Annotated in this window: 52 protein-coding genes and 1 pseudogene (2 of these 53 cut by a window edge); 24 read left to right on the plus strand and 29 right to left on the minus strand. The window is 58.0% G+C overall.

Annotated elements, in window-relative coordinates:
- The 15 genes from hpnR to smbP form a co-directional block, all read right to left on the minus strand.
- On the minus strand, positions 1-1198 hold the 5' portion of the coding sequence (hpnR, locus tag QEN43_RS01250) for a hopanoid C-3 methylase HpnR (protein ID WP_317963630.1). Its footprint begins 356 nt before the window's first position; the window shows 1198 of its 1554 coding nt (coding positions 1-1198); it begins with the start codon at positions 1196-1198; its stop codon lies beyond the left edge, outside the window.
- Between the two features lie 279 nt (positions 1199-1477).
- Complete coding sequence (locus QEN43_RS01255) at positions 1478-2836, minus strand: alpha/beta hydrolase (protein ID WP_051331727.1); 1359 nt, start codon at positions 2834-2836, stop codon at positions 1478-1480.
- Positions 2837-2863: 27 nt separating this feature from the next.
- Positions 2864-3355, minus strand: coding sequence for a hydrogenase maturation protease (locus QEN43_RS01260; RefSeq protein WP_051331728.1), 492 nt, complete (start codon positions 3353-3355; stop codon positions 2864-2866).
- 133 nt (positions 3356-3488) lie between these two features.
- The gene (locus tag QEN43_RS01265) at positions 3489-4283 is read right to left on the minus strand and encodes a CDP-diacylglycerol diphosphatase (protein WP_317963631.1); all 795 of its coding nucleotides are present in this window, start codon (positions 4281-4283) and stop codon (positions 3489-3491) included.
- Between the two features lie 127 nt (positions 4284-4410).
- Positions 4411-4548, minus strand: a complete 138-nt coding sequence (locus QEN43_RS01270) for a hypothetical protein (protein WP_156912773.1) — start codon at positions 4546-4548, stop codon at positions 4411-4413.
- Positions 4549-4682: 134 nt separating this feature from the next.
- Positions 4683-5648 carry an IS481 family transposase gene (locus QEN43_RS01275; RefSeq protein ID WP_317963632.1) on the minus strand — a complete coding sequence of 322 codons (966 nt, stop codon included), beginning with the start codon at positions 5646-5648 and terminating at the stop codon, positions 4683-4685.
- 293 nt (positions 5649-5941) lie between these two features.
- Positions 5942-7015: a sodium:calcium antiporter gene (locus QEN43_RS01280; protein WP_317963633.1), complete on the minus strand. Its 1074-nt coding sequence runs from the start codon at positions 7013-7015 to the stop codon at positions 5942-5944.
- A 65-nt stretch (positions 7016-7080) separates the two neighbouring features.
- Entirely contained in the window at positions 7081-7563 is a 483-nt protein-coding gene (locus QEN43_RS01285; RefSeq protein ID WP_317963634.1) for a hydrogenase maturation protease, read from the minus strand.
- Positions 7560-8855 (minus strand): Ni/Fe hydrogenase subunit alpha, encoded by a 1296-nt coding sequence (locus QEN43_RS01290; protein WP_026610481.1) that lies wholly within the window; start codon positions 8853-8855, stop codon positions 7560-7562. The genes QEN43_RS01285 and QEN43_RS01290 overlap by 4 nt, the downstream gene beginning before the upstream one ends.
- On the minus strand, positions 8852-9631 hold the full coding sequence (locus QEN43_RS01295; protein ID WP_026610482.1) for an NADH-quinone oxidoreductase subunit B family protein: 780 nt from the start codon (positions 9629-9631) through the stop codon (positions 8852-8854). Before QEN43_RS01295 ends, QEN43_RS01290 begins: the two co-directional genes overlap by 4 nt.
- 1 nt (position 9632) lies before the next feature.
- Positions 9633-10466: an FAD/NAD(P)-binding protein gene (locus tag QEN43_RS01300; RefSeq protein WP_026610483.1), complete on the minus strand. Its 834-nt coding sequence runs from the start codon at positions 10464-10466 to the stop codon at positions 9633-9635.
- 11 nt (positions 10467-10477) lie between these two features.
- The gene (locus QEN43_RS01305; protein ID WP_317963635.1) at positions 10478-11575 is read right to left on the minus strand and encodes a 4Fe-4S dicluster domain-containing protein; all 1098 of its coding nucleotides are present in this window, start codon (positions 11573-11575) and stop codon (positions 10478-10480) included.
- A 272-nt stretch (positions 11576-11847) separates the two neighbouring features.
- A complete protein-coding gene (locus QEN43_RS01310) occupies positions 11848-12807 on the minus strand; it encodes a substrate-binding domain-containing protein (RefSeq protein WP_036268901.1) in 960 nt (319 codons plus the stop codon).
- Positions 12808-12841: 34 nt separating this feature from the next.
- Entirely contained in the window at positions 12842-13396 is a 555-nt protein-coding gene (locus QEN43_RS01315; RefSeq protein ID WP_026610485.1) for a DsrE family protein, read from the minus strand.
- Between the two features lie 681 nt (positions 13397-14077).
- On the minus strand, positions 14078-14473 hold the full coding sequence (gene smbP / locus QEN43_RS01320) for a small metal-binding protein SmbP (protein ID WP_051331731.1): 396 nt from the start codon (positions 14471-14473) through the stop codon (positions 14078-14080).
- An 808-nt stretch (positions 14474-15281) separates the two neighbouring features.
- Here smbP and QEN43_RS01325 point away from each other — a divergent pair.
- A complete protein-coding gene (locus tag QEN43_RS01325; RefSeq protein ID WP_051331732.1) occupies positions 15282-15563 on the plus strand; it encodes a hypothetical protein in 282 nt (93 codons plus the stop codon).
- A 189-nt stretch (positions 15564-15752) separates the two neighbouring features.
- Here QEN43_RS01325 and QEN43_RS01330 read toward each other — a convergent pair whose 3' ends face one another.
- The 4 genes from QEN43_RS01330 to zwf all read right to left on the minus strand — a co-directional run bounded on the left by QEN43_RS01330 (position 15753) and on the right by zwf (position 21408).
- Positions 15753-16586 (minus strand): PEP-CTERM sorting domain-containing protein, encoded by an 834-nt coding sequence (locus QEN43_RS01330; RefSeq protein WP_026610487.1) that lies wholly within the window; start codon positions 16584-16586, stop codon positions 15753-15755.
- 1181 nt (positions 16587-17767) lie between these two features.
- Positions 17768-18061: a hypothetical protein gene (locus QEN43_RS01335; RefSeq protein ID WP_026610489.1), complete on the minus strand. Its 294-nt coding sequence runs from the start codon at positions 18059-18061 to the stop codon at positions 17768-17770.
- Complete coding sequence (locus QEN43_RS01340) at positions 18058-19350, minus strand: cytochrome-c peroxidase (RefSeq protein ID WP_084162083.1); 1293 nt, start codon at positions 19348-19350, stop codon at positions 18058-18060. Before QEN43_RS01340 ends, QEN43_RS01335 begins: the two co-directional genes overlap by 4 nt.
- A 582-nt stretch (positions 19351-19932) precedes the next feature.
- The gene (gene zwf / locus QEN43_RS01345; protein ID WP_026610491.1) at positions 19933-21408 is read right to left on the minus strand and encodes a glucose-6-phosphate dehydrogenase; all 1476 of its coding nucleotides are present in this window, start codon (positions 21406-21408) and stop codon (positions 19933-19935) included.
- A gap of 1200 nt (positions 21409-22608) precedes the next feature.
- Here zwf and QEN43_RS01350 point away from each other — a divergent pair.
- From QEN43_RS01350 to QEN43_RS01375, 6 genes are all read left to right on the plus strand, one after another.
- Positions 22609-23142 carry a hypothetical protein gene (locus QEN43_RS01350; RefSeq protein WP_051331733.1) on the plus strand — a complete coding sequence of 178 codons (534 nt, stop codon included), beginning with the start codon at positions 22609-22611 and terminating at the stop codon, positions 23140-23142.
- On the plus strand, positions 23081-23740 hold the full coding sequence (locus QEN43_RS01355) for a lipase family protein (RefSeq protein WP_317963636.1): 660 nt from the start codon (positions 23081-23083) through the stop codon (positions 23738-23740). The genes QEN43_RS01350 and QEN43_RS01355 overlap by 62 nt, the downstream gene beginning before the upstream one ends.
- 555 nt (positions 23741-24295) lie before the next feature.
- Positions 24296-24718, plus strand: a complete 423-nt coding sequence (locus QEN43_RS01360; protein WP_026610493.1) for a suppressor of fused domain protein — start codon at positions 24296-24298, stop codon at positions 24716-24718.
- A gap of 550 nt (positions 24719-25268) precedes the next feature.
- Positions 25269-26401, plus strand: a protein-coding gene (locus tag QEN43_RS01365) for an IS630 family transposase (protein ID WP_156912775.1) whose coding sequence is annotated in 2 segments (ribosomal slippage) — positions 25269-25710 and positions 25710-26401 — 1134 coding nt in all. Because the reading frame shifts where the segments join, the coding sequence is not laid out codon by codon here.
- A gap of 47 nt (positions 26402-26448) precedes the next feature.
- Positions 26449-26985 (plus strand): tetratricopeptide repeat protein, encoded by a 537-nt coding sequence (locus tag QEN43_RS01370; RefSeq protein ID WP_084162087.1) that lies wholly within the window; start codon positions 26449-26451, stop codon positions 26983-26985.
- A 137-nt stretch (positions 26986-27122) separates the two neighbouring features.
- Positions 27123-27269, plus strand: a complete 147-nt coding sequence (locus QEN43_RS01375) for a hypothetical protein (RefSeq protein WP_156912776.1) — start codon at positions 27123-27125, stop codon at positions 27267-27269.
- Positions 27270-27338: 69 nt separating this feature from the next.
- Here the strand turns inward: QEN43_RS01375 and QEN43_RS01380 are convergent.
- Positions 27339-28101: pseudogene (locus QEN43_RS01380) on the minus strand (transposase).
- Positions 28102-28875: 774 nt separating this feature from the next.
- On the opposite strand from QEN43_RS01380, the gene QEN43_RS01385 reads away from it, so the two are divergent.
- Positions 28876-30516 (plus strand): reprolysin-like metallopeptidase, encoded by a 1641-nt coding sequence (locus QEN43_RS01385; protein WP_084162089.1) that lies wholly within the window; start codon positions 28876-28878, stop codon positions 30514-30516.
- Between the two features lie 28 nt (positions 30517-30544).
- On the opposite strand, the gene QEN43_RS01390 is transcribed toward QEN43_RS01385, so the two are convergent.
- The 4 genes from QEN43_RS01390 to QEN43_RS01405 form a co-directional block, all read right to left on the minus strand.
- Positions 30545-31189: an MBL fold metallo-hydrolase gene (locus tag QEN43_RS01390; RefSeq protein ID WP_026610499.1), complete on the minus strand. Its 645-nt coding sequence runs from the start codon at positions 31187-31189 to the stop codon at positions 30545-30547.
- A 447-nt stretch (positions 31190-31636) separates the two neighbouring features.
- Entirely contained in the window at positions 31637-33742 is a 2106-nt protein-coding gene (locus QEN43_RS01395; RefSeq protein WP_235726612.1) for a TonB-dependent receptor, read from the minus strand.
- Positions 33743-34387: 645 nt separating this feature from the next.
- Complete coding sequence (locus QEN43_RS01400) at positions 34388-34531, minus strand: hypothetical protein (RefSeq protein WP_156912777.1); 144 nt, start codon at positions 34529-34531, stop codon at positions 34388-34390.
- Between the two features lie 56 nt (positions 34532-34587).
- Entirely contained in the window at positions 34588-34971 is a 384-nt protein-coding gene (locus tag QEN43_RS01405) for a hypothetical protein (protein ID WP_026610501.1), read from the minus strand.
- Positions 34972-35963: 992 nt separating this feature from the next.
- Between QEN43_RS01405 and QEN43_RS01410 the strand changes: the two genes are divergently transcribed.
- The 10 genes from QEN43_RS01410 to QEN43_RS01455 all read left to right on the plus strand — a co-directional run bounded on the left by QEN43_RS01410 (position 35964) and on the right by QEN43_RS01455 (position 47439).
- Positions 35964-37142, plus strand: coding sequence for an exo-alpha-sialidase (locus QEN43_RS01410; RefSeq protein WP_317963637.1), 1179 nt, complete (start codon positions 35964-35966; stop codon positions 37140-37142).
- A gap of 11 nt (positions 37143-37153) precedes the next feature.
- Positions 37154-37516 carry a copper resistance CopC family protein gene (locus tag QEN43_RS01415; protein WP_235726613.1) on the plus strand — a complete coding sequence of 121 codons (363 nt, stop codon included), beginning with the start codon at positions 37154-37156 and terminating at the stop codon, positions 37514-37516.
- 13 nt (positions 37517-37529) lie between these two features.
- Entirely contained in the window at positions 37530-38243 is a 714-nt protein-coding gene (locus tag QEN43_RS01420) for a hypothetical protein (RefSeq protein WP_026610503.1), read from the plus strand.
- Positions 38240-39964: a hypothetical protein gene (locus QEN43_RS01425; protein WP_051331738.1), complete on the plus strand. Its 1725-nt coding sequence runs from the start codon at positions 38240-38242 to the stop codon at positions 39962-39964. Before QEN43_RS01420 ends, QEN43_RS01425 begins: the two co-directional genes overlap by 4 nt.
- A complete protein-coding gene (locus tag QEN43_RS01430; RefSeq protein ID WP_026610504.1) occupies positions 39964-40620 on the plus strand; it encodes an ABC transporter ATP-binding protein in 657 nt (218 codons plus the stop codon). The genes QEN43_RS01425 and QEN43_RS01430 overlap by 1 nt, the downstream gene beginning before the upstream one ends.
- Before the next feature lie 126 nt (positions 40621-40746).
- On the plus strand, positions 40747-41907 hold the full coding sequence (locus QEN43_RS01435; protein ID WP_026610505.1) for an ABC transporter permease: 1161 nt from the start codon (positions 40747-40749) through the stop codon (positions 41905-41907).
- Positions 41908-41918: 11 nt separating this feature from the next.
- Positions 41919-42833 carry a metal ABC transporter substrate-binding protein gene (locus tag QEN43_RS01440; RefSeq protein ID WP_051331739.1) on the plus strand — a complete coding sequence of 305 codons (915 nt, stop codon included), beginning with the start codon at positions 41919-41921 and terminating at the stop codon, positions 42831-42833.
- A gap of 404 nt (positions 42834-43237) precedes the next feature.
- Positions 43238-44203, plus strand: coding sequence for an IS481 family transposase (locus QEN43_RS01445; RefSeq protein ID WP_317963379.1), 966 nt, complete (start codon positions 43238-43240; stop codon positions 44201-44203).
- A 567-nt stretch (positions 44204-44770) separates the two neighbouring features.
- Positions 44771-45595 carry a hypothetical protein gene (locus tag QEN43_RS01450; RefSeq protein ID WP_036268908.1) on the plus strand — a complete coding sequence of 275 codons (825 nt, stop codon included), beginning with the start codon at positions 44771-44773 and terminating at the stop codon, positions 45593-45595.
- Between the two features lie 257 nt (positions 45596-45852).
- Positions 45853-47439: a fused MFS/spermidine synthase gene (locus tag QEN43_RS01455; protein ID WP_026610508.1), complete on the plus strand. Its 1587-nt coding sequence runs from the start codon at positions 45853-45855 to the stop codon at positions 47437-47439.
- A 192-nt stretch (positions 47440-47631) separates the two neighbouring features.
- Here the strand turns inward: QEN43_RS01455 and QEN43_RS01460 are convergent, their stop codons facing one another.
- Positions 47632-49128: an ABC transporter permease/substrate-binding protein gene (locus QEN43_RS01460; protein ID WP_084162095.1), complete on the minus strand. Its 1497-nt coding sequence runs from the start codon at positions 49126-49128 to the stop codon at positions 47632-47634.
- A 6-nt stretch (positions 49129-49134) separates the two neighbouring features.
- Positions 49135-49875, minus strand: a complete 741-nt coding sequence (locus QEN43_RS01465; RefSeq protein ID WP_026610510.1) for an ATP-binding cassette domain-containing protein — start codon at positions 49873-49875, stop codon at positions 49135-49137.
- A gap of 31 nt (positions 49876-49906) precedes the next feature.
- Between QEN43_RS01465 and QEN43_RS01470 the strand changes: the two genes are divergently transcribed.
- Positions 49907-50416 carry a hypothetical protein gene (locus QEN43_RS01470; protein ID WP_026610511.1) on the plus strand — a complete coding sequence of 170 codons (510 nt, stop codon included), beginning with the start codon at positions 49907-49909 and terminating at the stop codon, positions 50414-50416.
- 376 nt (positions 50417-50792) lie between these two features.
- Here QEN43_RS01470 and QEN43_RS01475 read toward each other — a convergent pair whose 3' ends face one another.
- From QEN43_RS01475 to soxC, 3 genes are all read right to left on the minus strand, one after another.
- Complete coding sequence (locus QEN43_RS01475) at positions 50793-51032, minus strand: hypothetical protein (RefSeq protein ID WP_026610512.1); 240 nt, start codon at positions 51030-51032, stop codon at positions 50793-50795.
- 89 nt (positions 51033-51121) lie between these two features.
- Entirely contained in the window at positions 51122-51676 is a 555-nt protein-coding gene (locus tag QEN43_RS01480) for a c-type cytochrome (RefSeq protein WP_051331740.1), read from the minus strand.
- The gene (gene soxC, locus QEN43_RS01485) at positions 51669-52949 is read right to left on the minus strand and encodes a sulfite dehydrogenase (RefSeq protein ID WP_084162099.1); all 1281 of its coding nucleotides are present in this window, start codon (positions 52947-52949) and stop codon (positions 51669-51671) included. The genes QEN43_RS01480 and soxC overlap by 8 nt, the downstream gene beginning before the upstream one ends.
- A gap of 324 nt (positions 52950-53273) precedes the next feature.
- On the opposite strand from soxC, the gene QEN43_RS01490 reads away from it, so the two are divergent.
- The 5 genes in view from QEN43_RS01490 to glcF are tightly spaced (at most 52 nt apart) and all read left to right on the plus strand, a layout consistent with a single transcriptional unit that may run on beyond the window.
- Complete coding sequence (locus QEN43_RS01490) at positions 53274-54152, plus strand: hypothetical protein (protein WP_026610515.1); 879 nt, start codon at positions 53274-53276, stop codon at positions 54150-54152.
- A 52-nt stretch (positions 54153-54204) separates the two neighbouring features.
- A complete protein-coding gene (locus tag QEN43_RS01495; protein ID WP_026610516.1) occupies positions 54205-54912 on the plus strand; it encodes a rhomboid family intramembrane serine protease in 708 nt (235 codons plus the stop codon).
- Between the two features lie 48 nt (positions 54913-54960).
- Positions 54961-56457, plus strand: coding sequence for an FAD-linked oxidase C-terminal domain-containing protein (locus tag QEN43_RS01500; RefSeq protein ID WP_026610517.1), 1497 nt, complete (start codon positions 54961-54963; stop codon positions 56455-56457).
- Positions 56458-57519, plus strand: coding sequence for a glycolate oxidase subunit GlcE (gene glcE, locus QEN43_RS01505; protein ID WP_026610518.1), 1062 nt, complete (start codon positions 56458-56460; stop codon positions 57517-57519).
- Positions 57519-57671 carry the start of a glycolate oxidase subunit GlcF gene (gene glcF, locus QEN43_RS01510; protein WP_026610519.1) on the plus strand. It continues 1086 nt past the right edge of the window, so the window shows 153 of its 1239 coding nt (coding positions 1-153); it begins with the start codon at positions 57519-57521; its stop codon lies beyond the right edge, outside the window. Before glcE ends, glcF begins: the two co-directional genes overlap by 1 nt.

The following is a 57671-nucleotide window of genomic DNA, read 5'->3' on the forward strand; positions in this document are numbered from 1 at the left end:
GCAGCGGTAGCCGGGTGGGCAAGACCGCGTGCTGGATGTCGAACAGGCGATAGTCCCGAGTGGTCAGCTTGCGCGATTCGGTGTGCCAGGTTTCGGTGCCGGGATAGGGCGTGTTGACGCTGATGTTGACGATCTCGGGAATCTCCAGGCACCACTTGCGGATGGTTTCGAAGCGGTCGCGGTCCCAGTCGGGGTCGGCGATGATGTTGATGGCGACGTTGATTCCCAAAGAACGGGCGAATTCCAAGGCTTCGAAGTTCTTGGAAAGGCTCACCCGCTTGCGGAACAGGGCGAGTCCGTCTTCGTCAATGGCCTCGACCCCGAGAAACATGTATTCCATGCCCAAGGATTTCCAGAATCGGAACACGTCCTTGTTGCGGAGCAGGACATCGCCCCGTGTTTCGAGGTAATACTCCTTCTTGATGCCGCGGCGGGCGATGGCTTCACCGATTTCGAAGCCGTGCTTGTCCTGGATGAAGGCCACGTCGTCGACGATGAAGATGCCCGGTTCCCGGATGCGGCTCAGGTCTTCGACGATCTTCTCCGGGCTCATGACGCGATAGCTGCGGCCGTAGAAGGTCCAGGCGCTGCAGAAGGAGCAGTCCCAGGGACAGCCGCGTGTGAATTCGATGGAGGCACAAGGATCAAGGGTGCCGAGGAAATATTTTCGGCGATACCGGACCAAATCTCGCGCCGGGCTGACGTCGTCGAGATTGGCCACGAAGGTAGGCGGCGGACCTTCGCCGTCCATCGTGACGGCTCCCGGCACCTTATGTACCGAATCGCGGTCGTGTTCGATTGCCTCCAGGAGTTTCGGAAATCCGGATTCGCCCTCGCCGCGCAGCACGCAGTCGATCTTGCCTTCGCCGTGTGTGAGCAGGTCCCTGGCCGTGAACGAAGCACTGTGTCCGCCGATACAGACGAAGCAATTGGGCAGTCGGTCTTTGGTGTCCTTGGCGAGGTCGACCACTTCCGGAACGTTGGCCAGGTAATTGAGCCCGAATGCCACGACGTCCGGCCGCCAAGTTTCCAGCATGCGATAGAAGTCCTGATGGGTCTCGACCTGAAGATCGATCAGACGGACCGAGTGCCCCAAGCGGCGTGCCGAGTCGGCCACCATCTCCAACCCCAGGGGTTCGAGACGGAGAAAGACCTTGGTGTACATCAGGGGACTAGGATGGACGGCGAGAATTTTCATGAAGGATTTCTCTTTCTTGGTTATTGCGCTTATTAGTGGTTGGTTGCCTGGTTCGTTGAGGAAAACCCCAATGCTTTACACGCTGAAAGGTGTCGAATCAAAGTGAGAGTATGGAATTTCGGAAACATGTCAATTCTAGACATTTTGTCGTTTTTACATCCGGTAGTGAAAAGGGGAGGCAGTCTTACGTTGCGGTTGTCATTGGCTGTCGCTGCCTTTGGGGCGCTAGGCAACGACCGTAGCCGGACGAGAGGCATGCGCTAGGCTGGACTATGCCAATTAAGGCACTACCGACATGGAAGCGCCGTTCGTTGTCCTTCTCGCGTCGGCGGGATCGCGCAGGAGGGCATTCAATATGGCGAGAATGTCCCGACGGTTCTGCGTGTACCAAAGATTGCCGAGATGACCGCCGTGGGGATAGATGATGGCGCGGTCGCCGAAAATCCGTTCGATGGATCTCAGGTCTTCTTCGGAGACCAGAAAGTCGTCCGCGTTATGCATCAGATAAACCGTCGGATCGTTGCCCAAGGTCGGCGCGATACTTTTCAGCGATGACGCTCTGACCAATTCCTCGAAGCTGAGTGTTTGTTTACGCCGCTCCAGGTGCGGCACCAGGACCTTTTCGAGGTAGGCCATGAGGCTATAGGATCGCGCCTCTTCCAGACGCGCGCTGCGATAGCCCCAGCTGATCGGGGTTTGGAGAAATCCCATCGAGGGGTTGACTAGTGAACTGACGTAAAGCGAGCTTCCCACCGGCTGACGCAAGGTCCATCCGATCAGATAGCGGATCTGTTCGTCATCCAACTGGAGGCGCCGGTCCCAATCGGCAAAATAACCGGGATCCTCGATGCTGCGGCTGAGGGCGGCCCTGCCAGTGCCGATGGCATAGGACTGGATGCTCGATCTTTGCTGTTCCGTGTAGAGCTTTTCCAAATTCGCTAACTGCTCTATCGTGCGGATGGCCCCGAGCAGATCGATGGGCGGGTTGATCATCAGGGTTGCGTCGAAGCCGATTTCCTTTCTTTCCAAGTCGAACTTGCGGACGAAGGCCGCCGTCAAAGCGCCGTGGCTCAATCCGACCAGGCCGATTCGGGTGATTTCCGGATGAAACCGCTCGCGCACGGCGTTCAGGGCGGCTTGCATGGCTCGGTACATGTCCTCGCTATCCCTTTCGGTGAGACCCGGCAAGGCCGAGCGACTGGCCGCTAAAGTGAAATTCCAGTGGAACGGCGAGGGTAGCGATAACACCTGAAATCCATGGTCGGTCAGCAACTGCGCGAGATATCGGACGGCGCCCGAATAGGCGGAACCGCCGAACCCAGGCAGGACAAACACCAGCGGTGAAGGTCCAGGGTATGGCGAATAGCGGACCCGCAGTTTTCCTTTGCCTTCGAGCAGCGGAACTTCGTTCCGGCCTGGGATCAATTCCAGTTCTAAATCCTGGGACTCTTCCCAAACATAGCGCTGTTCGCAGTCTTTCAGGATGGCGACGGTGGCGGTGGCGGTATAAGCGTTTTTATAGGGGTAGCCATAGGTGGATTCGTCTACCCATTTGGCAAACGTGATCGGACAGATGCACAGAAACAGCACGGCCGAGATTCCGAGCCACCGAAGGCACAAGTTCGTGAGGTATGCCATGTCGGACCTCCTGTCAGGATTCAGGCGTTACTGCGCACCATGTGCGGTCCACTCCGCAATTTCATTCAGCACGGCGGCCGTCAAGTCGGGAATCGCCATCGCCACCGGCTCGCTCAAGTTTTCGGCCGGTCCGAACCCCGCATCGGCCGGAACTTCGACGAGAAACAGCACGACGTCTTGCGGCAGATCGTTCAAGGCCCGACCCAGAGCCAGGGTTGCGGACAGTCCGAAACCGTGGCTGGAACAGGGCTCAGTGCCATCTTCGAGATTCTGCGCGTTCAGGCGCATGATTGTACCTGCCGCCGCTCCGGACCGTACGGCGTCGATCAGGATCGCGAGACGCGCGCCGCGCATGGCGTCGAGCAGATTATTGCCGACCGGATCACAGATTTCCGCCGACGCGAATCCTTCCGGCAATGCGCGGAAGCCGTCCGATCGCATCAGGTTTTCCACCGTAATCCAGCCGACCCGGTCGTCGCCGAATGGGGAACCGAGTCCCAGGACGCGGATCGGCGTCATTCTCGGAACACCCTCAGTCTCAGGAAATGCGTGGCGCAGGAAATGCACGGATCGCAGTTGCGGATGACCTTATGATCTTTTTGCGGAGCAGAACCCGTCGTTTCGATCCGGCTGTCACGATAACGCTGGTTTATCAAGGAGGGCATGAGTAGTTCAGCTGTCCCTCAACAAACACGCTATAGGTGCAAGAATTACTCCCGCTATCATAAGTACCGCCAGTATGTAAAACATAAAATCCAGTTTTTGCTCCCGCGATAATTATACCGTTACATGCCATATTTTCCTCACCAACTTTTTTACTAACCATCGTGAACGGGTCGGTAAATTGACCGTCATCGAAAATCGCATAATAGGTTATATTGCCGAGCTTAACTTGATGCCAATGTCCATCATGAGGAACGATCTGATTATTATTGATCGCGCTTTTCATATCGTCCATGAGCTTACCGACATGAATATGCAGTTGATGTTTGCTCCGCTTCGGCAATGGATTAATCGCAAGCGCAATATCCTCAGTGGGAATGTTTTCATCCTTAGCCAGATCCCACGCCAATTTCCAAGATCTTGGGTCTCGGTGAGCATGATCCTCTACACCGATAACAGGATAGTTCGGCACAACTAGCCAGTGACCGGGTCCTTTCGAGGTATCGCAACTGTCGTATATTGCGTTGAACACAGTGTGATAAGAGTGGGCCGATATCTCTCCGATATGTTTAATATAGGGTGGATGATGCGGACAGGAGTCACCCGGTTGAACATCTTTGCAGTCCTCAACACTGAGCCAAAGACTACACGCGGGATCGGCAAAGTTCGATGGATCGGTACAATCTTTGTCCAGGTTTGGCGCAGTATCGCCCAAAATTTCAGCGCTGAACTGAGTAAGTAAGGCGAAAGGTATAAGCCGCCGGGTTAAATGTAATTTATTCATTTAATTCCTTCTCACTCAATAAAATGGCTTCTGGATGTTACTTAAGTAAATCCATTCAGTAGTGGGATGAATTTATTGAACTCAGTATTATGGCCCTACGACGGTATGAAATTCAGAGCTTCCTCGCTTAATTCAGACCAGAGAAATATTCGATAATATCCGGTTTTCGCAACACGGTTTTCTTTTTGACTCCGCCGCTGGACAGGATATCCATCCCGTTCACAACGTCGGTGAAAGTTTGAGGTAGGCTGGAAAAATCGGACATCGGAGTTTCCTGAGACGGAAGTGCTATGCATAGGTGCTGAGGGCAAACGTCAAACGTCAGCAAACACGCTGTTCAGCTACCGGCTGAGCCGTCTGTCTCAGATCTCCAGTTCGTTCTGACGGTCGATGAGCAGGTTATTTATCAAGTCCCGCAAGATCGTAAACCTTCTTTCGAAAAAGATGAGGATGGGACAGTTGCCAGTTTTTGAGAGCCTGGATCGGGGTGAGATGGCGTAAGGCCTTTTGGGGAATGTGATGATTGTACAGCTCGACATAGCGGTGCAGGGTGGTGTCCAGATCGGCGGTTGAATCGAAGTGATGGGTTTGCAACACCTCCTCGATGCGGCCATTGAAGCGTTCCACCAGGCCATTCGTTTGGGGCCGGCCCGGCGGAATCAGGCGATGTTCGATGCCTTGTTCAGTACAGAGGCGGTCAAACTCATGCGTCCCCGAGGGCTGCCGAGTTCGGGTCAGGAAACGGTCGGTAAACTCCGAGCCGTTGTCGGTCAGGCATTTCTGGATGCGGAAAGGCGCGGCCTGAATCACCGCTTTGAGGAAGTCCTTTGCGCTTAAGGCGGTGCGGTTGGGCTTGAGGGCGACATAGACCCAGCGGGTGGCGCGGTCGATGGCGACGAACAGGTATCGGCGGGGTTCGCCGTCGATGGCGGGCAAGTACTTAACATCCAGGTGAAGGAAGCCGGGCTCATAGGCCTTGAAGGGTTTGACCTTCGCCTTCTCTGTAGGCGGAAGCAGGGTCTTGAGGGACGCCACCCCGTGGCGGCGCAGGCAGCGGTCTAGCCCGGAACGGGACACGGCGGGATTGAGAAATTCCCGGGTCACGGCCAGGAGATCATCCAAGGGGAGGAGCAGAGCTTGGCGGAGGTAGACCACGATGGCTTCCTGGGCGGGCGTGAGCGTGGTTCTGAGGGTGTGGGGCCGGTGTGAGGCATCTTCGACCGAGGAGCGGTGTTTCCACTTGCGGACGGTCGTTCGGCTAATGCCATGCTTTTGGGCCAAGGCGCGCTCGCTCAACGTGGACGCTTGAATGGCCTGCCGAACGGCCGGGGTGGTACGGGCGTTCTTATGAAGACGAATCGGCATGGAGAGAAACCTCACTTGGACGAACCGAATATCTCCTGGAGAAGGCTCCGGGCTTCGAACAGAGCATAACTCCTTCTCGGTAAATAATCACACGAGACGCGACAGTTATTCACCCTCTCCGAGGAACGTTCATACCCCGAGAGCCAGAACCATGGGCGTAACCGTTCTCGATATGTCGGCCAAATCGAAGTCTTTTGCAGAGGCCATGCCGCGGCGCATTGAATATCGCCTTGAGAGCCTGGCAGCAAAAACGCGTGGAAGGCGGCGAATTACCCGTTGCAAGTCCCGTGAAACTAGCGGAGATGAAAGAGGACGATCAGCCCACCGAGGTAGAGCAAAAGCACGATGAGAGAATCGATCCCCATTTTGAAGACGACGTAGTTCCTCCGCATGATCAGCCCGGCCAGGTAGACGGTTGTCACGGCAATGCCGAGAAGGATGGCGAGAATCGAGAATCGGCCCGCCTCATTGAGGATAGGCTGTTTTGAATACGCGGCATCCGCGAAAAATAGGAGCATGACCGAAAACAGATTCGTGCCGAAGGCCTCGGCGAAGGCCATCTCGTACTGCTTCAAGCGAACCGCCGCAAGCGTGGTGCTCAGCTCCGGCAACGACGTCGAGATGCCTCCCAAGACCATTCCGACAAAGCTCGCGCCCAATCCGGTCTGCTCGGACAGCGCGTCGCTGGTCCGGGCCAGAACATATCCGGCCATCAGGATTGCCGTGCTGGCAACCAGAATTCGCAGGATCAATGCTCCCAAGGATGCCCGAACCGGTTGTTTCGATTCTGTACGTTCGATAGCGGCCGGTTCGAGTGCGGCTGGAGGGGATCGCGAGGCCTGTCTGGGTATCCAGGGTGTGCTCCGCTCATAGTGCTTGATGAGCCATATGAAAAACAGGTAAAGCAGCACAAGTGCGCTGGTCCAACCGCCGATGCCGGTGTTCAGGACTGGGCGATCGCCGGCAACCATACCCGCGGCGGCCACGGTAAGAATGAGCACCACCAACGCTCCTTGCAGCAAAATGATGGGGTGGACCACATCGACGGACAGAGGTTCCCAGCCCTTGATCGCATCCACAATGGCGATCATCGCCATCGTGACCGCAATGCCGCCGAGCAGCATATTGATCGCCAGCGGAGCGTTGCCGATGAGGGAGGCGGAAACGGACGTGGCCGTCTCAGGCAGCGAAGCAACGCCTCCCAGCAGTAGCGTGCCGATCAGCGCCTGCTGGCCCTTCAGCCGATCAGAGATCAGTTTGGCATAGCGTGCCAGCTGGATGCCGGCATACCAGACTACCGCTCCGGCCATCGCGAAAAGAACGGCATTCCATCCCGCCGCAAGGGCATCAAAACGGAGTATGTTCATTCGACATCGTCCCAAGGGCGCTTAGGCCGGCAGGGATTGCGGTCCGGTAATGATAGAGCCGTACATCAGGAATCCGCCCACCGTCTGATATCGGCCAGGACGGCCGCGATCACGCCTGGTATCGCCCCGGTCACAGGCGCGCTCGGGATGCTGGCCCGTCCGAATTCAGCCGTGGCCGGAATTTCGATCAGGAAGAGGATGGCGTTCGGAGGCAATTCGGTCAGAGCCCGACCTAGGGCCAGGGTGGCGGAAAGTCCGAAGCCATAGCTGGAATAGGGCGCAGCTCCGTTTTCGAAATTCTCTGCGTCCAAGCGGTGGATCGTGCCCGCCGGCGTTCCGGACTGCGCGGCATCGATCAGGATCACGAGACTCGCGTCGCGCATGGCGTCGAGCAGGTTATTGCCCACCGGGTCGGGGATTTCGGCCGACGCGAATCCCTCGGGTAACGCGCGGAAGCCATCCGATTGCACCAGGTTTTCCACCGCGATCCAGCCGACTCGGTCGTCGCCGAGCGGAGAACCGAGTCCCTGGATGCGGATCGGCGTCATTCTCGGAACACCCTCAGCTTCAGGAAATGCGTGGCGCAGGAAATACACGGGTCGTAGTTGCGGATGACCTTTTCCCCGTGCAGCCGTAATTCCTCGTCGCTGCGATCGAGTCCGAAGGCTTCGATCGAGCGGTGCAGGTCCTCGGCGATGCGGGCCTGGTTCTGGCTGGTGGGTGGGACGATGCGGGCCTTGAGAATCTTGCCGTTCTCGTCCACATCGTAGCGATGCCAGAGCAGTCCGCGCGGCGCCTCGGTGCCGCCGAACCCGCTGCCGGCGCGGTATTCGCCGGAAACGAAGGGGACGTCGGGCTCATAGTTTTCCAGCAGTCGTATGGCTTCGACCACGGCGAGGTGAATCTCGACCGCGCGCGCCAGCATGCTGTGAAACATGTTGCGGGAAGGGAAAGCGATGCCGGTCTTCGCCAGGGTGGAGCGCACCGGTTCCGGCAGCCGGTCCCAATTCAAGTTGAGCCGCGCCAGTGGTCCGACCAGGTAAGGCCGCCCTTCGAGCAGGGAGTACAGGGCGGTGGAATGGACTTCCTGGTGCTCTTCGAAATAATCCTCGTACCGGTCGGCCGGAATGTCGAGCCCTGTATCCGAAACGATGCGGCCGGAATAGAGCGGGTATTCGGAGGGATGCCTGAGCGCTACGCTGACGAAATCCTGTTGATCCTTGGGCATGTCGATGCTCGCGGCCCAGGCGACCAGGTTTTCCGCATCCGGCAGGGCGGCGTGCAGCCGGTCTACCAGCCTCGCTACTCGGTCTTTCGGCGGTGCAGAATGGAACCCGCCGACCCGCACGCCCACCGGATGCACCGAGCGCGCGCCGAACAGCCGGATCAGCTCGTTGCCGAGACTTTGCAGGCGCAGCCCACGGCGCACCTCGTCCGGATAATCCTTTGCCATCTCCGGGGCGCTGGAATAGCCGAAATAATCCGGCGCTGCCAGGAGGTGTATGTGCAGGCTATGGCTTTGAATCCATTCGCCGCAGTACTGGGCCCGGCGCATGGCCTCGATCCAGGGCGTGGGGCGCCAGCCGAACAGGCTTTCCAAAGCCTGTACTGCACTCATCTGGTAGGCTACCGGGCAGATGCCGCAGATGCGTGCTACCATGTCGGGCACCTCGAAGGCTTCGCGGCCCTCCAGGAATTTCTCGAACAGTCGCGGCGGCTCGCCGATGCTGAACTTCAGGTGTTCGATGCGGCCGTTCCGGATGTGGAGATCCAGGGCGCCTTCGCCCTCGACCCGAGCCAGGACGGGCACGTCGATTTTGATTTCCCGGACCTCGTTCATGATTTCTCCTGCCAGTGCTTGCCGGCTTCGCGGAAAGCTTCAGCCTCGCTATGGATGTAGCGAAAGCGGCGGGCGATGCGATCCGTGGGCATGCCCCTCCGCTCGAACCAGCGGCCCCAGGCGTCGCCGTTGATGTTTTCCGCCGGCCCGTAGCAACCGTAGCAATCGCGGCCAATGCCGGGGCACAGCACGCCGCAGCCAGTGCGGGTGACCGGTCCCATGCAGTGCTGCCCCTGGGTCACCATCACGCAAACGATGTTTTTCCGTTTGCATTCCATGCAGAGCTTTTCCTTATCCTCCCGTGGTGGAGCGCCGAGTAGCAGCGAACTCACCGTCGCCATGACCTGCCGGGTGTTCACCGGGCAACCCCAGAGTTCGAGGTCTACCGGCACGTTGGCTGAGATGGGTGTCGCGGTGTCCAGGTGGTCAACTTTCGATGGGTCGGCATAGACGTCGGCGAACCAGCGGGCGGCGTCGGCCTGGTTGCGAAGCGCCTGCAGGCAGCCCGAGGTGGCGCAGGCGCCGATGGGCACGAGAAAGCGGGTGTTTTCGCGGACCCGGCGGATGCGCTCCCGCTCTTCGTGGGTGGAAATGCTACCTTCGATGAAGGCGAGATCGGCCGGGGCATCGGGGTCGACGATGCCGGCCTCGGCAAAATGCACCACGTCCACCAGCTCGAATAGCTCCACCAACTGCTCGCCGGCATTGAGAAAAGCCAACTGACAGCCATCGCAGGACGAGAATTTGTGAACGGCGACGCGAAGCTTTCTGTCCATGTCAGAACCCTTTCTTGCCCAGCAGGGCTTTCAATTCGGGATAGGGAAACACCGGGCCGTTGCGGCACACGAAGGGCGCGCCGATCATACAGTGTCCGCAATGGCCGATGCCGCAGTGCATATTGCGTTCCATGCTGAGCCAGATGTCCTCGTCGGCCACGCCACGCTGGCTAAGTTCGTAGATGGAAGCGCGCATCATGGGTTCAGGGCCGCACAGGAAGACGATGGTTTGGCTGGGATCGATCTCGGTCCGGTCGAAGAGCGCGGTCACTAAGCCCTGGTGCCAGCTCCAACCGGGCTCGGCCACTTCCGCGGCGAGCAATACCTGCGTGTCGGGCAGTTGCCGCCAGCGCTGGTATTGCTCTTGCCAGATGAGGTCGTCGGACCGCTTGACCCCCTGCATAATCAAGAGCCGTCGGAACCGCTCGCGCCTCTTCGCGATATAGCGGATCACCGAAACCAGGGGCGCGCAGCCGAGTCCTCCGGTAATGAGCGCGACATCCTTTCCCTGCGCCTGGAGCAAAGGCCAGCCGCGCCCATAGGGACCGCGCACGCCGATCCGCTCGCCCGGCTTGAGCCGGCTCAGCGCCCGGGTCACGCGGCCTACGGCCCTGATCGTATGGTCCAGGGTTTCAATCTCATCCGGATCGGAGGCGATGGAAATCGCCACTTCGCCGATGCCATACAGGTAGATCATGTTGAACTGGCCCGGCACGAACGAGTACCCATGGTGGGCCGCCGGATCGGCGAAACGCAGCTTGAGGGTGAAGATGGTCGGCGCTTCCTGAAGGCGTTCGACGATTTCGGCTTCACGCGGTAGATACGGGTTTTGCATGCGTGCCTCGATCAACGGCAGATAGCGGCGAGTTCTTCGGTAATGTCGATTCCGACCGGACACCAAGTGATGCAGCGCCCGCAGCCCACGCAGCCGGAGCGTCCGAACTGGTCGTGCCAGCTGCCGACTTTGTGGGTGAGCCATTGCCGGTAGCGGGTACGGGTGTCGGGACGGATGGTGATCCCGTGGATGTAGCTGTGTCTCTGGGTGAAGCAGGAATCCCATTCCCGATAGTGTTCGCTTCGGGTTCCGTCGAGGCTAGTTACGTCGTTCTCGCTATGGCAAAAGCAAGTCGGGCAGACCAAGGTGCAATTGGTGCAGGACAGGCAGCGCTGCGCGACCTCGTTCCAGCGGGGATGGTCGAGCCGGGCAAACAGCACGTCCTTGAGATTGCGTGATGGGACGCCCTTGACCTGTCGCCGGCCGGCGTCTTCGATCTCCCGATCGGCGGTTTCGATTTGTTCGGCGCTTGCTTCCCGGACCGGCAGCGTAGCGAGAATCCGCTCACCTTTTTCACTGCGTGCCTCGATCAAAAAGCCTTCGTCCAATTCGGAAAGCGCCAAATCGTAGCCATAGGTCGCCCGCGGTCCGTCGCCGGTGGAAGCGCAAAAGCAATTGAGGGAGGGATGGGTGCAATGGACCGCGACCAGAAACAGCTTTTGCCGCCGCGCCGTGTACCAAGGGTCCGGATATGCGCTCTGCATGAAGTGGCGATCGTAAATGTAAAGGGCGGCCAAATCGCAGGCTCTGGCGCCGATCACGGCCACCGGTTCCGCTTCGGGCGGGCCGCTCTTGAAGTCGATCGACCCATCAGGTTTGCGCTCCGCGCTCCAGAGCTTGTCGCGGCCGGCGAAGGTCAGCGGCCGCAAGGCTTGCGGCCCATTGGCCCAGGCAAAGAAGCGCGGCTCGTCAGTTTGTTCCAGCCCGTATTGGCCCGGCGCTTGCCGGTCGTGAACGCCCTTCGGTAACTCATCGACGCCGGAAATCGGTTCGTAAACAATGGCGCCGTCCCTGATGCGCGGGCCGACACATCGATAACCGGCGGAGGCTAATGCAGACAAGAGTCGGGGAAATTCGCTCCTGAGTAGATAATGGGGGTGCTCGGCCATGGTTTCGACTTCCTGTGGTTTTGCTGCCCACCCGTGGCGAGCTGGGCTTTCCGGCATTGTAAATCGTTTCGTGTATCCGTTGAAACGACCCGCCGACGGACAACGTCCGGTTTATTGCTTATTAATCAGGCCCGTAAATACCCTCTTGGTATTTACGGGCGCCGCCCAGGCCGGTACACGCCCGGCCTGGGCTCACGCGGCTTGTTGCCGCGCCGGCGCATCCCTACCCCGGATTAACCCGACCGAAATTTATAGGTCGGGTTAATAGGCCCTCAGTGCAGTCTCGTCATGCCGAATTTTTCCAAAGCGGATTTGGCCTCGTCGGAGCGCAGAAACGCCAGCCAATCCCGCGCCGCGCCGGGGTTTCGGGCGTTCGTGGCGATGGCTGCCGCCTGTATGTCCTCATGTTCATCTTCCGGCGCAATCGGAACGAAGTCGATGGGATGTCCGATCATCATCTGGTATCGCGGTTCGCTGATCCAGGTCAGCCCGGCGTCGACTTTGCCCTGCATGATCCAGAGGGGTGTCTGGCGATGATGGATTTCGGTCAAAAATGCCTCTCCGGTTTTCACCTTGGTTTCATAGACCTCACGGACCAGTTCCTGGCCGCCCGCTTGTTCGAGAGCGGCCCGGATCTGACGGGTGATACCCTCGGTCTCCGGGTTCGGGTTGGCGAGCCGCACGCCCGGCCGAGCGAGATCTTCCAGCGACCGGATGTTCTTGGGATTGCCTTTTTTCACCATGATGGCGAGGCTGTTCTTGACGAAACGCAGCGGCGGGCCCTGCAACACGCCTTTTTCGATCAAGGCGGCGATTCTTTGCTCTCCGGCCTGCACCACGTCGGGCTGGATCGACAAGGTCAGGTTGCCGACGGTGATGGTGTTGCGGTTCTCGAGTTGCCGTTCGATGATCCCCGGCGGAATCGTCTCGAAAAAGATTCGGCCGCGGAGTTCGGGCTTTTGCCGCTGGAAAGCTTCGACCAGTTCCTTCAGCACGAAAAAGTAATTGCCGCCGGCGAACACGACAAACTCGGCGGTGGTCGGGTTGCCGTGAAAATCCGGCATATTGTTGACTTCCGGGACGGTGAACGGGACGCCCGTATCGGCTGCAGGAGGCGTTTCTCCTCGCCAGGGCGGAAAAACGGAGGACGGCGTCGGGGCCGAGTTTTCGGCGCTCGTGGATGACGCCGCGAAAAAAACGATCGTAACGGCCGGCCAGAAGTGCTTGCACACGTCGGCAACTCCATGGGTAAGAAGGACAAACGACTCAATCCGGAATCAGGGCGTAGCCCTCCATCTGATAGAGGGGGAGTACGGTCAGGGCCGAGAGCGCCACGGTAACTTCCGGATTGACGTCGCCCGGCTCGAACTCCTTCTCGGCCAGGGCCTGGCCACAGACGTACAAGGTGACGCCAGCCTTCTTCAAAGCCTCAATCAACTCCGTATTGGGATTCCCGTTACCGAAGCGATTGCGATAGCGCTCGTCCTTCAACACCGCCGGTGTTGCCGAGCCGTGCACTACCAGAACCAGCTTCAAACGTTCCGTCGGAACCCCCGCCAAGGCAAAGGTATTGATCAGCCGGGCCACGTGGTCTAGGCCTGAGTTCGGTTTCTCGGGCGTTTCGGCGCCTTTGGAGATATCGAACAACACCTTGTAAGTCCGATCCGGTGAGGGACGGGCAGCGGCATCCGGATACGGCCGGACTTTGCCGTAACCCCGAATCGCGGGATATTCCCACTCCGCCTTGGGATCTGCGGAGGCTTGACCGATGGAACCACCGATCAACAGACCCGCCAAAATGGAAATCGTTCTCTTGGACATGGCAGCCTCCCGTTCGGAAACGGCAGAGGCCGGCTTTCACACCTCGATCGCTCGCGACACCGTACTGGGGCCACGGGTCGGATGAATGCCGGCAAATTGGTTCGACGTCGCCGCGGAGCGCCTTCAGACTGTATTGCTCCCGGTCGATCTTGCGCCGGACTCGGTCGGTTTCGTACGGCTGCATGACTGTCATTTTCGATTCTTCCCGAATGCTTACAGCCCCTTGTAGCCTCACCCGGTAGGACGTCTGGTCCAAGGAATATCGAACAGCTTTGGGGGCTACCGGGATCGGCTCTTGATCGCTCGGCGGCTTGCCATAAGGACAGCGCGGCCCGGGCCAAATCTCAGATCAAAACTTGGTTGAATTGACGCCCTCGAAGTACAGTGAGTCCTCGTACGCAGTGGCGCACGCTTTGCAGCCACATTGCCCTATGCAGGGGTCCGGACAGTCCGGTCTGCACGTGCATGCTTCCCAGAAACTCTGGTCATGCGTGAAAGGGCCTTTGTAAATGCCATCCGGCCGATAGCGTTTTTTTCCTTCTTGAGTCGGCGTCTTCATGGATTTCTCCCTCATTGGTCATAGCCGCGGAAGCGGGCCAATCGCGGAGTTGCGCCCACGAGCTTTCGGTTCGCTTCCTCGGCGAAGTAATGTTCAGGGCATTCCGAAAGCTTCCGCGCTATTTATTTGGCTGCTCGGAGATGTTCGATGGTTTCCTGAGCCGCCTGTCGCGCGGGCTCGGCTTCACCGGAGTCGCCATGCTCGATGGCGCTGTCCAGACTTTTCAGCGCCGCGTTCAGATGCTCGTCAAATGTGGATTGCGTCAAAGCGGCTTCCACATAAGTCTTGGCGAGCTTCGCGTGTTCGCTGGCGCTCTTGGCGTCGCCTTTTTCGCCGGCGAGGGCCGCGGCCTCGGCATGTTTCCAGGCTTCCTTGATGTGCTGTTCCTTCGTGAACACGCGCCCTTTTTCATCCTTTCCGGCAATCCCGGCTTGGGTATGCAAGACCGTGCCCGCGGCAATCGCGGCATCGATGCCATGCAATGACACCAGGAGACCGATGAGCATCGTGCTGCGCATGTGGTTCCTCCTTTGAACCGCACTGGTGCGAAAATGCATCACCTAAATATTAGTAGGTAGGACGTTTTGTTGAGTTGCTAAGGAGTTCTACGAACACGTGTCGCGTGGGTCTGACATTCGGCTATTTCCGAGGAAGGATGCGGGCGATTTTGCCGATTCATCGGGGGTGACATCGAGACGTCGCCGTTATCGTCTTCGTGCCACGGTCGGTTCGGTTGGAGATACATCGGCAAGGCAGGGCGTTGTTCCCGCCAGTGCGAGAGACGGGGGATCGCGGCAAGAACACTTGCGGCACCGTGAGAAGCATCTAAAAGCCCGCGCGGCGTGTTAGCCTTTGGGTATCTCACGGCGGACCTGAAATGGATTTAGAATTCACTTTTCCCAGAGTGTCGAGTCGGTTTCGAGCCAGGGGCCGACGCTAGTGTACCCTCGAAGACGATCGTCCGAGGGCAGAACGTTTACAAAATTGCCGCGACCGAGCGCAGGACGCAACGGGAGACGTCTAGTCAACGTGCTTGCTCGGGGGAGCCTAGAGAACGAAAACAGAAAACGCAACGGAAAGTTCTGAACACGGGAATCTCACCGATACCTCTTGTCCCTTGACAGACTCGGTCGAAGGGGTTCTCGAGCGAATAGGCTTCTGGCGCTGCAAATTGACCATCCTGTCTCAGGAGACGATATGAATCGAAAATCTAGGGGTGATAGGCCTGCTCGGTCGATTGGCCCTGTTGTGGCCACTCTTTACGGCCTGCCCCTCATGGCGTGTTCTCTGATTACGGTACACACGCCAGCGGGTGACACACGAACGATGAGCCAGCACGAGTTCGCGGAATATGTGGAACAGGTTTTTCGTTATCACAACCAGATCGTTAATGAGCTTATCGAGCGTTCGGCCATGGGCGACAACGAAGAGTCGGACGAACTCGCGAAGGAGGAGGCCCATATGCTTGAGGCCTGCGCATCGCTAAACGAATTCGTTTCGCAATCCATGGCCGGGTTGGACACCAATTTCCGGGCCAAGATGCAACTGGTCGATGCGGTTCCAGAGTGTGAAGCGGCAACCCGCAGAGTGGAAGACTTGCTCCCGTAACGCCGACGCATCGAAGCTTGTTTCGTTGTCCACCAAATTTGGAGACTGCCGCGGACGACCGAAGGGGAGGTCCGAAAAGTGGCAAAAGCCGCGCTGGGTGGAATATCACGGTGGTTCTTCCGGGGCAGTATCGGGGGTGATCGAAGGGCTGATCCTGGCGATCAGCCCTTCGCTTCACAAGGCGCCGTTTCAGGCGAGGAAGGCGGCTGTCTTGCGACGGGATTTCCAGCTCAGGATGGCGAAACCTGCACCCAACAGTGCGAGAGTCCCGGGTTCGGGGATGGTGGCCGTGGCCGGGGCTGGGGTTCGGTTGGGCTCTGCTTCGCTGAGGACTTCGTCGAAATAATCGGAGTAATCGCGGGCTGCCAGGGGATCGGTTTGGTCGGGCTCTGCTTCGTTAAGGGCTTCGTCGAAATAATCGGTGTCATCGCGGGCTACTGGGGTAGCGGCTTGATCGGATTCTTCTTCGATCTTTTCTTGGTTGTGGGGGATGATGTCGTTCCGAGTTCGAATCTGTTTATTGGGAATCAGACTGAACCCGGGCAAATTGGACATGGGCGTTCCCACGATATAGTTAGGCGTCCTCGGAATGTCGATGTAAACAAAGGGTTTGCCGGCTATCGATAGCTCCAACCCCGCCAATTTGGTCTCACCCGTAGCTTCCAATGCGCCGTAGTCCCTGGATACGCTAGCAGAGGCTCCAATACCGCCCACAGAGCCCAATATGCTGTCTAGTACTAGGTTAAGCGAAAGATCGGAAATTGTATCGGCGTACAGAGTAGGCGCGGTACCTGACGAAACTTCTAAGGGGACGATGTCGAGATCTATCAACTCTCCTTTCAGGTAACGGGGTGAGACTTCGACGTTAACCACACGGGATGAATTACTGTCGTCGATGACCGGAGTGTGACCGATACCGGAGACGGAGAAAAAGACGATTCCCATAATCAAGGAAAGGAATTGCCGCCAAACACCCTGTAAAAAAATGCTCTGAAGCGAAATGCCCGAAATGCATTTGTACATAATCGTTTCCTGAAGAGTGTCAACGAGGGAACGGCTCGAATGCGAAAGACATATGTATTATCGATGTGACATTCGCTCGAGCGGTGTTCGGATAGAAGCATAAATCGAGCCAAAATTATATGACTTTGATTTTGAAAGGATATATTGCATTAGGGCGATGGCTATGTAAAAAAATCTGACGATGCGGCCGATTCGACTGCTTTTGTTATTCGCAGACTCATCGTCAACCACTGTCAATTCTTTCCGAGGCGGTTCGCGCTTCGGCGACGCACGGCACAACTCGCTTGCGTTCCGCTCGGGCCGTCGTCGAAGGCGGAAACGCTCGTTGCCCAAGCCGTTCCCAAGATCCGCCGCTAAGTAGCCCTTGAGTAACGATCTTTCGGCAGAGTCAGTGGCTTCGGCGGCTGGCTCCTCAAAAGGGCTTAACCGCCGTCGGATGAAAGCCATTTCGCCATCCTGGTAGGGAAGGATGGCTTCAGCGGTCCCGACGATATCATTCGTAATTGGAAGGAGCATTTGGGTGCTCCCCGGATGACCGTTTGCGATTGGAAGGGTGGCTTCGGCGCTCCCGAAGACACCGTTTGCGATTGGAAGGGTGGCTTCGGTGCTCCCGAAGACATCGTTAGGGATTGGAATGCCTGGGATCCAGTGGGCAAGAATGGTTTCGAGCGTTCGCAACCCCTGTGAACCGGTTTGTGCCGAATGGTCCTGCCCGGCACCCTTCGGGGGCATGCGTGCAGACCTGTCCTACTACGGATTTCAGGCCAGGCGATTCTATGGACTTGAGAACAGGCCTTTCGACGGAGCTCAAGACCTGACCTTCGACTCGGCTTAGGACAGTCCCTTCGGCTGCGCTTAGGCTGGGCAATCCGGCTGCAGCACATTGGAGCACGTCCGACGAGTGATTGCCTTCGGCTCCCCGGCCGCCCCCGCTCGTCTGGTCCGGACCCAACAAGGGGTCCGGACACCGCTCGCAGATGACTCGACGCCCGGTCGCGATGCCTTGTGTAAGACCTTCGACCGCCGCTATCGCGTCGACCTTCGGTCTCACACCCGGCGCTCGGGCTTCCGGGGGCCGCTCGACTCGCTCACTCGCTCCATGTCTCGCAGCGGTCGTCGTTTAAGATCGTGACGGACGCCGGAGATCCGCCCATCGGATCGAACCGTTTGGTCCTTGGTCGTCAGCGGATCAGGGCGTTGACGCAGGAGGCAAATTCTTTCGCCTCTCCCGGCAATTCGCCGTCTTCGGTCGGAAGTGGAAGGGCCGAAAGTGTGAAGGATCCGGCCATTTTCGGAGTTGCGCCGGTCGTGTCCACTCTGCCCGTAATGCTGAAGGTATAGGACTTGCCGGCTGGGAGAAAGCCGATACAGCCTTCGATCGTGTTTACCGCGCCGGCACTGTGGACGATGGCAAACGAGCTCAGGAGAGCGAGACTTCCGACGATTCCGACGGTGACCGCAAGGAGGTTTCTCATTTTCTTCTTTTTGATCCGAGATCTGAGTGTCGGGACGCGTCGTATGCGGTCCGACGCGGTTTCCAGGGGTAAGGTCGATATCCGTCCGATAATGTTTTCAAGAACGCGACGATCGCATCCTCTTCAGCCTTCGTCAGATGAAGATTACCCACTTCCTGGGTGTTCACGTTCGCGGGGACTTCGGGAGCCGGCCAACAGTTCTGGGCCAGTGCGTCTGCTTCGGTCGTGAACGGGTCGGCACAGGTCGGTTTGACATCCCGAGTGTTGTAGAAATGGACGATGCCCTTCAGGGTTTTGAAATAGCCGTTATGCCCATAGGCTTTAATAAATTTGGCATAAGGGCGCTTGTCGACGTTACGCAGGGTCGGCACCTTTTGTTTGCCCAGGTTGTCGGACGCAAACGGCTGATAATCGGAACGCGTTGCTAAAAATGCTCCCAAACCTCCGTCGGTCCAGTTCATGCCCTCAGGGTTGAATTCGGTCTGGGTGTAGAAAGGATTGTCCGGATTGCGGGGTATGCCGATGTTGTCATAGGTGAAGTCGGTGAACAGCGGCGGCTGGCCGGTGGGGCCGGGGTCCGCCGGATGGCAGTTCGCGCACTTGGCTTTGCCCTTGAACAGTTTGAGCCCTTTCTTTTCCTTGGGTGTCAACTTGGCTTTGCCTTTGAGGTAATAGTCGTACTTTGAGGTGAAGGCGTTCGATTCGGTGGAAGCTTCAAAGTCCGCGATCGAGCGTGCGATATACTCGTAGGCGCGGTCCACCTTATCCGGATTGCAGGCGTCCGCTCCCCAGACCTGTTTGAAAAGGTCTGCATACGAGCTGGTACATACTTTCGAAACGACCTCGGCCGGCCCTGATAGCGCCTGTTCCACGGGATTGAGGAAGGGACCTTGCGCCTGGTCGGCAGCCGGATTGCCGAGTTTTTCGCCGGTCGCTCGACCGTCCCAGAAGTTGCCGCCGATGAATAAGGGATCGTCATTCTCGATCACATAATGCAATGTCGGGCTGAATGTCGCATAGGCCGAACTCGGCGGTTTGCGGTTGCCGAATCGGCCCTTGACGGAACCTTCGTAAACCGCTCCCGCTGCGTTGATCGCCGAATCCGGTCCGGTCCAACCCGCTTCTAAAGTATGGCAGGCGGCACAGGACTGATTGCCGTTGACGGACAAGTTCTTATCGAAAAATATGGATTTGCCTAACCGTTCAGATGGCGTCAGGGCGTGCGTAATGCTCGAGCCTAACGTCAGCCAGAGGCTCAGGCTGTAAAGCGTGACTGTCTTCTTGTTCATGCAACATCTCCTTGTGTTTGTGGTTGTCCGACAGCAGCCGTTGATCGGCCAAATCCTAGTGTCATTGGAAGCAGTCGTTGAATGACGAATCCGGAATCGCAACCGAGAACCGGCCTGAAAACGCGAGCGAACTGCCACGCTAGAAAACGCTCAAAGCGCGTTGAGATCAAGTCAGCAAAAAACGGAAAATCTTGTAAGAAGCGGCTGACATCGTGACCTGGTATGCACGTCTCCCACCGGTTTACGGCGCGTCGAAGCTGGTCACCGACGAGTAGTAGTTCGAGCGGTTTGAGACGGAGGAGAAATCTCCGGATTGTGTGACGGAGCGCGAAGCGAAGGTGGAAGAAAATAGGAGGCGGCCGGTTCGGGCAGGGTGAGGCAAGAGCGGGCGATTTCCTCGGTGCGCCTCCGGAAACCGCCCGCGTTTAACGTTTAAAAAGCATCGACGCTCGGCCATTCGGCTGAGTGGCGTCGCGGGTTCAAGTCTGTCAGCCTTACGAACCGGCGCCATATCGTCGTGGCGTTCGGCCAACCGCTGCCAGGCGCGGGAAATTAGTCCCACGGCCTTTCCGTTTTTAGGATTCAATCATCCTCGTGCCAACGATGGCCATTGCGCGACAGCAGTTCGGCAGAGGCAGTGGGGCCCCAGGTTCCGGCTTTGTACGGCTCCGGACCGTTTGGATCTGCGGCCCAGGTGTTGAGAATCGGTTCGACCCAGCGCCAGGCCATCTCCAATTCGTCCTGGCGCACGAACAGCGCCTGGTTGCCTCGGATGATGTCGAGCAGGAGACGCTCGTAGGCTTCTTCGCGGCGCTCGGTGAATTTGCTCGTGAAATCGAGGTCGAGGGAGACCGGCCGTAGCTGCATCGAATGGCCTGGCTGTTTGGCATTGAGGTAGAGCCGGATCGATTCGTCCGGTTGCAGGCGGATGACCAGCTTTGCCGGGGCGCGCGAGCCATTGCTGGGCAGCGGAAAGATGTGGTGGGGTACGTCGTGGAAATGGATCACGATGTCGGCGAGGCGTCGCGGTAGGCGCTTGCCGGTGAACAGGTAAAACGGCACCCCGGCCCAACGCCAATTGGCGATTTCCGCTTTGATGGCGACGAAGGTTTCGGTCTTGCTGCCCATGGGAACGCCATCTTCTTCGAGATAGCCGCGCACCTTCTGGCCGCCGCAGACTCCAGCACGATACTGTCCACGTACGGTATTCATGCGGACAGTCTCGGGCGTAAACGGTACCAGCGATTCCAAGACCTTGAGCTTTTCGTTCCGGATCGCGTCGGAGTCGAGGCTGGAGGGCGGTTCCATCGCGACGAAGCAGAGTAATTGCAGCAGGTGGTTCTGCACCATATCGCGCAGCGCTCCGGTCCCGTCGTAGAAGCCCGCGCGGCTGCCGATGCCGACGTCCTCGGCAATGGTAATCTGCACGTCGGTGATCCATTGCCGTCTCCATAAGGGTTCGAACAAGGCATTGCCGAAACGCAGCGCCATCAGGTTTTGTACTGATTCTTTACCTAGGTAATGGTCGATGCGGTAGACCTGTGTTTCCTGGTAGTGACGGCCGACCGCCTCGGTAATCGCGTTGCTGGAAGCGAGATCGTGTCCCAGGGGTTTTTCCAGCACCACGCGGTCATTCGGCCGGTTGAGACCTTGTCGTGCGAGGCTCTCGCAGATCGTGGTGAACAGCGAGGGGGCTACGGAGAGAAAGAAAACATTGACCTCTGCCGGGGTTTTTTCGAGCCGAGATTTTAAGATGGCGTAGTCGTCGGGATTCTCAGCGTTGATTTTTTCGTAGATCACACGTCGGCGGAAGGTTGCCCAGATGTCGTCGTCCCAATCGGCTGCCGGCACGAATTGCCTGGCTTTCTCCTCGGCGATCGCGCGGTAGTCTTCCAGTGTGTAGTCGCGTCTTCCGAGACAATACAGATAGCCGGAGTCTCCAAGCTGACCGTTTTTGTGACTCTGATACATGGCCGGCAACAGTTTGCGCATCACTAGGTCGCCGGTGCCGCCGAAAAAAACCATGTTAAAAGATTGGGGAAGGGATGGCTGACTCATCGTATGGATCCTCGTAGGCCGTTTTAGGTTACAGGAGGGCTCGCGAAAAAACGCACAAAAGTCAACTTCACCCTTTGCCGGAAAGGCTAGGGCTAGTGCACCTTTGTTGACGAGCAAAGCGCAAAAGGCGTCTTCGCCGTTTACGCCGGTAACAATGAGTCTGCCGCGCATGAAGCCGCTCCTTGGCCTTGGTGATTACCTCAGCGTGAAAATCACGAAATTCAACCGTCTGGTGCGGCGTATTGGGCGGCGATAGTAAGAGGGCTTGACGTGGATGTCAATGCGGTCGACAGGGTAGCCGAGTCCGAGACAGCCGCACTCCGCGCGGCACCGATGAGCGTAAAGTTCGGGTTTCAATTCGGCTGTTGAAACCAATGACAGGTGACGCAGCCCAGGAAAAATCCCAATGCGCTGGTGGTCTGAAACGAAGGAGTTTTCCGGGCCGGTTTTGCCCCGTTCGAGGCTTTGCGTGAGATTGAAAAGAGTAGAGGAGCCGAATTCCCATAACGTGACCTCGTTCGCAAAAGGGTGAACGAGCGCACGGAATGGCCTGGCACGGCCTCACCAGTGCAGCGCCAGCCAATGCGCAGTCTCACTCATTTGGGTTGCTTCCATGGTTATAAGGAAAGGGCGTTCGTGAAAGTCCGTGTTTATTAACGGACTCACGCAGTTTTTAGCTTGTTGTCCCGTTTACATTCGGTGCCATCCATTTGAAACCAATTCCATTCAATTCCGCAAAGTCACGTAAGCAGGGGCGGTTTCCAACCGCGGCCGAATACCGGGCCGGGCCACGGTCGCGGTTGCCCCCTGCCGGAACCGCCATAACGGAGTTCGCGGTTAAATGAAGCGTAAAAAACTTCGCCTCCGCGCCCGTCCCATCATCGGGGAAGGGCCGCCCAACCCCGCCCCGCAAGATGTTTCACCAAGGCGATGAAAAAGGGCGTGTCCAAAAAAATGACGTAGCGGGAAAGATCAAATAAAAGGCACCAGCAAAGCGGACATCATTCATTGCCGCACGAACAAACGCATTTATCGAGTCATTGATCAGAATGTGTGAGAGCTCACATTTAGATGGAACAACTTTAGGTATTATCGCGACGCGCTAATGCCAGCTCACATCCAATTGAAATAGCAGAGCCGCAAAAGCGAAACATGCAAGGGGCGCGTATTTAATACCATCATTTATGGAGCATAACGATCATGTCTGAGCTTATCCCCCAGATTAGAAATCTTCATACCACGGCGTTCGTCCTATCAATGCTGAGCAACGCCGGCGCCAATCAAAAGAACTCCTCGCCAGCCGCGCTCATCGCCTACTTGACCGATCAAATCAACGATAAGCTTGGAACATGGGAGTTCAAGATCTTCTTCGGGGATTGGAAGATCGCCCTCGGCCCGTATATTTACCAGCACTCGCCAAAGGCCAATATGATCGACAACGCCATGGTGGTGTTTAATAACGCGGCCACGAATACCTATGTCGTTGCCATAGCCGCCACCAACCCCATTTCGGATTATGATTGGGCGATCGAGGATTTCAACGTTTGTTTTACCAAGGATTGGCCTAATAGCGACGCCCCCCGCGGGTACCAAGATTTCGTTCGGCACATACATCGGTGTCACGAATATTCTAGGTATGCCCTACGCTTCCGTTGGGCAAAGCGGACCGAATTTGCAGGATTATCTGGCGTCTGTGGCCAGCCCGGATGCCACGCTAATCTTTACCGGGCATAGCCTGGGCGGAGCCTTGTCGCCCACGTTGGCCGCCTGGTTATATGGCAATACCCAGGCGCGGAAAAACTGGAAGAACGTCTATGTGTTACCCACCGCGGGCGCCACGCCCGGCAACCAGCAAGTCGTGTCGTTCTTCTCGGAACAATTCCCGGCAATAACCGATGGAAATCAAGTTTACGATATATGGAATAAGGTATTGAGGAATACCCTCGATATTGTGTCCCATGCCTGGCTGCGCTCCGATCTGAAGAAGTTGCCCACCATTTATTCCACCGCCACCACCCAACTCGAGGCCGAACTCCAGCAAATTGTCGATAGTGTCTTGCTGGTAATCCCGCCGTTTTATACCGACTTGCCCCCGCAGTTCTTCACTGGCACGGCTCCGACGGACACCAGCTCGACCATTAAGGAATATCTTGAGGCGGCGGCTATCGAGCATGTGGACGCCTATCTCGAACTATTCGGATTGCCCGACGAAGAAAGCGGGGCAGCCATGCGATCCATTCTTGCCCCCATCGCCGCCGATATGAAGGAAAGCTTCGTTCGGAAGTTCTCCGACGCCATCCAGCGCTTGCAAGCCAATCGGGCGGCGGCTTAAGTATTGAGTGGCGGTTTGTGAAGTGACCGCATTTGACTGGATGCTTTAGTTGGCTTAGAGAATCCCCCGCTCTGGCAAGGATGCTGTAACGGCGGTCTTAAACCTACGGATGAGTGGTTCCAAATCACGTTGGATCCATAGCCTGTTCAGGGCAGGATAAAACCTATCGCCCCTTCCAAATCCACAGGCTTCCCCAAACAACCAGAGAATAAAAAAGTTAAACGGCCTTTTTTCGTAAGGAATCTACTCGCGGCACCCGCAGCTACACTTGGGTCAAGAGCCGGCTGCAAGAGTCCCGGGCGATCACGAAGGCTGAGAAGCGGAGCGCGCACCCAAGCCGCGGGAACGCAATCCCGTACCGGGGATGGATTTGCTGAACACGACCAAGTTCCGTGGCAGTACGAATACACGATCAGCGGCTTTAACTTTCCTGCTGGATATGGAGCCAAAGAAATCTTTCCGAGAAAGCGCGAGACGAGGTATTGGATGAGTATATTAGGGGCATCCCCTCGAATGCCCATCCTGTAATCGATCGCGTGGAGCAAAGCCAGCAGAATGAAAGAGAACGGGTTGATCAAACACTTGGAACTGTACTTGGGGGCTATCGACTACGGCTGGAGTATGCCTACGAGTCCGAGCGGGGTGATGGTCGCTCGCTTTCGGAATAAACCCTATCAAGGAGCTTATAGCTATGTCACGCTCGGCATGAGCAATTACCAGCTGCCCATGTCGGAACAGAGGACAGTGTTACAGGAATTCGTTTTCTTTGCAGATGATGTTTTCCCGAGCGAGCCTATTGCCTCTTTTCTATTGACATTCTCCGAGTATGTCCTTCAAAAGAAGCAGGCACTTCTTCGCGGCGATGTGGTAGGGCCCAGTTCGCCTTTGATTCCTGGGGTTCATTGCAATGCGGTGTATGCTGGACTTCCTGTTCTATATGAGGATGGTTTTTCAAGGAAACGACACCCGCTACAGTAATGGTTTGGCTAATACCTATCACGGCACGCGAGGCCGAATTTATCAAACTCGAGGGATGGAGCAGATTCGAGGATATCTTGGTAGAAAAGAATCCAGATTTTGGCGACCTTAACAGAGCGTCGGTAGTATGAGAAATTCCATTGAAGTTGCGATTTTCGGCTGAATAACGGTTTCGCTTCAAGATAGGAATGAAACTTGAATACCCGTAATGGCCGCATTCTTAGCGTTTGGTCGAAGATTCTCGGGCGCCTGTTGACCACTGTTATGGCTGGCCGTCTTTCGTTATCCGCCATGCCACCTGTTTTGGCAGCACTTGCATAGTCACCTTGAACCAAGGCTACGGCTTTCAATATACGCCGGGCGGCCTTTCCCTTGAATTTATCCGGTTGAACCAATTGTTGTTTCAGCTTTTGCATCCGACAGACGGGCGAAAGAATGCTTTGAGCAAGTGTATTGCGTGACCACTCTAGTACTGCATCAATCGTCGATTGCCGATTCCAAGGAATGACGGTCCGGCGCTTCTGGCCGGATCCTTGGTTAGGAGACGAAGATGGCGAAAAAATATCGGGTGACGCTGACCTGTGAGGAGCGGCGCGAACTGGAAGGGTTGGTCAACAAGGGCAAGAGCGAAGCGCGAAAACTGGCCCATGCCCGGATTTTGTTACAGGCCGATGAAGCCGAGGGCGGGCCTTGCCGCACCGATGACGAAATTGCTCGGGCGTTAAACGTCCACGTTCGTACGGTGGAACGGGTGCGGCAGCGGTTCGTGGAACAAGGTCTGCCGGCGGCCTTGGTGCCCAAGCCGAGCGAACGCGTGTATCCCCGGCGGCTGGATGGTGCCCAGGAAGCCCGGCTGATCGCGCTGGCTTGTTCGCCGCCGCCGGAGGGCAAGTCGCGCTGGACCTTGCGGCTCTTGGCTGAGCGTCTGGTCGAGCTGGAAATGGCTGAGACCGTCTCGTACGAAACGGTCCGGCGCGTGCTGAAAAAAACGAACTCAAACCGCACCTCTGCAAGCGGTGGGTCATTCCGCCGAAAGCCTCGGCCGAGTTTGTTGCGGCCATGGAGGATGTCCTAGAAGTTTATCAGCGGCCGTACCGGAGCGAACGGCCGGTCGTCTGTTTGGACGAGACCTTTATCCAGCTGATCGGCGAGGTCCGAGAACCGCTGCCGAGGGAGCCGGGGCGGGTGGCACGTTATGACAGCGTCTATGTGCGGAACGGGGTGGCGAGTGTGTTCTTGGCCTTCGAGCCGCTGGCCGGGTGGCGTGACGTTCAGGTCACCGATGGCCGGACCCGTCAGGACTTTGCCCAGGTTGTGCGAACCCTGCTGGAGGGGCGCTATCGGGAGGCAGATAAAATCGTGTTGGTGATGGATCAGCTAAACACCCATTCGACGGCGCGCCTCTATGAAGCTTTTGCGCCGGAGGAGGCTCGACGGCTCGCCGAGCGGCTGGAGATTCACCACACGCCGAAGCACGGGAGCTGGCTGGACATGGCGGAAATTGAACTCAGCGCTTTGGCCCGCGATCTGCCGGAGCGGATCGGCGAACGGGCCGACCGGGTCCGGCATGTCGCCGCCTGGGCGCAGCGCCGTAACCAAACCCAAGTGAAAGCCAACTGGCAATTCACCACGGCCGACGCGCGGATCAAACTCCGTAAGCTTTACCCCACGTTTGACGGGTGACGGAGCACTAGAAACGGCAGAGTGTCAGAAATACCAGGATAACGGTCATGGGAACGCCCAAAGAGAAAACAAGAACTAAGGGTCACCGATCGAATCGGTTCGACAGAATCGCAGGCAGTGCAGATTCGCTCTTTGCTGAGGCCTGCGAGCGGTTGGACTCAGGTGCCGTTCGTGACGCTTTCGAGCTGTTTTTCGCCGCGGCTAAGGCCGACCATTTGGGCGCACAGGTCAACCTCGGGTTTCTGTTTGATACGGGGACAGGGGTTGAGAAAAACCGGGAAAAAGCCATGTATTGGTATCGGAAAGCAGCCCGTCGGGGTGAAGCTTCGGCTGCCAACAATATCGGGACAATTTTTAGGGACGAGGGAAAGTGGCGCTTAAGTCTTCGATGGTTCGAAAAAGCAATAGAACTGGGTAGCGCCGAAACACTTCTTGAAGTCGCCAAATTGTGGGCGGGGCCACTTAACCAGCCCCTGAAGGCGAAACAAGCCCTGACGACCCTTCTGGAGGCTAACGACATCAGCGAGGTGTGTGAAGAAGAAGCTATGAGGTTAAAGGAGATTCTTGAGAAACAGGGTGTTTAGAGCCTGCTTCCAAGGCGTTATTCATGAGACCCATGATCACTTCGGACTACAGCCATGACTGCCTTCGTCAGTTGGTAGCTAGTACCCCGCCCGTTGGCATGGTGTATCGGTATATGAGGACTACCCAGTAATTAACAATGCCGACTTCGCTTGACATCGCTGCTGAATATGCGCGGCAAGGGTATTGGGACGAACTCGAAGCGTTGATCGACGTCGAGCCCAATCTCGTGAACGCCACGGACGAGTTCGGAGAGAATCTGTTAATGATTTGCGCTTCATTTTAGGTCCTATCCCTTTGGGCCGGACTGCCGTGAACCCTTCGACTAGCTCAGGACAGGCTTGTTGAAGGGTACTTAGCGCGTGCTATGCACTTTGAACCACTGGAGAGCGGCCTTAACGGGCATTAGGATGGCAAAGACGAAAAAGGGCAAGCCGGCCAAGGTCTTGGCCGATCGCTCATCACCGCGAGCCGAGCACTGAAACCGGACGATACAGCCGAAACTGCGTTTCACCACTCACCGCGAAGAAACAGTACAAAGCCGCTTTTGGCCTCCGGTAGCTTGACTACGTCCAGCCAAGTGCCCTGCTGGCGGGCGGCCTTGGCTGCCTCGTCGCCGGTGTAGCCCTGATCGACAAACGCCACTTCGACCTGCTGTCCGGTTACCTGTTCAACAGACCGCGCCCATTTGCCACTCGGGCACGCTCCTGCTTGTCGGCCGGCATGATCACCAGGGCCGACAGCTGGCCCAAGATATCGACGGCCCTGTGGACCTTGCTGCACTTCTTACGCTTGTAGCCATCGTAACCGGCCCTCGCACCGCTCTCACAACTGGACGGCACCGTTCGCCCATCGAAGATGGCGGCACGGGGCTATCGGTTCCAGCTTTGAGCCTCACACCGAAGTTCTCGGAGGTCGTGCGCGATCGCCTCGAAGCAGCCCGCTGCAAGCCAACGTGTGGCCTGCTGATAAACGGCTTCTCAGGACGGCAGGTCATGCGGTAAGAGCCGTCAGAGCGCACCGGCCCGCACCAACCAGTGCAGACCATTGAAGATCTCGCGCAGATCTTGCTGGCGTTGGGGCACGTCCGTCTTCATCAAGGTGAAATAAAGGGCCATGAATGTCCATTCCTCGTTTGACACATCGTTAGGATTTTGAAATTCGACCGGCGAAAAGCGATGCCATTTTGTGTCGATTCTCACTTCGGCTCACGGCGGGTGGAATTGCGATCCCGACTCAATCGACATAGGTCGATAAAGTAGCAAAACGCCCGGATCTTCCAGGGAAGCGTGCACCCAGCCTCCTCCGGCTACGTCCGGCTCGGTTTGTCGGGCGTGAAACCCTGGATTCTGATCTGAGGGAGCGCATTCCGATAGATGTCGGTCGCCGGTGTTCGCGCCCGTCGCCCCGAACGGGAATCGTAGGACCATCTTCGTCCAGATCTTCAAATGGCGAGATTCGGTCGGCATCGAAGATCTTCGATGATCACGCTGTAAGCCGAGGATGATTTTTTGACGGCATTTCCTTACAGTACTAGCCGAAATGCTTGATGCCTTGGGCTCTCCTCAGCGAAAAGGCAGGCCGGCACAAAAGTCGGCTACTTGCTCTTTGCCGATTCTGGACTAAGCTCAAGGTGTCGCGACAACTCCCAAAGGTTGTTTTCGACAACGCGACGTTGCCCGGCTGACACCCCGCAGTCGGGCTTTTTTTGTTAAATGATGGGCTAGCGACTGCGTGAATGGCAGAAATCGTGCGTGTTCGTGCCTAACATACTTGGAGGTTAGGTAGCGGCAGAAGTCGATCAAAAGGGGTTCGCCGCTGTTGACCCACGCCTCCGCCAGTTTGTAGCATCGATTTATTAATCCGGTAAGTGCAACCGTTCGGAGGGATCCATGACAATGAGGCTGACGCCGGGTCTGTTTGCGCTGGCATTGGCTGCCATGCCGCTGTCGGCGCCAGCCGTCGCGGATCAGGGATCGGGCATGCGGCCGGTGCCGGTTGATTCCTCGGCCGAAACATCCGGCGCTTTAACCATCGACGCGGGCGGCATTCATCTCTCGGCCCGCAATATTCCGTTGGATAAGCTCCTTCGCGAACTGGCGCGTAGCAGCGGGATTGCGTTCGTTCACCCGGAAAACCTGAAAGATCGGTCGATTACGGCAAGAGCCGACGCGAATGATTGGGCCACGATCGTTCGGGTCGCGTTGCAGGGCTTTAATTATGCCGAGCGGTTGAACCGGGCCGGCGCGATCGAGCAGGTGATCATTACTGGGCTCAACGGCGACGGGGTGGATGCGCCAGTATCCGTGCCAAGCCGACGAGGCGAAGATTCCGCGGTGACGAATTCGGCCCGGAACGGTCTTCCTCCTCAATTGGCCAGACTGCCCCGGGACGCGGTTCAGCCGATCCGTCTTGACCGGGCACGGCTGATGGCGATGGCGTTCGGCGACGAGCTGGCGTTAAACCTGCCGGAGGGAGAGCGTACTCTGGTTCACGATAACCGCTACACCCATGAAAACGGCGACGTAACCTGGGTCGGTCATCTCAAGGACGACGGCCAGGCCTATCGCGCGGTGATGACCTTCGGGCAAGATGGCGCCATGGGACAGATCACGGCCCTCGACGCGCTTTATCAGATCGAGCCCGGCCGAGACCAGCAGCATTGGCTGATCGATCTTCGGGCGGCCGGTTTGAGCCCTTCGCCTCAGCACGGACGGGAGGCGGTCCCGGGATTGGCGGCAGAGAGCGCAAGCGAGGACAGTGCTTCGAAAGAGACAAAGAGCCGTCGAGCAACAGACCGAGCTTCCGCCGCGCCAACGGCAAACCCCGACATCGATACCTCGACTCCAGCGGTGATCGACCTGTTGGTGCTCTACACCCCTAACGTCGCTTCCGGAAAAGCGATTACTCGCATCAACCAGTTGATCGCGCTGGCCAATCAGACTTTCGTCGACAGTCGGGTCGCGATCACCCTGCGCCTAGTGGAAGCCATAAGGGTTGATTATCCCGAAGACGTCGACAACGGGGACGCGCTGCGCGACTTGACCTTCGGCCAAGGCGCCTTTCGCGAAGTCGCCGCCTGGCGGGAGGCGGCCGGTGCCGATCTGGTTACCCTGATCCGACCGTTCAACCACGTCGCGCATAAGGGCTGCGGTAGCGCCTGGCTGAACGGGATCGATGGGAGTCCGCTTTCGCCGGATTATGGGTTTTCGGTCGTCAGCGACGGCTGGAGCGGCTCGTATTACTGCTCGGATTACGCGCTGGCGCACGAACTAGCGCACACCATGGGAAGTGGGCACGACTTGGCCCGCGGCGGCGACGGTGGTATTTTTCCCTATTCCCGCGGGTACGGTGTCCCGGGGTCCTTCGGAACAATCATGAGTTACGCCCGTCCCCGGTTGGGTCTTTTTTCCAATCCGGAGATCTCACTGTGCCGGGGGGCGCCGTGCGGGCTGGACATAGCGAACAACGCGCTATCGCTCAATGCCGTGCGCATGCGCGTGGCGGGCTTCAAACCGGCCACCCGTCATTAGCGGTATCAGCAACGAAAACAAGCTGGAATCAACCCTCGAACGGCTTTGCTGGGTCGCCGTCGTCGGCCGCGAGCAGTGTCCGCAATGCAGTCTTCGGGTTGTCGAGAATCGGCACGCCATGGTCGAAGCAAAGTACGGCGAAGTCCAGGTTCAATAGCTGACGCACACTCTGACGGGTCAGCTCCGGGGCTTCGTGGTACCCGGCCGGCACGAAAGCCAAATCCTCTCCGGCACCGTGCGACAACAAATCCGGGCAGAACAGGACGCCGGGTGGTCGGGACAATAGGAAGGCGTAATGAGCGGCCTCCGGGCCCGGTGTGTGGATGGGCCTAAGATCTCCCGGCAGAACGTCGTCTGCTCGGTAACGAACATCCGGTTCTTCATCCATCGGCCGCGTGCCTTCCGGTGCGTAAACCTTAACGCCGAAATGACGACGGTAATACCAAGCGGCGCGCTGGTGGCAGGCGGCGGTGAGGCAGATAGCTTCGACCGGTCCCAGGCGCTCAAGTACGCCCGTCTCGACGCGTAAAGGATCGATGAGCACGATGCGATCATGCGAAGCAACGGCATGGGCGTCGCTCTCGTAACCGATGCGGTCATCCTGCACCGTCCAGCGCCACACCCCGGGCACGACGGATTCGATAGTGGTGGCGATAGCTTTCGGTTCGGACATAAAGCCTCCTTTTGCCTCGGTTTTCCTTTAGATGGCTGTGTTGTCCCGCCTGCTCCCAGCTGCTGAGGTGCAAGCGGACGTCTCGGACACCGAAAGAGCCGTTCAGCCTTTTTAGCACGCCGCCTGCATTTAGGTATGCACCACCTTTACGTGGTTGTTTTGTAGCGCCATTCCTTGGTTGCGGTCTTTGCAAGCGCCGGGAAGTTCATCGAGCACGCCCTTGTTCATGCGACATTCGACGCTTTCCGTCTACTACGACAGAACTGGCGATTGCAGCACCATCATTCGTTGGTGCGGCTCATGCGCCGGCCCATGCCGTGGGAGCAAGGAGGAGAACGACGCGGGAATTTCCTTGCTACGCACGATATAGCTTTTCGTCCCATGATGCTGTCGAGGATCGGGTACGGGAGTGGTTACACGATCCCAGGGCGGCAATTGTGTCCACGTTCAAAAACTGATCGATGCGGTGACCCGCACCTGCCTGGGCATTACGGGATGTTTGAGTATGCCGTCGATACCCTCAGCCGGCTCGCCGGGAAGGCGTGATGTGTAGTAGTAGGCGATGTCGTTACTCTTCGAATCGAACAGATTGAAAACATCGACGGCGAGCCTCAATTGCCGGTACCGATAACCCACGCCGAGATTGACCAAGGTGGTGTCGCCCGCGTCGGCGTTGCCATCTTCGGTGAGCGGCACATGCCCGAAGTGGCGCAACCTGACGGTAGCGAAGACGTTGTAGGGCAGCTCCGCCACAGCTCCGGCGCTGATGACGCGACCTACGGAATTGGGGATATCGTTGGCACCGCGCGGTGCGTCGCGAAAGCTGGCCGAGGTGAAGGCGAAATCGGCGTCCAGGGTTAGCCAGTCGAGAGGCTTGTAATAGTTGGTCCATTCGACGCCGTAGCGCTCGCTTTTGCCGGTAGGCTCGGTGGTGCCGGCATCCCCGGCGAACACCAGTTCCGAATCGGATTCCAGCCACCAGACTGCCAGCGTGCTGTTGAGACCTTGCACGTATTGAGTTCGGACGCCGCCTTCGGCGCCTCGTTGCCTCGCCAGCGGCGGCACTCTGCTCTGGGAACGTGTGGGATCGGTCGGGTCGATTCGCGTGGTCACGCCGCGGGCGTCGTTGGAATGAAAGCCGTAGCCCAGGTTGACGAAGAATTCGGTGTCCTGCCAAGGGCCGAAGATCAGGCTGAGCTTGGGGCTGACGATGGAAGCAGTTTCGCTGCCCGAATTCTGTGAGTAGAGTCGGTCGCTCACGTCGAAGAAATAGGTATCGCTTCTGAGCCCCGCTACGGTGCGGAACTTTGGAAGCCAGTGGCTTTTGTTGGTGAAGTAGAACGAGAGGGCGGTCTCGTCGACGTCCGCGCGGGTGATGGCTTCGATTGTCCGCCGCCGTTCGGTGTGATTTAGAGTGAGGTCCATGATGGCGTCGTGCCGAACCTGGAAACCTATCGTGTTGTCCATGTCGAAGCCGAACCAGCGGTTGAACCAAGTCTGTTCTCCGCTGCCTCCCACGATTACGCGTTTCTCCCTCTGGCCGATCTGATCGCCGTGAACGGGATCGTCGAGGAAGCCAGTGAAATTCGAGAACAGGGCGACGTCGTAGTAAACCGCGTAGACATCGAGCTGGTTCCTATAGGAATCGCCGCGGCTCCAAACGTTGGCGGAAAGGCTGTAGCGGTCGGTCTTTCCGGCATCGCTAGCATCCATGGTGCCGTAAAGACCGAGCTGTCCGGATTCCATCGCGCGTTCCGGAATCTGATTGGTGGCGTCCCAATGGGCTCGGTAGGCCTTGCCGTTCAGGGCCAGCCCCCAATCGTCATGATCAATCGTATAGCGCAGCATGCCGTTGAACTTTTCAAGATCTTCGGGCCGTTTCCAGGGGCCGTCGTTGAAATTGACCTCGGCGCCGTAGAGCAGATCGCCCGTCCCCAGCACGTTGGAGTTCGCTGCCACCACGCGGTAATAATCGTATTCGCCGCCGGTGAATTTCACGAAACCTTCCGGCAGTCGGTGCAGGGTATGCATACGCGCGTAGCCTGCCGAGGAAAAATCGCCTACATCGGCATAATAAGGGCCTTTGCCAAATTCCACGCGGTCGACCAGTTCCGGGATGATCCCGTTCAAGTCGAGGTAGCCTTGCCCATGAGCATGGGTGGGTAGGTTCATCGGCACGCCGTCTAGGGTGACGCTGAAGTCGGTGCCGTGATCCAGATTGAACCCGCGCAAGAAGTATTGATTCGCTTTGCCGGTGCCGCTGTGCTGGGTCGCGACGGTGCCCGGCACCACTTCGACCAACTCGCCGACGCGGGACAACGGGCGGTATTTGAATTCGGGCTGTCCGACCACGCCTTGCGACGCAGAATCGACGACACCGAGAAGGTCTGTGGCGCGTCCCTGCACCTCCACGGCATCTAGAACGAGGGCCGAGGACGGGTTGTCGTCTTCGGGCAAGGGATGTGCCGACACCCCTTCGGAAAGGGTGCACAGTGCAATGCTCAGGCCCCGGCCGAATAAGAAACGAACGAATGTACGGAATTGGTTTTTCATGGAGGCGGAACAGTGTCTTGTAAGTAAAGGCAATTGCCATGCCGAACGGCTCCGAATCGGAGCTGAGCAAGACATCACCAGCGCAAATAATTCCCCTAAGGGGCGGGGACGCGCCGAGAAAACGCCGAGTTGCTTGTACGGGACGGGAATGCCGGTCGGTTCCAGCCGCCTCAGCGGTCGAGAGCATAAGTCAAGCCCCGCCTGTGTTTGGGTTTTCGAAATCCCCTTTGGTTGTCTCGAACCCACAGTGGAGCGGCAAAGTTTCGGTTCGGTAGCGTCCGGTTCTATCCTTGATTCGAACGGCCGGCTCAGGGCATTCCGAAAAGTTCCGCAACATGCGAACCGCTGGAGGGACATCCCACCAACCAAGCTTGTTTGTCGAGATTTTGCGAATTACGGTTGCGACTTAAGTATTCGTACCTTGCTTTTCCTGCATCCGGTACAGAACGCGTGTGCCGCGGGTGGTGTGGATGTTCGAGTGGCGCTATATTTCACTGAAGGTTGAAGATGCCTCGAAGCTGTTCCCCAAGTTGGTGCATATGCGCCAAAAAGTCCGGCAAGGTTGTTAGGTACGCCGTGTGCGCCCTGCCTGCAGAAGGCGGCGCGCATGGCGTACCCCGGACATTCAAGTCCTCCCGACCCCCTTCAGCGAGATAAACCGTCCAAAGGCGCTGCCTGTTGCTCCGGTTTTTTGGGGCCTGGTGTATTGCCGAAAGGTCCTTCTTTGCCGCATCCCGCCAGGATCAGCGCTATCGAAATAACGATCACAATGTGCTTGCTCGCGTTCATGCCGGTCTCCTGCTGCATGTGTCGGATGTGTCCTCGTTGAGTATCCAGGTTTTTCGCTAGAGCTTTCCCTCCTTCTTGTAGTATTCGACTTCTTCGTTGATCAGCTTGACGACTTCCTCGAGGGAGTTTACCGCTGCAGTGGTTTGCCCTCCGTTTTCTAACTCGGCAATTACCGCTTTCAGGCGGCTGCTGGAATTCTGCATGGGCATCGTGCTTTTTTCCTTGTAGGACGCCACGGCCAACTTGCGTGCCAGTTTCGCACTGTCTAAAGCCGCATCCTTGTTGCCTTGCTTTGCCGCGTCCAGAGCCGATTGGGTGGCTTTCTGGACTTCCAGCAGATTCGGCGGCGGGTCGGCATACCGTCCGCCGGCAAAACTGACGCCCGAACTCAGGCTCAGAATCAAGGCCAAAATGGTTTTTATCGTCAAACGACCTGTCATGTCATGCTCCTTTTCATACGGTTAAAAGATGGCCCGCTTCCGCAGTTGATTGCCGGCAGTCCATAACACTAGAAAATCGGTCGCGGGCAGCATGAATATCCGTGGGAGAACGTGCCCAGAATTCAGCCGGCAGGTATCTCGCAAATTCCGTGCCCCGGTATTTTGCTGTGTCAGATCACGAAGTTTTACGTGTCGGTAATACTCACAGATTTCTTTTCAATTAATTCAGAGAGATATTTATAAAATATTGAAATAATGTGATAAATACCAATTGAGGCTCGAGTGATAAGAATTGAACTGTGGGATATAGCATATTATTTGTGCCGGTTATGTTGGATACGACAAAACGATATTTGTCCCGTTTTTTTGGGAGGGTTATTTCGCCGTTAGGTATGTTGAGTGAAAGCACATCATTGGTTGCGTGAAGACGCGCAGGGTCCGGCATTTATACCGGAAAGGTGTATTTGTGGCCTCGGCTTATTGACGTGAAATGATCAGAGTCGCAAGTTCGTCGAAATATGTATAGAAAATGTTGCAATAGCGTCTAAGCGCTGCCGGAACAAAGTCATCTATAACGTTTTTTATACAGATTAGTGATTTCCCATAATACTTCGTCATTTCCCTTATATCGAATAGCTTCGCAATTCTTATCCTATTGTTTTTAAGTATGTTTTTTGTGGCACGGGACTTGACTGTATTTTTGACGCTTGTACGTCCCGTATTGAGCGTTTGTTGGAATGTTTCTTTGAACTCAAAGAACCGCAGTTGACTACTGAAAAGAGCGCAATGCCTCATCAGCCACAGCGTGCCCTCAGCCCAACCCGACTTCCAAAGGGAAAGGGGCCAAACTCCCTTCTCCCTCTGGAAGAAGGGATGGGGACAAGGGCCTAGCGCTTTTCAGCTCGTATCCAGCTGCCGGAGTTAGGTTGATTAAGGATAGGCCCGTGCTTTCTGCCAACCGAAAGTCTCTTGTTGCTTGGACGCCGCTATCCGTGGGATTCGTATTGCTCGGCTGTCTCGCAGGCGGTTCAGCGGACACGGCTGTGGGCGAGCCGGTTGTTGTAGCTGTTGCCGGATTGGAGGAAACCCGGAGTTTCGATCTAGTCGTCGAGCAGGGGGTGATACACGGGCTATTGGCGGGGCGTTTCGGCGAACGCGACCGAGTGGCTTATCTCCATTCGGCTGACGGCGGAAAAACCTGGAGCGAGCCCACGTTTCTCGATGCGGAGGACGAAGCTCCGGTCATTTCGAGGCGCGGAAACGACGCCCGCCTGGCTGTGCACGACCGGCACATCGTCGCCGTCTGGCAGCAGCGCGGCGAATTACCGGGTACCGGTCCCCTGACCGTCGCCGCCTCGGCCGACGGCGGACGAACTTGGCGCCGCGGTCGGAATCCGGCCCTGGGCGATCCTTTGAACAATCAAAGTTATCCGGCGCTCACCGTCGGCGAGGACGGGCGTTTCCATCTCGTCTGGCTGGACGACCGTGAAGAAAACGGCAACACCCAGGGGCTGCGCTATGCGACGTCTTCCGACGGACTGCACTGGAGCGGCCAGACCACCCTTGACTCGGCGGTCTGCACCTGTTGCTGGACCCGGATCAGCACGCTTCCGGATCGGAGCGTCGCGGTCCTGTACCGGGATGCCGATCCGCACGACATGCGCCTGTTGCGCGGTCCGGTAGGCGACGGGCAGTGGCTGGATCTCGGACCGGTGGGAGTAGCCGGCTGGCATTTTACCGGCTGTCCTCATTGCGGGGGCGGACTGGTCGCCACCGGAAACGATGGAAAAACGGTCCTGCACGGCGTGGCCTGGACCGGGAAGGATGCTTCTCCTGGACTCTTTTACGCGCGATCCCCCGACCTCGGAGAACACTGGGAACCGCCTTTTTTCCTGGGCGATGGGCGAAGCCGGGAAAGCGACATCGCTGCGCGCTCGGGGTCCGATCTGGCCATCGTGTTCACCCGGGCGGGCGCGGACGGCACCGCTGTGTACGTCGTGAGATCCCGCGACGCCGGTGCCCATTGGTCCGCTCCGGTCGCGCTGACGTCGCCGAAAGCCAGCGCCGATCATCCCCGTATCGTAGCGACCCCGTGGGGGTACAGGGTGTTCTGGACGATAACCCGGCCCGGCGGCGGCAAGATTTTGGTGATGGCGCCACCTTTCTCATGAGGACGACAACCTTGAAACGCAGACTGTTACCGATATTGACCGGTTTGGCGCTCACAAGCCCCGAGGTCCTGGGTCATGCGATTCTGGTGAAGGCCGATCCCGAGCGCGATGCGATCGTGTCCGAGGCACCCACGGAGGTGCTGTTGACCTTCAACGAAGGTGTCGGCAATGCGTTTCTAGCCCTCGCGGTGGTCAACGACGAAGGCAAGCGGGTGGACAAGCACGACGCCCGACTCGACTTCACCGACCGTTCGCGGCTGCGGGCATCGGTGGAGAATTTAGCGCCCGGGCGATACATGGTGCGTTACCGCGTGCTGTCGGCGGACGGTCACGTGGTGAGCGGCAAGTATTTCTTTCAGATTCAAGCCAAGTAAGGAGGGCTTTCTGATGATGATTTCCCACGAGCTACGTTTCTTGCACCGCCTCTCGAAATGCGCGGTGGTTGCCACTCTCACTCTCGCAGCAGGCGCCGTATCGGCTGCAGTTTTACCCAGGGACACTTCCAACGGACGCCAGATGTATCAGGGGGCATCCATGACCTGCTTGGCCGCCAACGACTTCTACGCCGTCCATTTCACTGCGTTGCAGGAGGGCAGACACGAAGGGGAGCAAACCGATTTCATAAAGTATTGCCGTGAAATCCCGAAGCCTGGAAAGACCTATCTGACCCTCGATTTGCTCGACCGCGACGCGCGTCGCATGCCGGTAAGCCTGCGGGTCGTCGAGGAGGACCTCGGCGAGGACGGTCGGCTTGCGAAAGAGAAACGCACTCTCGTGGAAACGCTGCCTACGGTGTACAAGAGCGGAACCGCCGAAATCCAGGCGAACATTACGGAGCCCGGACATTACGCCGTGATTGCGGTATTCGGCGAAAACGACGGCTTCATCAGCGAGGACGACAGGTTGCGGATACCCTTCAGCGTCGGCATTGCCAGTCCGAACCAGCCGAACCGCTGGCCGGGTGCCATATTCGCCCTGGTTATCGCTATCCTGCTCTCGGTCATGGCTTGGCGCGGCTATCACGGCCTACGGTCCAGGGTTCCAGCCCGCGCTGCCAGCAACGACGGAGAACAGCCCGTATCGGCACGACAGATGCCATGAGGGGTGCCGTTCGCCGATCCGTTCTCGCCTTGGCTGGGCTCGTGCTGTTCGGTTCGACATGGCCGGCTCTGGCCGATTGGGCCGGGTTCCGCGACTATGTGGCAATAGCCGAAGTCCGAGTCGAGGAAGAATCCATTAGAGTCGAGATCCGGCTTCGGGAAAACGGTCTCCCCCGGCTACGCGCTTTGCTCGGTCTGGCGGCTGAGGCTCCTGTTTCCGAGATTGCCGGACAGATCCTGCGCATGGTCGCGGACCGGAGCGCGATTCCCGAAGTCAGGCCCATCGCCGTGTGGAGGGTAGACTCGTCGAATAACGGCGGACGTGGGGCCGAACCGTACTATCAGGCCGAGATGACTGTTCCTCTCAGGTCTCGTCCTCGGGTTTTGAATCTGATCCCGCCGGATCGAGCCGACAAAGAATTGGGGCTGGTCGTGCTGCATCGGGGCGTGCCCGTGGCCGATCCGGCGCCTTTGTCGAAACCGGCGCGCCTGCAACTGGACTGGAGCGATCCCTGGCGCTCGCGGTTCGACGATGCCGAACACGTGCGACGCCACACCGAGCCACGCTCCTTCGTTTATGTCGAGCCTTACGAAGTGAGGCATGAACTGCTCTTGAAGCTAAAGGACCTACTGCCAGAGCTCGATTTTGTGCCGGTGAATCCGCACCGCATCCAAGGCGAGGAGCGGGAGAGACTGAAACAGGCGATCGGCGATTTGCTGCTGCACCGAAATCCGTTGCGCCTGGATGGTTTGGCGGCGATACCGCGGCTGGATCGGGTCGAGTTCGTCCGCTACCGGCGCGAGGGCGTGGAAATCGTTCCCGGCGGCGAGCCCCTCGACAGCGCTACCGCGGTAGTGGGCGCGATTCTGGTCTATCTGACCAAGCGCCCTGCTGCCGAAGTCGAACTAAGCTGGGAGCTGTTCGCCGCCGGCGAGTCGTCGCGATCGGTCAGCCTGCAACTGGACGACGAAATTTTCGATGCCGACGTGACGCGCCGGGACCCGGTGTTCCGCTGGTCGCGGGAAGAGGCGTTGGGAATATCTCCGACGCAGGATGCATTGCCAACGACAATTGGGTCCACGGAGGCCACATCCGCTCCTGAGAGCCTCCTGCTCCGCGTCTCTGGTATTGTGCTGGCGGCCGCAGTCGCGTGGCGCTGGCGCCGCAGCCGCCTTTTGCCGCCTGGCGCCGGTGCTCAGCTGAGCTTGACCCTCGCCGTTGCCGGTTGTGTCGTCTTTTATCCGGAAATAGCTCGCTTCTCTGCTCATGCGGGCAGTGCAGTCCTGGTCGGCCATGGTGAGGAGGTGATGAAAGCCGAGTTGCAGGCGCTGCTCCACAATGTCTATCGGGCTTTCGAACTGCCGGAGGAGGAAGCTGCGTATGATCGTTTGGCCATGAGCCTATCCGGGGACGTTCTGGAGGACGTTTATCTGCACCAACGCCGGACCCTGCTGCAGCGTGGAAAAGGACTCGGCGGGGACGGCCGGGTTCAGCGGGTCGAGGTTCTATCCAGCGATATCGAGTCGGTGGATCCGGAATCCGGCCGCGTTTCGGTCGCCGCTCGTTGGATCGCACATGGCTCGGTGTCGCATTGGGGCCATTCACACCCACGCGACACGCTCTATGCGGCACGACTAGCCCTGAGTCGGGCGGAAGACGGGCGCTTGAAGATCACGGATCTCGAATTCACCGAGGAGCGCGGGACGGACCCTGGGATGTGATGATTGAGATTGAAGACCTTGAATTTTGCTATCCCGGTGCCGAATTCCGCCTTGCGGTTCCGGAACTTCGGATTGCTCGCGGCGAAAGAGTCGCCATCATCGGTGCCAGCGGGGCCGGGAAGACCACCTTGCTCAAGCTGATGGCCGGCATCGCGGTGCCACAATCCGGGTGTGTCCGGGTCGGCGGCGTCGAGGTGCAGGCTCTGAACGACCGTCAGCGCCGCAACTTCCGGCTGTCGTGCATCGGGTTCGTGTTCCAGGAACTGGAGCTTTTCGACTATCTGAATGTGCTCGACAACATCGTTCACACCTACCGGATCAACCGGGCTCTCAAACTCGACAGTCGGGTGTGGGCAAGAGCTATGGAACTGGCGGAGCAGGCAGGTCTGACGGAGAAATTGAGGCGGATGCCGCGCGAGCTGTCCCAGGGGGAGCGGCAGCGGGTCGCGGTGTGTCGGGCGCTGTTACCGGAGCCGGCGCTCATTCTCGCGGACGAGGCGACCGGTAATCTCGATCCCGCCAACAAAAGCCGGGTTCTGGATCTCTTGTTCCGTATGGCGGAGCGGCGCGGTGCTACCCTTGCAGCCGTCACCCACGATCATCAAACGCTGCCGCGTTTCGATCGGGTGATCGATCTGAGCGCTCTTCATGGCTAATTCGGTGTAGCGTCCACGGCAGGCGGGCACCGCGGGTTTTCGTTCCGATCGAGACATAGACACCGGATTCGGCGGCGTTTCCAAACTTCCCATCGTCCATGCGATAACAAAAAACGCTCAAACGGGATGCAGCACGATTTTTACCTCGCGTTGCGCTATCTGTATCACAACAAGATCCGCAGCCTGATTTTGGTGGCCTGTTTGGCTGTCATCATGGCGCTGCCTCCGGCCTTGCACCGCCTTTGGGACGAAGCCGAGCGTTGGATGTCGGCGCGTGCCGAGGCGACGCCGCTGCTGGTCGGCGCCAAGGGCAGCGCGGTCGATCTGGTTCTGAGCACGCTTTATTTCACCGAAGCGCCGGCATTCATAAGCATGGGCGAAGCCGACCGTATCGCCGCAACCGGTTGGGCCGACCCGATACCGCTTTACGCCCGATTCCGGGTCCGCGGTTTGCCGCTGGTGGGGGTCACGACGGACTACTTCGAATTTCGTGGGTTGACGCCGGCGCAGGGCGTTTTGCCGGCCCTGCTGGGGGACTGCGTACTGGGTGCTGAGGCCGCCGAGCGGCTGAAACTCGTACCGGGGGATCGTTTTTCGACGACGCCGGAAAACGCCTTCGACCTGGCTGGCGCTCATCCGCTCAAGCTGAAAGTGGTCGGTATCCTGGCGAAATCGCATACACCCGATGACCGGGCGGTGTTTGTGGACCTTCAAACGGCCTGGGTCATCGAGGGATTGGGACACGGACACGAGACCGAGCAAACGGCGGGCAGGGCGTATGCGCCGTTCGTGCCGGTTTCAGGCGAGGCCGTGGCCTACACGGAAATCACCCCGGATAATCTGGCGTCCTTCCATTTTCACGGCGACCCCGCCGATTTTCCCATCAGCGCGGTGATCGCTGTGCCTCGCGATGCACGTGCGGCCGCTCTGCTGCGCGGGCGCTATCTGGACGACGCGGGCAAGACTCAGATCGTCCGCCCGGTAGATGTGACACGCCGTTTGCTGCGAAACATTTTCCGCGTGGGAGAGCTGTTCGACGCCGTACTGTTACCCTTGATCGGAGCTGCACTGCTCATGCTTGTCCTAATTCTCGCGCTTTCCTTCCGGTTGCGACGGCGCGAGATCGAAACCATCCATCTGATCGGCTGTTCGCCCCTGACCGTGGTCCGGCTGATGGCCGCGGAAATCACGCTCATCGTACTCGCCGCCGGAGCATTGGGCTCCATCCTGGTGTTCGCGGTCACTGGCGCCGCCGCCGAGTTCGTTCGCTATTTTGTCATCGCTTGAAGGAGTAACCCATGTCGATCCACGCCTCATGGTGCCGGTTCGCGCTTTACTGCTTGTTTTTCGTTTTTGCGGCGACCATCGCTCAGGCGAGCGCCGCCGGCTCGTCCGGACTCAAGATCGTCGCTGCCAACTATCCGCTGGCCTATTTCGCGGAACGGCTGGCAGGCGCCAGGGCGCGCGTCGTCTTTCCCGTTCCGGCCGATGTCGACCCGGCGTTCTGGCAACCCAGCGCTGATGCGGTGGGCCAGATGCAGAAATCCGACTTGATCCTCCTCAACGGCGCCGGTTACGAAAAATGGCTGACCCAGGTCAGCCTGCCGCGCCTCAAGCTGGCGAACACCTCCTTGGGGTTTCGGGATGCCTATCTCCGCATCGAGAACGCCGTGGTTCACAGCCATGGACCCGGCGGCCAGCATGCCCATGAAGGACTTGCGTTCACCACCTGGCTGGATTTCGAACAGGCCGGCAAGCAGGCACAGGCCGTGGCCGATGCCATCATCCGAAAGCGGCCGGAATGGAAGAACGTGATACAGGAAAACCTCGAGCCGCTGCTAGATGACCTTGCCGGCCTGGATAACGAACTGAAACGCACTGTCGCCGCCGGTCCCCACCGACCGCTGCTCGCGTCCCATCCCGTCTATCAATACCTCGCCAGGCGCTATGGCCTGAATCTGCAGAGCGTGCATTGGGAGCCCGATGAAATGCCGCCGGACGCGGAATGGATAGCGTTGCAGGGTATTCTGAAGAATCACCCTGCCCGCTGGATGATCTGGGAAGCGGAGCCCGCGCCGGAGATCGCCGCAAGATTGAGGGCCATGGGCATCGAAAGCGTGGTGTTCGATCCATGCGCCAACCGGCCCGAATCGGGCAATTTTCTGAGCGTGATGAAGCGGAATGTAGAAGGACTGAAGGCCGCGTTCCGTTAAAACGGGAGGAGCACAGCGATTCCTGGGCGGGATTCACACAGGCGGCTTTCCCTCGCCGTCGAGGTAAGGGTTTACCTTAGGGCGCTCGAGAAACCTCTTGGAAGGCTCTGGCTAGATGGCCCACTGGAAAAGCACTTAATCAGGGCATTCTTAGATGTCGGCTGCTTGAACCGCTCGTCCGACGTTAGCCACGACCTTTTTGCATTGATCGACCAACATCGCCGTATCCTTTAGAGCATTTTCTAATCACAAAGTACGGTTAGGGGCGAGACTCGCTTCAAACTCACTGGCCTGCCTAAGTGTCGCGTCTCGTGTGATTATTTACCGAGAAGGAGTTATGCTCTGTTCGAAGCCCGGAGCCTTCTCCAGGAGATATTCGGTTCGTCCAAGTGAGGTTTCTCTCCATGCAGATTCGTCTTCATAAGAACGCCCGTACCACCCCGGCCGTTCGGCAGGCCATTCAAGCGTCCACGTTGAGCGAGCGCGCCTTGGCCCAAAAGCATGGCATTAGCCGAACGACCGTCCGCAAGTGGAAACACCGCTCCTCGGTCGAAGATGCCTCACACCGGCCCCACACCCTCAGAACCACGCTCACGCCCGCCCAGGAAGCCATCGTGGTCTACCTCCGCCAAGCTCTGCTCCTCCCCTTGGATGATCTCCTGGCCGTGACCCGGGAATTTCTCAATCCCGCCGTGTCCCGTTCCGGGCTAGACCGCTGCCTGCGCCGCCACGGGGTGGCGTCCCTCAAGACCCTGCTTCCGCCTACAGAGAAGGCGAAGGTCAAACCCTTCAAGGCCTATGAGCCCGGCTTCCTTCACCTGGATGTTAAGTACTTGCCCGCCATCGACGGCGAACCCCGCCGATACCTGTTCGTCGCCATCGACCGCGCCACCCGCTGGGTCTATGTCGCCCTCAAGCCCAACCGCACCGCCTTAAGCGCAAAGGACTTCCTCAAAGCGGTGATTCAGGCCGCGCCTTTCCGCATCCAGAAATGCCTGACCGACAACGGCTCGGAGTTTACCGACCGTTTCCTGACCCGAACTCGGCAGCCCTCGGGGACGCATGAGTTTGACCGCCTCTGTACTGAACAAGGCATCGAACATCGCCTGATTCCGCCGGGCCGGCCCCAAACGAATGGCCTGGTGGAACGCTTCAATGGCCGCATCGAGGAGGTGTTGCAAACCCATCACTTCGATTCAACCGCCGATCTGGACACCACCCTGCACCGCTATGTCGAGCTGTACAATCATCACATTCCCCAAAAGGCCTTACGCCATCTCACCCCGATCCAGGCTCTCAAAAACTGGCAACTGTCCCATCCTCATCTTTTTCGAAAGAAGGTTTACGATCTTGCGGGACTTGACACCTAAGGCAGCTTCCTTTTCGAGCGTGCATCAAAGATGAAAACGCTCGAGTCGGTCATGATCGCCGTATCGGCCGCTGATACACACCCGTGAAAAGTCGCCACGTCCAGGCGTTGCACTCAGAAAGCGTCTGAGATTATCCCATCGCGATCTCAATGCAGTCGCGAATCGACATCGGGTTTGAGATTCGAATGTTGAGATTTGGAATAACCGTCTCAGTTTTGTATCGATGGGTTAACTAAAATGGGACATTTGCCTTGTGCTTTGTGTTATATCCCGTACTGTTTGAATAATCGCGTCGGACCGTAAAGTACCTTGCGGGTCTCAGTCGATTTCTCGCTCATTTGGCCTATCGCACTTTTTCCTTTGTTTACCGGCACTCTCGGTTTTTTCCCCACAAAGTTCGCCTTAGCTATCACGCCGTGGTACGAGATTTGATTGAAGAATAGGGCGCAAGGCGATGAGCGAGCCGGTTGAATCGGTTGGCGGGCTCCGGCGTGCATCGCCATTGCGCGTTTCTCACAAAAACCGTTAAGGCATAAGGAGATAACAATGAACAAAGTATTGTTTGCTATGGTCGCGATGGGCATGACCGCACTCGCTTCGATTCAGGAAGCGTCGGCGCATGTCGGCTGGGGAAACCGCGATTTGATTTTGAATGCGCAAAACGTGGTCGACAACGGCGACGGCTCGATCACATATGAATACCGGTTCGGTAGCGTCACCGGCAACTACGGCTGGGCCGACGGTCTGGATTATGACTGGGGTGACAGCCACATCGTGAGGTTTACCAAGTTCGAGATCACAAACCCCGGGGGCGCTGTGGTGGACATTAGCGTTCGAGCGGCTACCGAGCTTACCAATCCTGCCACGGGAGAAGTCACAACGGCGCTGGGCGATTTGAACCCCGCTTTCACCTTATACAAAGGTGTCGGTCCGGTGGTGGATTATGGCGGCACCACGGGTGCCCATAATCTCGTGCCCGCCAGTTCTTTTGATACCACGGAATTCCTCAACGCGGACGAACTAGGTAAGGAAGGTTTGTTCAGAGCGCTGCACGATGTAACGATGTGTAACACGTCCGGACAATGCGGTACGCAGGCATATGTTGCGCATGCTGGCGAAATCAACGATCCGAGCAACAGCGTCTCTTTGGCCGGCCTGTTCCTCGAACCGGGTTGGTATTCATTGGTCATCGGCGGCAATTCACATATCGGTATTCCCCTTTTCGGTAACGATTTCACGGGTTCGGGGATCGATGATGTTGACGGTGTGAGAGGTTTTCACGTCGATCTGACGATCACTCCGGCTCCGGTTCCGGTCCCGGCGGCGGTTTGGTTAATGGGGTCCGCGCTGGTCGGATTGATCGGCATGAGAAGACGGGAAGCGGCTGTCTGATTGAGTTTCAGACATCCGTCTTAATTGGAAGCCACCGAGAGTGGGAATAGTCTCGGTTGTCAAGGCCGCATGGATGCGGCTTCCTTTGGACAGGGATGTCGTTTTTTCGTGGTTTCGGTTCTTCGTCGGAATGCGCTTGTTTCGCCCGTTTTGATTTTTCGGCCATTCCTTATTGGTAGGGACGATTGAAATCGAGCGCGGTTTTACGGCTATTGATCCGACAAACTTGCCCGGTATTTGGGCTTCGCATGTACCTTATGGCCAAGTCGCTTTCGAATGCGTCCACTTACGCCAAGACCGACTCCGTCTCGGCGCTCGACCGCACCATTCTTTACCTTACCGTTTCCCTGACCGGCGCATCCGTGATGGTTCTGGAACTGCTCGGAACGCGGCTGATCGGGCCTTTTTACGGCGTTAGCCTATATGTCTGGTCATCGTTGATTTCGGTGACGATGATCGCTTTGGCTTTGGGTTATTGGCTCGGCGGCATGATTGCCGATCGGGTTCCGAGACTGCGCCTGTCGTATTTAATTGCCTCGGCCGCTGTATCCACGCTGCTGATTCCTATATCCATCCGCCCAGTACTGTTGTTGACCGATCCGATGGGATTACGCGCGGGAGCGTTTCTTAGCGCGTTGCTGCTGTTCACGGTGCCGCTGACTCTTTTGGCGATGACCGGACCTTATGTCATCAAACTGGCCGCACGGCAGCTCGCGAACGTGGGGGCGCTGTCGGGTTCGGTCTACGCGGTTAGCACGCTCGGCAGCGTGATCGGAACCATCGCACTCGGGTTCTATCTGCTACCGATAACCGGAGCGCGCGCGGTGCTTTACGGTCTCAGCGCATTACTCGGCTTGCTGGCGTCGATCCTGGCGTTGTACGAACGCCGCGGTTCAGGGGGCAACATTGCGACGCTGTGTGTCGCGGTGATCGTTTTCGCGTGTTTCGGCAGTGTCGCTTTGGCATACGAGCATCACCGCTCGCAACCCTGGGGCAAGAATTTGTCTTTGCTCTACGAATCCGAGAGCGTATATGGCTGGGTTCGAGTGATCGATGATCATGCGCAGAAGGTACGGTTCATGATGTCCGACGCCTCGACGATCAGTGCCGCGGATTTGGACAATGTCCGTTTAGGCTTGCTGTCGTATCAATGGGTGACGCAGCGCTTACCGGTCTTCAGACCGGGTGCCCGCTCCGCACTATTGATCGGTCTGGGCGGCGGTCATATCGCGGCTGGCCTGGAGAGCCAGGGCGTGAAGACCGATGCGATCGAGATCGATCCCTCGGTAGCCTACGCGGCTTCGCGTTATTTCCACTATCGGCCATCCGGTGATTTGATCATTGGCGATGCCCGTTACCAGATCAGGCGCTTGAACAAGACTTACGATTTCATCATTCACGATTGTTTCACGGGCGGCTCGGAGCCAGCCCATTTGATGAGTGTTGAGACCTTGAGAGCGCTGAAGGCGCATCTCAATTCGGGCGGCATACTGGCCATCAACTTTGTTGGCTTCACCGAGGGTGAGCGCCGGAGGCCCGCTCAGCTGGTTTACCGGACTTTGGGCGAAGTATTCGGACATCGGCGGGTTTACGTATCGGAGCCGAATTCGGAATTCAACGATTTCATTTTCTTTGCATCGGACGCGCCGATTGCCGTCCATCCGGAAGCCGCTAGCGCGAAAACGCTGGACTTGTTGGCCGAGCGTGAATTTTTTGGAATGACCGAAGGCGAAACCATCGTGACCGACGATTTCAATCCGCTCGAAAGCCTGCAAGTCAGTAAAGCGGAAATGTATCGCAAGGTATTGCTGCAGCGAATTGGCTTGGAAGTCCTGCTACGTTGACAATTGATAGCCGTTACGGCTGCGGATGGCGTCGGCGATGCGTTTTCGGCGGTAGAGCGGTTCAGTTTGAAAGGCGTCCCGAAGGACAGCGATTCTCGACTCATCGCGGCCTCCGAGGCTATCCCAGACGGACAAGGGCGTGTCTCCGAATACACGACACAAAGAAAATGGCATCCTACATGCGTGGCTGATTCAGAGCCGCAGGCCCTTGGGCACTAGCCACCGTTCGGCGAAGCCGAAAGCGCTCTCTATAGCTAGTGCGAGCAAGGCGGCCGGTATGGCGCCCTGGAGGATCAGACCAGTGTCGTCCAGGCGGATACCGGTGAGTATTAGCTGGTCGTAACCGCCCGCGCCGATCAACGCGCCCAGGGTAGCCATGCCGACGTTGATGACGGCTGCTGTCTTAATGCCTGCGAGTATCGTGCGCGAGGCAAGGGGTAATTCCACCAAGCGTAGCCGGGCTGAGCGACTGAGTCCGAGGGCATCGGCCGATTCGAGCAGGGAAGGGGGTATGTCTGCTAGGCCGGTGCACGTGTTGCGTACGATAGGCAGCAGGCTGTACAGAAACAGAGCGGCAATGGCCGGCCGAGTGCCGATCCCGAGCAAAGGGATCATGAATACGAGGAGTGCCAGCGAAGGGATGGTCTGCAGAATGCCGGTTGCGCCGATGACCAATCGCCCGAGACGAGGTCTACGCACGCAAAGAATCCCCAAGGGAACGGCGGTGAGAATGGCCGCGGTCAGCGAAATTGCGACCAGGGTGAGATGCTCGACCGTGTGGCGCCAGAGACTAGTGCCCAGGCTCGTTTGTCTGGGGGCCGCCTTGATCCCGAACCGTTTTTCCAGGAAGCCGGCCGCAACCCGGCTTTCCGGTACCTTATCGAGCTTAGCCTCGGCGTTCATGGCGACCATCGTCGCTTCGGAAATTTGCCCTTCGAGCTGTCGCAGTGCCGGCGGAAGATCGGGCTGTCGTGCCGCGAGATCAGCCCGGTAAAGGTAGACGGCGTGATAATCGGGGAAATAGCCCCGATCGTCTTCGAGTACCCGCAGCGAGTAATACCGTATCTCCGGGTCAGTGGTGTAGAGATCCGTCACGTCCAGGCTGCCGCTGACCAGTCCGCGGTAAGCCAGGTCGTGATCCATTCCGACGACCGCGTGCTGAGGCAGGCCGTAGGCTTGGCGTAAACCGGGCCACCCGTCCGCCCTACCCATGAATTCGTTGCTGAAACCGAATTTGAGCTCCGGATGTCGGCGCAATCCCGAGATGGTGGCGATTCCAAGACGGCCGGCGTGACCGGCGGTCATGCCTAGGGCATAAGTGTTATTGAACCCGAGCGGTTCGCTCATCCGAATGCCCTGTTCGGCCAGCGCCTGGCGCAGCGCGGCGAGGTCTCGCCGGTCCCGCAGCCGGTCTGCGAGAATCTCCTCCATCAGGGTTCCGGTGTATTCCGGGTAGAGATCGATCTCGCCGTTCCGAAGCGCCTGCCAGATGAGCCGTGTTCCGCCCAACTGATCCCTGTGCTGCACTTCGATACCCTGGCTTCGGAGAATCTGGGTCGCAATTTCGCCGAGGATGACCGACTCCGTGAACGGCTTTGAACCTACGATAAGCCCTGCAGTTTTCTCCGCTGCGGGCGTCGGGCCGCAGCCGAGCCATAAACCGAGCAGTAAGACCGTTGTGCGGATCATGTGCTGTTAGGAGAGCGAGTCGACCAGGCCGCGCTGCGCCTGAACGAAACGCGCAACGTAGTCTGTGGCAGGAGTTCCGATCAGCGCTGCCATGGGGCCCCGTTGTTCGATGGCGCCTTCCCTGAGCAGGACAATCTCATCTCCAAAATAGCCGGCCTCGCCTAGATCGTGCGTCACCATCAGCACGGTTTTGCGAAGCGAGGTGAACAGCGTCTTGAGATCGGTCTGGAGATCGTAGCGGATCAGCGGGTCCAGGGCGCCGAGCGGTTCGTCCAACAATAGGATCTCGGGATCCAGCATGAGTGCGCGCATCAGGGCCACCCGCTGACGCTCGCCTCCCGAAAGTTGGGACGGATAACGGTCCAATGTTTTCTTCGAAAGGCGAACCAGATCCGCCAGCTCGAGAATGCGGGCATCGATCCGGGTGGAGGACCAGCCGAGCCGCCGCGGCATAAGGGCCACATTGCCACGGCCCGTTAGGTGGGGAAACAATCCTCCCTCCTGGATGACATACCCCATATGGCGGCGAAGCGCCAAAGCGGTAGCGGCGGTGATCTGTGCGCCCATGAATTCGACGGTGCCGCGGTCCGGCAGGATGAGCCCGTTCGCCAACCGGATCAAGGTGGATTTGCCGCAGCCGCTGGCGCCGATGACCACGGTCACGCGACCTTTGGGAACCGCCAGATCAATTTCGCGCAGCACTGTGACGTTTCCGTACTGTTTGGTGACCCGTGACAATGTCAGCATGATGCGATCCTACCCGCAAAGGAGACTGCCCATGAAAATCCTGACGACGATCAAACACGAATTGCTCACGATTCTTCCACCCACGCTGTTCTTTTTCGTGAGCTTTTGTCTGCTCATCATGACCAACCAATTGATTTCGCGGGAGTACCATATTCCGGCCGTCGGTTTTGCCAATGCGGCGATTGGAGCGCTGATCGTCGGCAAAGCCGTCCTGATTATGGACCGGTTCCGGGTCATCAACCGTTTTCCCCGTAAACCATTGATCTACAACGTGGTGTGGACAACCGGCATCTATTTTGGCGCCACGCTGCTGTTTCGCTACCTGGAACATCTGGTGCGTTTTCTGTCGAAATTCGGAAATATCGCGGAAGCCCACCGGCAGGTCATGGAAAGCATTGTGTGGCCGCATTTCTGGTTGGTCCAAATGTGGCTGCTAGTATTGTTGTTTGTGTACTGCACGCTTAGAGAGCTGGTTCGAGCGGTCGGAAAACGGGAACTTACTGCTCTATTTTTCGGCCTGCCCGACAAGGCGAAGCCGTAGCTTGTTCTTGCGCCGGTGCGGAAGACTTTGGGTTGTGCAAGACCGTTTATTGTGCGGCGGAACAGCAGCAACGAACGTCGCCACGGTAAGCGGGGCGGTTGAATGGGCCGGTGGTCCTGGTTGAGAAGGGGAGCAGGTGGCAGGCATGTCCGAACGCCGTCCCAAAGGGTAGGGGGTCCCTAAAACGCAGGGCGCGTGTCGGGACCAGGCGTCAGATTGCGTCGGTTCCGAAAGTCCTATCGGGCAGGGACCCGCGGGATGCGAAGGCGGGCGCAGTCGAGCCGGTTTGGTTCATCATATCCAACATGGTGCGCATTCTTTCATCCGGTCTGAGATCATTCCGCCCGTTCCTCGAGCGTTTCCGGCGCGCGCAGTGTTACCGCCAAGCCTTGTCCATGCGGTATTTCTGCCGATATCGCTTGGAGAGCAGCTTTCCATGCTCTTCGCACAAAAACCGGTGTGCCCCGGCTAATCCGGGCAAGCTCATGGGCTTTCTTAGATCGTAAACGGCCGGTTTGCGACATTGTTCGTCGACCCAACACAATGGCCTATGGGTATACATTGCATCCATTCCTCTTGTGACGAGATCAAAGATATCAAGCAAATACGGTGCCATCACCTTTTTCCCGAAGGCATGGCCACCTTCCGGTAGGCTAAGAAATCCTTGGATTTGGCTTCGAGGATCGGTAAGAGAATGAGTTCATTTTATCTCGCTTTTTCTCCCGGCCAGATTGGAATAAAGCCGCGCCGGTTTGGCATCTCGACCCGAGGTAAGCTCGCTGCGTTCATTTCGGTGCGCTCGTCGATAATACCGTTGATGTACAAGAGATAAGCCGTCACGGCATAAACCTGATCGTCGGTCAGGCTGCGGGGTGCATCCAGCGGCATGGAGCGTCGGACGAAGTCGAATAGGGTGGTGGCATAAGGCCAGTAGGTCCCGATGTTTTTGTCCGGATGGGGGCCGGTCAGAGAGCCACCCCCGGCCAATTCCTCGGCGCTTCCGCCGATGCCTTTGGGGCCGTGGCACGAAGCGCACTTGGCGTCGTAAAGAGCTTTGCCTTCGTGGGCCGTGCCTTTGCCCGGCGGGAGTCCGGTACCGTCCGGGAAGACATTGATGTCCTGCGCGGCGATCTCTTCGGGAGAAGCTGGGCGCCCAAGCTTCGGACCTTCCGGTGCGGCGGAACACGCTGCGGATACGGCAAACAAGACGATCGCCAGTCGTCGCAGCTGTCGCCCGTCTTGATGATGTTGCTTACGCATAGACATGACTCACGGTCCCATCCTCGGCCACAGCCCAGGCGACGACGGCGTTGTAGTGAAAATAACCATGCCGTCCGCGCTCGGCGATCAGTACCTCGCGTTCCGGCTGAACATAGCCGGTTTCGTCGGTGGCGCGGCTCTTGAGCACCAAGGGAGAGCCGTCCCAGCGCCATGGGAGACGGAAACGGGTAAAACACTGCGGCAAAACCGGTTCCTGCAGAGCGGATTCCGCCCAACTGCGTCCACCATCGGCGGAGATTTCGACCCGCCTGATCCGCCCCCGACCGCTCCAGGCGAGGCCGCTGATCTGGTAAAGACCGGGACCTGATAAGTTCCTTCCGGGCGATGGAAAGGTGATGATCGACTTCGCGTCCATGACGAAAGTGAATTGGCGCGCCTTGCCGGAGGGTAGCAGTTCGGTGTATTTGGCGGTTTCATTGCGGGCCATGACCGGTCGGTTCGCCGCTTGCAAGCGGCGCAGCCACTTGACGCTGAGCACCGCCTCCCAGCCCGGCAGAATCAGCCGCAAGGGGTATCCGTTTTCAGGTCGCAAGCGCTCGCCATTTTGATAAAGCGCGAGCATGGCGTCGTCCAGGGCTTTTTCTACCGGAATACTGATGTTCATGGCGGCGGCATCCGCACCTTCGGCGATGAGCCAGCGGGCCTCAGGACGCAATCCGGCTTCGTCCAGAATCACAGCGAGCGGAACACCGGTCCATTCGCTGCACGAGGCCAAGCCGTGGAAATAGCCGACGGGCGTCTGTATCGGCTCCTCGTGCCAGCCGGCATTGCTGTTGCCGCCGCACTCGACGAAGCAGAGACGGGAAACCATGGGATAGCGCAACAGATCGTCGATACTGAAGGACAGCGGGTTTTCGACGAGTCCGTGAATCAATAGGCGATGTCGGTGCGGGTCGATCTGCGGCACGCCGTTATGGTGCCGTTCGAAATGGAGGCCATTAGGCGTGACGATGCCTTCCAGCTTATGTAATGGGGTCCAGGATATGCCGTTGCCCGGGGCACCCGCATTGGCCGAAATCCAACGTATAACATCTTTTTCGTGAGGCGAGGGGCGGCCGTAATTAGTGAACGGTTCGCCCGGGGTTTTCATCCAGGGTGGCGGCTCTTCGGCCAGTCCTTGGACGGCGTGCCCAGCAAGTGCTGTCCCGGCGCCGAATGCGAGGCTTTTCTTGAGAAACAGCCGGCGGTCCAGGAGACCGCCGCTGGCTGCTGGCGGCAGGCTTCCCGTTTCGTTTGCCTCTTTGTCGCTCATCGCGCCTCCTTTTCGAAAGAGAAACAGCTGTCGATCTTACTCCGATCAGAGGACGCAGGACATTGCTCGTTCAGACCATCGATCTTCGAATGCGAAAGGCCGGCGCGAAGACAGGGAGAAAAGGTTTTCGCGTTTCAGGCGAGAATCGGTAAGATTCGTTTGGGGCTAAGTGAAGAGGGGTTCGGATGCGGGGTGACAAGCACCGCGTTCGGGCATGGAGAAAATTTCGATAAAAAGTCAAGGTGATGGCTGAAGCATTACAAAATGAAAACTCGGGTCGGATCGGCTGTGATCCGGTGGTTACAGTGAGGCGGGCGTTCGACCATGCGTGAGTTTGCGGCTTTCATTATGCGAAGCCGGCTGCATGCGATCGCGATAGTCGGTTTGTTCGGGGTTTTTTCGTTGAAAGTGCTTCCTCTCGGCTTGCTCAGCGCCGCGGCGCTCGGTTTGGTGGCCTTGCGCAAAGGCTGGCTGGAGGGTGTGGTGATAGCGGCCGGCGCTGCGGCCGTGGTCTGGGTCGGTTGGTCCATGATGGAGCATCGGCCGGGTCTCGATTTCCCGGTTGTTTTTGCAGTTTGGCTGCCTTTGTTGGTTTGTGCGGAGAGTTTACGGCGTACGGAGTCCCAAGGATTGGCGCTGATCGTGACGGGCGTGATCGTTAGCGGGTTCGTCCTGGGCATGCACTGGGTCACCGGCGACGTGGTCGCGTTCTGGCAGTCCTGGCTGAAGCGGGCCGTCGCCGCGGTACCGGGGGCGACCGTTCAAGGGTTCGAGCGAGACGGAACACTGCGCCTCATGAACGGACTGGTGGCGGTGCTCTACGGTTTTGCCATGATGTTCAGTCTGTTGTGTGCGCGCTGGCTGCAATCCTTGGTCTACAACCCTGGCGGTTTCGGTCGCGAGTTTCAGCGTCTTCGACTGCCGCGGTTGGCTTTGCCGGTGATTGTGGGCGCGATTTGGGCATCAGGCTCGGTAAGCCAGACCTTGGTTGCCGACCTTCTGATGGTAGCGATAATGATGTACTTCTTCGTGGGATTGGCGGTGGTGCATGGGCTGGTCACCATCAGACGCTTGCATTGGGGTTGGTCGGCGCCGCCATATGTGGCTCTAGCGTTCGCTCCGCAATACGCGCTCGTAGGGTTGGCTCTGGTTGGTGCCGCCGATGCCCTGATCGATTTTCGGGCGCGGGCGAGAAAAGGATGATCCGGCGAGTGGGGACGGGGGTGGTCTTTGGATTACGGCTCAGGGTCGAGCGATGATTCCTTATCGTGACACGATTCCCGCCAAATATACGCCATGGATGACCTGGGCGATCATCGCGCTGAATCTGGCGGCCTTTGCCTACACCCAGTGGTTGACTCCTCAGGACTTGTATTACTTTCTGAATCTTCACGGCTTGGTACCGGCGCGGTACACGAATCCGGAATGGGCGGTTCGGGTCGGATATCCGCCCGGCGATTACACCCCGTTTGTGAGCAGCATGTTCCTGCACGGCGGAGCGCTGCATCTGGTTCTCAACATGTGGTTGCTCTGGATATTTGGAGACAACGTCGAGGATCGGATGGGCAGCGTGAGGTTTCTGGCCTTCTATCTGATCTGCGGTTTGATCGCCGGAATCGTGCATATTTACACCAATCCCCGGTCCAACATCCCGACGATCGGTGCATCCGGCGCCATTGCGGGCGTCATGGGCGCCTATTATTTCCTGTTTCCTTACGCTCGCGTGGTGATCTGGATGTTTTTTCTGCCTTGGTTCATCGAGGTGCCGGCCATCGCCTTTCTAGGGGTTTGGGTGATCATACAGCTTTACAAGGTGACTGTTGGCGCGCCCTCTGACGAGCCTTTCGCCGATGTCGCCTGGTTCGGACATCTCGGCGGCTTCATCGCCGGCATGCTGCTGTACCGCTTCTTTCTGCTCGAAGGACGCAAGGACGATCGATATTTTGGGCGGCATTCGGTTTGATGCATGAGGACCTCGCTCTGTGAATTGAGCCGGGGCACGGGTTAAAACATGGTTTATCGCGTCCATCCCTCCGAACGAGTCCCTCATCACGTCGACCGTGACTACTTTCTCCGCCTCCTCAGCGAACACATCGGGAACAACGGACTGCTGTTCGATGCGGAAGATCTTCGTCCCTATGAGTGCGACGGGCTTTCCGCATACCGCGAACTACCCTGGATCGTCGCTCTGCCGGAAACGATAGAGCAGGTTCAGGCCGTGCTCCGTTTGTGCCGGGAGCACGGCGTGCCGGTCGTGGCGCGAGGTGCGGGTACCGGTCTTTCCGGTGGAGCTTTGCCGGTCGCCAACGGTGTACTGTTGAGTCTCGCCAAATTCAACCGGATCCTCGAAATCGATCCTGTAAACCGGACCGCGCGGGTTCAGCCGGGGGTGCGCAATCTCGCCATCTCCGAGGCCGCGGCGCCTTATGGACTTTATTACGCACCCGACCCGTCCTCGCAGATTGCATGCACCATCGGCGGCAATGTCGCAGAAAATTCTGGCGGCGTTCACTGCCTCAAATACGGGCTGACCGTACACAACGTCCTTCAGGTGCGGATAGTCACCATGGACGGCGAACTCCTGACACTGGGCGGATCGGGATACGATGGCCCCGGTTACGACCTGTTGGCGTTGATCACGGGGTCCGAGGGTTTGTTGGGCGTGATTGTCGAAATCACCGTGAAACTGTTGCCTATCCCACCGTGCGCACAGGTGCTCCTGGCCTCGTTCGACAGCGTCGAGGCGGCGGGCGAGGCGGTGGCCGCCATCATCGGTGCCGGTCTTGTTCCGGCCGGCCTTGAAATGATGGACAACATGACCATTCGGGCGGTGGAAGATTTCGTGCATGCGGGATATCCGATCGATGCTGCGGCGATCGTGCTCTGTGAATTCGACGGCATCGCCGAGCAGGTCGAAAGCGATCTCCTCAAAGCCCGGGATATCTTCAGGACCCGAGGCGCGACCGATGTCCGTCAATCGACCGGCGAAGCCGAGCGCAAGCGATTCTGGGCGGGCCGCAAGGCGGCATTTCCGGCGGCAGGGCGGATTTCGCCCGATTATTACTGCATGGACGGCACGATACCGCGCAAACGCTTGCCGGAGGTATTGCACCGAATTGCGGAGCTTTCGGCCCAGTATGGGCTAATGGTCGGAAACGTGTTCCATGCCGGGGACGGCAATCTCCATCCGCTTATTTTGTACGATGCCAACAATCCAGGCGAACTGGAGAGGGTGGAGGAGCTAGGCGGGAAAATCCTGGAGGTTTGCGTCGAAGTCGGCGGAACCATTACCGGCGAGCACGGCGTCGGTGTGGAAAAGATCAACCAGATGTGCCTTCAGTTCGGGACCTCCGAACTGGCACAGTTCCATGCAGTCAAACGGTCTTTCGACCCCTACGGCTTGCTCAATCCGGGAAAAGCCGTTCCGACACTGCATCGATGCGCCGAATTCGGCGCGATACACGTCCACCGAGGACGGGTGGCTCACCCTGAACTGGAACGCTTCTGAATGAACGCCGATCTCAGCGAGAGTCTCCGTCAAGCCGTATCGGATGCGGGAAACTTAGGAACACCGCTCATGATCGTCGGCAGCGGAAGCAAAGCGTTTTATGGCAGGAAAGCCGCAGGAAACTTTCTGGAAGTCGCTGGCCATGCCGGTATCCTGCGCTACGAGCCGACCGAATTGGTGATCACAGCACGCTGCGGGACGCGGTTGTCCGATATCGAATCCGCTTTGGCCGAGTGCGGCCAGATGCTACCGTTCGAACCACCTTACTTTGGCCAGGACGCCACGCTCGGAGGTACGCTGGCCTGCGGATTTTCCGGGCCGCGTCGGCCATTCGCGGGTTCGGCTCGCGATTGCATGCTGGGTTGCAGGATTCTGAACGGCAAAGGCGAGGTGTTGTCGTTCGGCGGAGAAGTGATGAAGAACGTCGCCGGCTTCGACGTATCCAGACTGATGGTCGGCGCCATGGGCACGTTGGGCGTAATTCTGGAAGCATCGCTCAAAGTGTGCCCCAAGCCCGAGCATGAGTTAACCGTTTGTTTCGAAAGCAGTGTCGAACACGCTCTGAGCGCAATGAACCGATGGTGCTCGGAGCCGTGGCCTTTGTCCGGGCTCGCCTATGATGGCAACCGAATCTACATCCGTCTGTCGGGCTCGGAGCGAGCCGTCGATGCCGTATACCGAAAATTCGGAGGAGAGATTCTCGAGGACGGCAATGCATTCTGGGAGGACTTGCGCGAGCAACGCCATGAGTTCTTCCGTGCGGATGGCAATCTCTGGCGGATATCCTTGGCACCGGCCACTCCTGTCTTGGATGTGCCCGGAGACTGGTTCTACGACTGGGGCGGAGCGTTGCGCTGGCTGAAAACCGATGCGCCCGCCGAGGCTGTTTTCCGGGCGGCCGAAGCGGCCGGCGGGCATGCCACGTTATTTCGAGGTGATTCCGGCGATGGACGGGTATTTCAGCCTTTGAGCGAAGGATTGAAATGCTTGCACGCGAATCTGAAGAAGGCATTCGATCCTAATGGTTTGTTCAACCCGGGGCGGTTTTACGAGAATTTCTAATGCAGACCCAGCTTGCCGATTTCGTCAAAGATACGCCCGAAGGTCGAGAGGCCGATGCGATCCTTAGAAAATGCGTGCATTGCGGCTTCTGTACCGCCACTTGTCCGACATATCGGCTCTTGGGGGACGAATTAGACGGCCCACGCGGGCGG

It is taken from the genome of Methylocaldum szegediense (genome assembly GCF_949769195.1).
Taxonomy (GTDB): Bacteria; Pseudomonadota; Gammaproteobacteria; order Methylococcales; family Methylococcaceae; genus Methylocaldum; species Methylocaldum szegediense.

Bases quoted from the DNA above. Each gene is read 5' to 3' on its own strand.
- QEN43_RS01255 (WP_051331727.1), bottom strand. From the start codon at position 2,836: ATGGCATACCTCACGAACTTGTGCCTTCGGTGGCTCGGAATCTCGGCC.
- QEN43_RS01260 (WP_051331728.1), bottom strand. From the start codon at position 3,355: ATGACGCCGATCCGCGTCCTGGGACTCGGTTCCCCATTCGGCGACGAC.
- QEN43_RS01265 (WP_317963631.1), bottom strand. From the start codon at position 4,283: ATGAATAAATTACATTTAACCCGGCGGCTTATACCTTTCGCCTTACTT.
- QEN43_RS01270 (WP_156912773.1), bottom strand. From the start codon at position 4,548: ATGTCCGATTTTTCCAGCCTACCTCAAACTTTCACCGACGTTGTGAAC.
- QEN43_RS01275 (WP_317963632.1), bottom strand. From the start codon at position 5,648: ATGCCGATTCGTCTTCATAAGAACGCCCGTACCACCCCGGCCGTTCGG.
- QEN43_RS01280 (WP_317963633.1), bottom strand. From the start codon at position 7,015: ATGAACATACTCCGTTTTGATGCCCTTGCGGCGGGATGGAATGCCGTT.
- QEN43_RS01285 (WP_317963634.1), bottom strand. From the start codon at position 7,563: ATGACGCCGATCCGCATCCAGGGACTCGGTTCTCCGCTCGGCGACGAC.
- QEN43_RS01290 (WP_026610481.1), bottom strand. From the start codon at position 8,855: ATGAACGAGGTCCGGGAAATCAAAATCGACGTGCCCGTCCTGGCTCGG.
- QEN43_RS01295 (WP_026610482.1), bottom strand. From the start codon at position 9,631: ATGGACAGAAAGCTTCGCGTCGCCGTTCACAAATTCTCGTCCTGCGAT.
- QEN43_RS01300 (WP_026610483.1), bottom strand. From the start codon at position 10,466: ATGCAAAACCCGTATCTACCGCGTGAAGCCGAAATCGTCGAACGCCTT.
- QEN43_RS01305 (WP_317963635.1), bottom strand. From the start codon at position 11,575: ATGGCCGAGCACCCCCATTATCTACTCAGGAGCGAATTTCCCCGACTC.
- QEN43_RS01315 (WP_026610485.1), bottom strand. From the start codon at position 13,396: ATGTCCAAGAGAACGATTTCCATTTTGGCGGGTCTGTTGATCGGTGGT.
- smbP (WP_051331731.1), bottom strand. From the start codon at position 14,473: ATGCGCAGCACGATGCTCATCGGTCTCCTGGTGTCATTGCATGGCATC.
- QEN43_RS01325 (WP_051331732.1), top strand. From the start codon at position 15,282: ATGAGCCAGCACGAGTTCGCGGAATATGTGGAACAGGTTTTTCGTTAT.
- QEN43_RS01330 (WP_026610487.1), bottom strand. From the start codon at position 16,586: ATGTACAAATGCATTTCGGGCATTTCGCTTCAGAGCATTTTTTTACAG.
- QEN43_RS01335 (WP_026610489.1), bottom strand. From the start codon at position 18,061: ATGAGAAACCTCCTTGCGGTCACCGTCGGAATCGTCGGAAGTCTCGCT.
- QEN43_RS01340 (WP_084162083.1), bottom strand. From the start codon at position 19,350: ATGAACAAGAAGACAGTCACGCTTTACAGCCTGAGCCTCTGGCTGACG.
- zwf (WP_026610491.1), bottom strand. From the start codon at position 21,408: ATGAGTCAGCCATCCCTTCCCCAATCTTTTAACATGGTTTTTTTCGGC.
- QEN43_RS01350 (WP_051331733.1), top strand. From the start codon at position 22,609: ATGTCTGAGCTTATCCCCCAGATTAGAAATCTTCATACCACGGCGTTC.
- QEN43_RS01360 (WP_026610493.1), top strand. From the start codon at position 24,296: ATGAAAGAGAACGGGTTGATCAAACACTTGGAACTGTACTTGGGGGCT.
- QEN43_RS01370 (WP_084162087.1), top strand. From the start codon at position 26,449: ATGGGAACGCCCAAAGAGAAAACAAGAACTAAGGGTCACCGATCGAAT.
- QEN43_RS01375 (WP_156912776.1), top strand. From the start codon at position 27,123: ATGCCGACTTCGCTTGACATCGCTGCTGAATATGCGCGGCAAGGGTAT.
- QEN43_RS01385 (WP_084162089.1), top strand. From the start codon at position 28,876: ATGACAATGAGGCTGACGCCGGGTCTGTTTGCGCTGGCATTGGCTGCC.
- QEN43_RS01390 (WP_026610499.1), bottom strand. From the start codon at position 31,189: ATGTCCGAACCGAAAGCTATCGCCACCACTATCGAATCCGTCGTGCCC.
- QEN43_RS01395 (WP_235726612.1), bottom strand. From the start codon at position 33,742: ATGAAAAACCAATTCCGTACATTCGTTCGTTTCTTATTCGGCCGGGGC.
- QEN43_RS01400 (WP_156912777.1), bottom strand. From the start codon at position 34,531: ATGAACGCGAGCAAGCACATTGTGATCGTTATTTCGATAGCGCTGATC.
- QEN43_RS01405 (WP_026610501.1), bottom strand. From the start codon at position 34,971: ATGACAGGTCGTTTGACGATAAAAACCATTTTGGCCTTGATTCTGAGC.
- QEN43_RS01420 (WP_026610503.1), top strand. From the start codon at position 37,530: ATGATGATTTCCCACGAGCTACGTTTCTTGCACCGCCTCTCGAAATGC.
- QEN43_RS01425 (WP_051331738.1), top strand. From the start codon at position 38,240: ATGAGGGGTGCCGTTCGCCGATCCGTTCTCGCCTTGGCTGGGCTCGTG.
- QEN43_RS01430 (WP_026610504.1), top strand. From the start codon at position 39,964: ATGATTGAGATTGAAGACCTTGAATTTTGCTATCCCGGTGCCGAATTC.
- QEN43_RS01435 (WP_026610505.1), top strand. From the start codon at position 40,747: ATGCAGCACGATTTTTACCTCGCGTTGCGCTATCTGTATCACAACAAG.
- QEN43_RS01440 (WP_051331739.1), top strand. From the start codon at position 41,919: ATGTCGATCCACGCCTCATGGTGCCGGTTCGCGCTTTACTGCTTGTTT.
- QEN43_RS01445 (WP_317963379.1), top strand. From the start codon at position 43,238: ATGCAGATTCGTCTTCATAAGAACGCCCGTACCACCCCGGCCGTTCGG.
- QEN43_RS01450 (WP_036268908.1), top strand. From the start codon at position 44,771: ATGGTCGCGATGGGCATGACCGCACTCGCTTCGATTCAGGAAGCGTCG.
- QEN43_RS01455 (WP_026610508.1), top strand. From the start codon at position 45,853: ATGGCCAAGTCGCTTTCGAATGCGTCCACTTACGCCAAGACCGACTCC.
- QEN43_RS01460 (WP_084162095.1), bottom strand. From the start codon at position 49,128: ATGATCCGCACAACGGTCTTACTGCTCGGTTTATGGCTCGGCTGCGGC.
- QEN43_RS01465 (WP_026610510.1), bottom strand. From the start codon at position 49,875: ATGCTGACATTGTCACGGGTCACCAAACAGTACGGAAACGTCACAGTG.
- QEN43_RS01470 (WP_026610511.1), top strand. From the start codon at position 49,907: ATGAAAATCCTGACGACGATCAAACACGAATTGCTCACGATTCTTCCA.
- QEN43_RS01475 (WP_026610512.1), bottom strand. From the start codon at position 51,032: ATGGCACCGTATTTGCTTGATATCTTTGATCTCGTCACAAGAGGAATG.
- QEN43_RS01480 (WP_051331740.1), bottom strand. From the start codon at position 51,676: ATGCGTAAGCAACATCATCAAGACGGGCGACAGCTGCGACGACTGGCG.
- soxC (WP_084162099.1), bottom strand. From the start codon at position 52,949: ATGAGCGACAAAGAGGCAAACGAAACGGGAAGCCTGCCGCCAGCAGCC.
- QEN43_RS01490 (WP_026610515.1), top strand. From the start codon at position 53,274: ATGCGTGAGTTTGCGGCTTTCATTATGCGAAGCCGGCTGCATGCGATC.
- QEN43_RS01495 (WP_026610516.1), top strand. From the start codon at position 54,205: ATGATTCCTTATCGTGACACGATTCCCGCCAAATATACGCCATGGATG.
- QEN43_RS01500 (WP_026610517.1), top strand. From the start codon at position 54,961: ATGGTTTATCGCGTCCATCCCTCCGAACGAGTCCCTCATCACGTCGAC.
- glcE (WP_026610518.1), top strand. From the start codon at position 56,458: ATGAACGCCGATCTCAGCGAGAGTCTCCGTCAAGCCGTATCGGATGCG.